Source organism: Cohnella phaseoli (assembly GCF_003386235.1).
Classification (GTDB): domain Bacteria; phylum Bacillota; class Bacilli; order Paenibacillales; family Paenibacillaceae; genus Cohnella; species Cohnella phaseoli.
The window spans coordinates 57,207-114,877 of the sequence record NZ_QRDZ01000030.1; the positions used below are offsets into that span (position 1 = coordinate 57,207).

The window sequence follows — 57,671 nt, forward strand, 5'->3', positions numbered from 1 at the left end:
TCCTGCTTTCGCGCAGCCCGGATAGCGTCGCGTTCGCTTCGGTGCTGCTGTTTTTCCTGATTATGTCGCCGGGCATCTCGGCTCCGATGTTCAAGATCATGTTTCTGACCTCCACGCTGCGCGACATTCGCGAGGGCGTCGAGCGCATCGACCGCATTTTGACGGAGAAACCCGTGCCGGAGCCGGAGCGGCCGAAGCAGCCTGCCTCCTTCGACATCGAGTTTGCCAACGTCAGCTTTTCGTATGGGGCGGAGGGCGGCGGGAGCGAAGCGCTCTCGGACATTTCGTTCACGGCCCGGCAGGGCGAGGTTACCGCTCTGGTCGGGCCGTCGGGCGCAGGCAAATCGACGGTGGCCAATCTGGTTCCGCGTTTCTGGGACGTGTCGTCGGGCGCTATTCGCATCGGAGGCGCGGACATTAGGGAGATGGCTTCGGAGCAACTGATGGACACGGTTGCGTTCGTGTTTCAGGACACGTTTCTGTTTTACGACACCATCTATAACAATATCGCCGTCGGTCGGCCCGAGGCTGCGCCGGAGGAGGTGTATGCGGCGGCGTTTTCCGCGCAGTGCCACGAATTTATCGGCAAGCTGCCGCAGGGCTACGAGACGCGAATCGGAGAGGGCGGCGTTTACTTGTCCGGCGGAGAGGAGCAGCGGATCGCGGTGGCGCGGGCCATTCTGAAGAATGCGCCGATTCTTGTCCTGGACGAGGCTACGGCGTTTGCCGACCCCGAGAACGAATATGAGATGCAGCTGGCGCTAGGAGAGCTGATGAAGGGCAAGACGGTCGTCGTCATCGCGCATCGGCTGGCGACGATCCGCGACGCGAATCTGATTCTCGTGATGAACGAGGGACGGATTGCCGAGCGGGGAGCGCACGATAAACTTATCGCCGCGGACGGGATTTACGCCCGGATGTGGCGCGCTTATACCGATTCTGCCGAATGGCGGCTCGGAGCGGATAGAGAGGAGGCGACTTCGAATGGGCGTGCTGCGCAACATAACGGCGGGTAACCCCCGCGCTTTAGTTAAACCGGTCGCGTACACGACGCTGGCCAATCTGGCGGGCGTCCTTCCGTTCGCGCTGCTGGTGGAGGCGGCCCGGCTCGTCTACGAGCCGTTCGCGAATCCGGCGCTGGCGCTGGATACGGCGAGGCTGTGGTGGATATGCGCCTTAATGGGCGTCTCGCTGCTGCTTCTGTATGTGTTGGAAATTCCGGCGTACCGTTCGCAGTTTCGCAACGCTTATAGCGCGGCGGCGGACGGACGCTCGCGGCTGGCGGAGCATCTGCGCAAGCTGCCGCTGGGTTACCTGAACAAGCGCGATCCGGGCGATCTCGCCAATATGATGATGGGCGACTTTACGATGCTGGAGCACGGCATCTCCCATCTCGTGCCGCAGATGATCGGAGCGCTCGTCATGCCGGTGCTGGCTCTGGCGGGACTGTCGCTGCTCGATTGGCGGATGGCGCTCTCGTTGTTCGCGGCGCTTCCGCTGGCGATTGCGCTTGTGCTGCTGACCTCCGGCTTTCAACGCAGGCTGGGCGCCGGCCATATGGGAGCGAAGATCGAGGCGGGCAACCGGCTGCAGGAATATTTGAACGGCATTCGCGTCATCAAGGCATATAATCTGACCGGAGAGCGGTTCACGAAGCTGGAGCGGTCGTTTAAGGATTTGATGCGGCACAGCATACGCATCGAAGGCATGCTTGGACCGATCGTGCTGAGCGCGGTTGCCTTCGTCCGCTCCGGTCTGACGCTGATGATCATCGTTGGCGTGCACCTGCTGCTGGGGGGACGGCTCGACATCGTCACGTTCGTTTCTTTCCTGATCGTCGGCTCGCGCATTTTCGACCCGCTGACCTCCGCGCTTGCCGGGTATGCGGAGTTCCGCTATTACGAGCAGGCGGGGGAGCGCATCTTGAAGCTGCTGAAGGAGCCCGTGATGACGGGGGAGCGGCAGCCTCCCGACCGGCATGACATCGAATTGCGGGGCGTGACCTTCGGCTATCGTCAGCAGGCGGTGCTGAAAGACGTAAGTCTCGCCGTGCCGGTCGGCTCATTCACCGCGTTGGTCGGACCGTCCGGCAGCGGGAAGAGCACGGTTTTGCGGCTTATTGCGCGGTTCTACGATCCGGACGCCGGAGAGGTGCTGCTTGGCGGCGATAACGTTCGGAGCATGGAGCCGGAAGCGCTGCTGCGCAAAGTATCGATGGTGTTTCAGGACGTCTACCTGTTTCAAGACACGATTGCGAACAATATTCGCTTCGGCCGCGGCGACGCGACGATGGAGGAGATCGTGGAGGCCGCACGCCAGGCCTGCTGCCACGATTTCATCAGGAAGCTGCCCAATGGCTACGACACGTTGGTCGGAGAAGGAGGCAGCACGCTGTCCGGCGGCGAGAAGCAGCGAATTTCCATTGCAAGGGCGATGCTGAAGAACGCGCCGATCGTGCTGCTGGACGAGGCGACCGCATCGCTCGATCCGGAGAACGAGGCATCCATTCAGCAGGCAATCGACCGGCTCGTGCAGGGCAGAACGGTTATCGCCATCGCCCACCGTCTGAAGACGGTTAGAGGAGCCGACAATATCGCCGTGCTGTCCGAAGGCAGGATCGTCGAGCAGGGGCGTCATGACGATCTGCTGGCCGCCGGAGGCTTGTACAAGCGGATGTGGGAGCTGCAGCGACAGGCGAGCGGCTGGAAAATTTCCTCGTAAAAGCAAAGCTTACATTTGCAAATTTCGCCCGATTCCACTACAATCTAATTGATAATGATTATCAATGATAATGAGTGGAAGAAGGAGGCGTTATACGGGAATGAGAAAAGGAATATCGCGTGATACGATCGAAGCCACTATTGTCTATATGAAAGGCCACTTGCAGGAGAAGATTACGAGGGACCAGTTGGCCGCGCTGGCGGGCCTGACTCCGGAGCACTATTCGCGGGTGTTCAATAAGTTCACCGGACATTCTCCATTCGAATATATGAGGGTACTGCGCGTCGAACGCGCGCTGGAGCTGCTGCAGCGCTCGCCGATTAAGGTCAAAGAGGTTGCCCGGCGGGTCGGTATTGACGACCCGTATTACTTCAGCCGCATGTTCAAGCGGCTGACCGGCGCGGCTCCGTCGGCGAGCAAATGCACGCAGACGATCGGCGCGGGCCTCTGACCGAAATCGACTGAACCGGCAGATGACATCATCCGCCTGTCCCGCTTCATATACTTCCTGTATTTGACGTTGTCAGAGACGGAGGGATGGGCAGGCGATGCTAAGCGAGGAATGTTTTGCGGAAGGCATGCGCGCGTGGGCGGACAAATTGAATGAACTTGGAGCCGAAGTATGCCGTCGTCCGGATAGCTGGTTGCGGCTTGGCGCCGAACTGGATCGGTTATGCGAGTTTATTTTGCGCGAAGATAACGAACGGTTCCAATGGCGCCTGGAGAGCGACAGGGATGCGCAGGAAGCGGCGGGGAGTCTAAGGGACGCTTCAGCCCGGGCGCTGGGCGCGCTGGAGAAAATGAGGGCGAGACAAATCTGCGCGCACGGACGCAGCGTCGATCTATATTCCTCCTTGCTGTCCGCGTCCGTGAGGGAGGAGCGGGAGGGCATGCGCCTCCGTCGGGGGGACAGGGTAATGTTTATCGGTTCCGGCGCGTTTCCCGCGTCGGCCTTCGCCATTGCGGAAACGGCGTCGGAGGTACTGTGCGTCGATATTGACGAGGAAGCGATTAGGCACGGAACGGAGCTTGCCCGGTATTTGGGTATGAAAGCTTCGTTTCGTTTTTTGCGCAGCCATCTGGACGACCCCGAATTCGTAAGCGCAGCTACGCACGTGTTCATTGCTTCTCTGGTGCCTGAGAAGCGGGATATTTTGCGCGAGCTGCGCTCCTATGTTCGGCCCGATTGCCGCATCGTCGTCAGGTACGGCAACGGCCTCAAGTCTCTGTTTAATTACCCGCTGGACACCGGAGCGCTGACGGAATGGCGCGCTGCGGCTCCGGGCATGACCGGGCGTATCTACGACACGGCGATTTTGCGGTCGCGGACGACGGCTTACGAATGGCAGAACAGCCATTTCATCGCTTCGGGTACATAGAGAACGCCTTTGGCGAAGGAATGCACATCGCTCTCGTATACGGTCATACTGGCAGTGTGCCCGGTAAAACCGGTTTGCAGCAGATGACGATAGATCGTTTTGTGATTGGGCACCATCCACTGCTGTCCGTTCGTTCGCTCGGAGCCCTCGGCATGGCCGACATTGATATAGAGCCGTTGGCCCGCATTTCGAATAGGCAGCCGTTGTATCCATTCCGCGAAGCCGGGAAACCAGAACGAGCCGGAGAAGCTGCCGACGCGCCCGAACACGTCAGGGTACAGCAAGGCGGTATAGACCGAGATCAAGCCGCCGAGCGAAAAGCCTATAATTCCGGTATTCCGCGCGTCGGGCAGCGTTCGGTAGCGGCTATCTACGTACGGCTTGAGCGTGTGGGAGAGATACGAGGCATATTGCGCCGCATTTCCGCCGAACAATCTGCCCGGCTCGAAAACGTTGGGGGCCGCAAACGGCGTATATTCGTCGTCCCGGTCGAAGGGAACGATTCCGACGAAGATAAGGCCGGGAAGCACTCCCCGGGCGGTCAATTCCCGGATCGCCCGGAGAGCTTCGCTATGCTCGGGATCGATCAGATCACCGCCGTCCTGCACGTAGACGACCGGATAACGATGTTCGCCACCGTCATAATCGTCGGGCAAATAGACCGCCAGCTCGCGATCCGCCAGCTGGTCTTTCTGCAGGTGAAATTTCATTTTGCCAAGAGCCTCCTTGTATTAAGAGACGAGAGCGGCACCAATTTGACCAACCACGTACTTCACCGCAAGCGGACCGCCCGCATTCGCGGAAATGTCCATTTTGAACACTTTTCCGTTCTTCGCGGCGCTCAGCGAATTCCACACCTTGCTCTTATTCAGCTCCTCCAGCCTGCCATCGATGCCGTCCAAATAATCGACGACGAAAATAATGTCCGGATCAAGCATCGTCACGCCTTCCATAGAGACGGCGTCGTCCTCCAATTTGAAGGCGCCCGGAGATTTCATGCCGAGTCCTTCCGGATCGTACACGTATTCGATCGAGCTGTCGTCCAGCACGTAAAACGTATCCCCGTTGCCCGTCGGCCACAGGAACGTTACGGACTGATCCTTGTAAGGAGCCAGCTTGGCCCGGGTATCGTTCATAAGCGCTGTCAATTCGGCGATATAAGCGTCCGCTTCCCGTTCCTTGCCGAGCAGCTTGGCGTATTCCCGCAATCTTTCCTTCCAATTCATCTCCTCGATGCTGAGCATGACGACCGGCGCAATTTTGCCAAGGTCCTCGTACACATCGTTATGCGTGCCGGAAAAAGCCAATATGAGATCGGGTTCCAGCTCCGTCATCATTTCCAAATTCGGCGTCACGACTTGCCCGATATCCGCTACCTGAGAAGTTTGCGCATAAGGCTTCAGCGTTTCGAACGCGTTCAAGATCCGGTCGGCCAGAACGGATGCGATCGGGGGCGTGTCCAGCGCGAACAGGTATTCCATCATACTGAAATGAGAGACGATAATTCGCTTCGGCTGAGCTTCCAGCTTCACGTTATTGCCTGTTGCGTCCGTGTAGGTTCTAGGCCATGCCGGCTGCGAGGTCTGGGAGATCGTCTCCGATACCCGAGGGACTGTCGTCTCGGCTTGCAAGGAGGCTGAAGCCGAGGAGGACCTAGGGTTGCTATTCGTCGCCGCTCCCGATCCCGAGCATGCGCTCAGCACCAGCGCGATTCCCAACACCAGCATAGCAAGCTTGCCTCTTTTCTCGAATTGAATCATGTTCCTGTCCTCTCCCTTGTTCAAACGGTCATAATGAAAATGATTTTCATTATCATTTGCATTGTAACGCCCTGAAACTTCCGGCACAAGGGAGGATATGATCCGATTCGTATGACGATCTGATCCTGCATAATCGGCGCTGCGGGCGGATCGATATTGACCGGGCGTCATGCCGGCGTATTTTTTGAACGTTTTGTTGAAATAGGAAATGTCGTTGTAGCCTACTCCTTCCGAGATGTCCTGTAGAGCGGCATCGGTGCGGAGCAGCAGCTCCTTGGCTTTGTCCATGCGCACCTTGATGAGATAGCCGATCGGGCTTTTACCCGTTCCCAGCTTGAATTGCTTGACGAGATGCGGAACGCTGTAGTTCAGCGCCTCCGCCATGCGCTCCAATGTGACGGACTCGGCGTAATGACGATGAATATAGCGGATAGCTTGTCCGACCAGGTCGGAAGGAAGCGGCGAGCGAGCGGGCTCGTCCATCTGCTCAAGAAGCTCGCACACCCACCTGTAAAACAGCGCTTTGACGCGCAGCGGCCGTATACCGTCTGTTCCGCCGCCGGCCCAGATCTCATACAAGCGGTCCAACTGGTTCAACAGGGAAACGGGACGGGAAGGGGAAAAGGAATAAGGCGCCAGGAGCCACGGATTGCGATCCGTCAGCGGCACCGTCTCTGGACGATACAAGGTGGGAAAGCGGAGCGCGTAGTGCACGGCGTAATATTCGAAATCCTCGTCTCCGACGGCGATATGGAGTACGAAGCCCTTGCTTCCGTGAAGCGCTTGGCATCCGGAGACGCTAAACGGCACATCGTCAAACCGGATCCGTGCGCTTCCGCGAAAGCTGTACAGGAACAGATGGGAAGGCAAAATATAGGGCGGCAGGTTGTCGCCCGCCCGCAGCTTGTGCAGACGGACGTCCAACACCTTAACGAAAGCTTGGTTCCATAGAGCGAGCAGCTCATCCAGTTTCATGGCCGGGCTCATCTTACCAAACTTCAAGTCTGTCGTTCAGGGGAGCGACCGCCGGCTTCTCCGGAAGCGAATCGAAAAAGCCGAGACCGAGGATGCCGGCGATCCGCTCGTCGTCTCGGACGCCGGCCAGCGCCCGCAGCTCCGTGCAGGCGGAATAATCGGCCAGCTCCCAGGCCATGCCGAGCCCGTGAGTCCAGCCGAGCATTTGAATGTTTTGAATGAGGCAGCAGACGGCTCCGAAGTCGTCGTTATCGATGCGCTCGTCCTTGTTGGACGGAGACGTAACGATCAGAGCGACCGGAGCTTGCGCAAGCGTCTCGACAAGACGCGGATGCTTGTCGGCGTCGACTGCGGCGGTCAGCTTTTGCTTCGCCGTTCCATCCGCATAGATGAAGCGCCACGGCTCTCGCAGCTTGTGGTTAGGCGCCCAGACGGCATCTTCGAGAATGGATAGAATCAATTCCCGGAAGACGGGCCGTTCGGCGAATTGGCGCACCTCTCGCGTTTCCCGGAATAGGGAAAGAATACTCATATCGAAAAAACCTCCGTTTCTATTGAAATTACAAATAAGTCAGCTTTGACACCGCGGATGTGCGCGGCTTCGTTTTCGGCGCTTTCTCGCAGTATCCCAAATAGAGGATCGTGACGATGCGTTCGTCCGCTTGCAGACCGATGCCGGACGTAAAAGACGGCTTATGCATGAACGGCTCCGTATTCCATACCGTTCCGATTCCCTGCTCCCAGGCGAGCAGCGACAAGCTTTGCAGCACGGCGCTGACCGTCGCGTAATTGCGCCTGCTCTCTTCCTGCTCCTTCACGATGACGATCAGAAAGGCGGGAATTTGCGCGATGCGATCGGCCATCAACTGATTAAGCTTGTTCGGCATCCATTTGTACAGCCCTTGCTCGGAATAGGTGTCCATAATCATCGAAGCCGCCTTGGCTTTGCCTTCGGAACTGGACGCGAGAATGAAGCGGTGGGAGGGCTCCCGCCCGGCCGGAAGGGCGGAGGCCTCGGCCGCTTGCAGCAGTTCGGTTACCAGCTCCGGCGATAAGGCGCGCTTGGCGAAGCTGCGAATCGATCTTCTCTCTCGGACCAATCGGGAGAGCACCGATTTTTGTTGAGTGGCAGTCATGGCTACGATCCATCCTTTCGATTTTCTGTTTTTATCATATCGCAAATGATAATCATTATCAATTAAAAATGGGATGAGAAGCTGCGTAAACGGAATCCGAAGACAGAAAAAGAAGGCGTCGTTTCCGTCAGGCAACGGATCGGCGCCTTCTCTCGTTTGCTTCATTACAAGAGCTGAGCATAGACGGCAAGGAATCGGAATGGCATGGAAGCGCCGGTGAACATACATTGACGCTAGCCGTTCCCGGCAAAGAAGTGAGATTAAAAGTCGCGTTGGAACTTTGAATGCTTAGGCAAGGGAAGTATCAAGATGCGACTTAATGGTTTTGGAGTATTCCGAGGGAGTCATCCCTACGCTCTTCTTGAAATGGCGCGAGAAGTAATGGACGCTGCTATAGCCTAAGAGGTCCGATATTTCCGTAAGATTGTATATTTCTTCTCGGATATGAGTCTTCGCATAGTCGATTCTTAAACGATTGGCATATTCGATGATTCCGATGCCTATCTCTCGCTTAAAAAGAATATTAATGTGAGTTCGCCCTACGTTAAATGCTGCGCAGAGATCGTTAAGTGTAATCTTCGTGTGAATGTTGTCTTTAATATGAGCAATAATCCGATCGCAGAATTGCGCGATTTGATTCTCCCTCGTCGAGGAGGACAGAGGAGCCGGCGGCTTCCTGTTCTTCTCTTTGCGTATGAGGAGAATGATCAGCATTTCCAGATAGATCTTGAACAATTGATCGGAGGCGAAGGGCGCGTCTTGCACTCGCGTTAAGTTTCTGCGGGATAGATCCAGCGGATTCGGGCCGAACGCATTTAAACCTTCTTTCATCAATTGGGTCAACAGGGGCCGTTCGGAATGGCCGAGTCTAAAATGCTTGAACTTGTTGAAGTATCGCATATCTTCGGAATGACAGAAGAAGGTAACGATGAATAAGTTGGGGGCGGTCGTATGTGTGCTTCGCAAACAATGAACCTCATTCGGACTGTGGAACAGAATATCCCCTTGTTGGAGAGAGTAAAGACCGGTATCCGTATCCGCCTCGACTTCCCCTTTATCCACGTAGACCATTTCCCAGAAATCATGCTTTTCGCCAGGGTAAATATGCCGATTGGATAGCTCGAAATAATAAAAGGATACAAAACTGCTGATGAGAATGTTTTCACTCGGTTTGTACGGTTCGTGATCCATATGTACCGTCCTATTTTTCGGGATTAAGTTCAGCGGAATGGGATAAGATTCAAGTTTCTCTTAAGTATAAAGAAAACGGTCTATAATGCAAATTAGAATGCAAAAATTGAGATAGAATTGCTAAATCTAAAATTCTGAAGTCGCTGTACTATTTAACTTGTTAAGACTGAATTCGAGGAGAGCAGATTCATAATCGGAGGGGATTTCGGTGCAAATCGATTTGTCCTGTCGAACGGCGCTCATAACCGGGGCGACGGGACAGTTAGGGAGAATTATGGCTCGCACATTGGCCGATTGCGGCGCTAACTTGGTTATTCATTATCACGAGAATGAAGCCAAGGCAATAGAACTGAAAGAAGAGACGGAGAAACTCGGTATTAGGAGTGTTACGGTTCAAGCGGATATAACCGATGAACGATCCATATATCGGATGAAGGATCTGGCAGAATCGAATCTAGGGAAAGTCGATATTGTAGTGGCTAACGCGGTCATTCAATATGAATGGACGACGATCCTAAATCAATCGGCATTGGATTACGAACGTCAATTCTACTCTTGCGTCATGCAAAACGTATATTTAGCCAAGGCATTCGTACCCTCGATGATAGATCGGAAATACGGGAGAATGATCGGCATCAATACGGAGTGTTCTATGTTGAATAACGCTAATCAATCAGCATACGTTGCCGGAAAACGAGGGATGGATGGTTTATACCGAGTATTGGCGAAGGAAGTCGGGAAGCATCGGATTACCGTCAATCAAGTGGCTCCAGGGTGGACCATCAGCGATCGGGATAGAGAAGACGGAACGACGAGTCGTCCGGAGTACGAAGCGGGAGTCCCGCTTAGAAGAAGGGGAGAAGACCAAGATATCGCGAATACGGTTGCTTTCTTGGCTTCGGATCTGGCCGATTTTATTACGGGTGCTTTTATTCCCGTCTGCGGCGGAAATGTAATGCCCGCGATCTAAACATAGAGGGGAAGAGAAGCGACAATGAGCTATATGTTAAGAGCGGTCATCTTGGAGCAAACCTGGGAACGTCAGTTGCAGTCTATTATTCGACTGTGCAAGGAAGCCAACATCGAAGAAGTGCTATTAAAGGAAGTTTCATCGCACCTTCTGCCGATACCCGTACAGTTGGATAAACATCAAAGAATGGCGAACATCTATAAGCAAATGGCGGAACAGTTTCACGCGAATCGCATCGTTTTCAGCATAAACATCATTATGCTGGTCGGGCATATGGATGCGGATCTTGGACCGGAGTACATTCTTCCCTACCAGAAATTCGTAGGGGAGGATTTACGGGAAGTCCATGCCAACTATTGCATCCTAGATGAAACTTGGCAGCAGTACGCGGCGGAAATTTGCAGAGCGTATGCGGCTACAAAACCGGATAAAATCGTTATCGACGATGATTTTCGCAGCGTCAATCATACGAGCGAATTCGGTTGCTTCTGTCCGATCCATGTGAGGAGAACGGCTGAACGATGCGGAATCGAGCTGACCGCGGAGCAGCTATTGAGAGCAGTCAGCGGTTACACCGCTGAGGATTTGCGGATAAAAGAAGCGTGGATGCAAGTTAACTTCGAAGGGCAATTGAAGGCAGCCCGCACTCTGCGCCTGGCTGTCGAATCGGTCTGTCCGCATACGCGACTAGGCTTGATGAATTCCGGAGAACCTTCGCATTCCTTTCAAGGCAGGGAAATGGATCGGTTGCTAAGGGAATTTGCGGGGGATAAAAGGCCGTTCACCCGTCCCGCGGGCGGTAGTTATACCGATGCGGTCCATGGAGAAATGTTCCGGATTCATCAGGTCATGGCGCTAAGCAAGAGCGTCTTAGGGGAAGACATTCAAGTCGTCAGCGAGGTAGAGAACTATCCGCATACCCGATTCGGTAAGGGGATTCGGACGACAAGGTCGCAGATGGAGCTGCATGCGCTTGCCGGCGCGGAAAATTTCACGCTCAATTTATACGACTATCTGACGACGCCATATGACCAAGAGCCCGATTACCGGCAGCTTCTTATCGAAGAGAAAGAGCGGCTGAGGATAATTCAGGAAGCAAGAAAAGGGAAAAAGATGAAGGGGTTCGGCATTCCTTGGGAGAAAGATACGGCGTTGAAACAGATCAGTAGGCGGGGGAATATCCGCGACGTGATGCCGGAGAGGGAATTCGACATTTATTTTCCCCAATTCGGCGTTCCCGTACAATTCGTGCCGGCTCAAGGAAATTTATTGTTCGGGGATACGGCGCAGTGCTATGATGATGAGAAATTATTCGGTTTGCTCTCCGGCGGATTATTAATAGACGGACAAGCGTTAGAGCATTTGCAAGTTAGAGGCTTCGGCCGTTATCTTGGCTGCGAATTGCTAGGGAGATTAGATGGACCCACCGTGGAGAAATTCGGTACATCCGAATTTACCGGTCGGTTCGGCGGCAATATGCAAGCAACGCATTGGTTCGAGACGAAAAGGCAAGGCAAGGTTCCCTCTCTTGTGAAAGCGATGCCGGACGCTCAGGTCCTCTCTATGCTCTTGGATGAGAACCTGAATGAATTGGCTCCCGGTACCATACTGTACGAAAACGAGCTTGGCGGCCGGATTGCCGTTCTAACGGTACCCGTAACTTCGTTTCAATTTCTTCATCGCTGCCGGGCCTACATGATCGCAAAAATCGCGCATTGGCTAATGAAAGAGGAGTCATTGCCGGTATGGATCGAAGACTGCCCGAATATCGGCCCGATCTATTACGAAGACGATAATGGCGAAGGACTACTGGGGATTGTAAGCGGTAACATAGATAGCGTTGAGATTAAGCTGCACGCCGAGTTCAAGTTGTTTGATCTGTTCACGGGAGAAAGCTGCGAGCAATTGCGGATGGAGCCGCTGTCGGTTCGGTTCTTCCGCACAACAAAGAATTAGTTATAGAGTAAGCATCTTAAGCATATGGAGGCATAAGCGGTGAGAAAAGCGATATGGATTATCCTACTATGCCTCCTTGCCGGAGGTGGCTCCGCCTTGTATGTCTGGAATACGATGAAACAATCCGAGCATGACGAAGGCGAATATTCTCTATATGAGACGGAAAAACCGCAGATCGAACTTTCACTGTACTTCAGCGTTCCGGATCAAGCCAGGATCAGAGACGAAAGCAGGGACTTTGTTCGAAAAACGATAGAAGAGAAATTTAACGTACGGCTCAATGTCCGGTATATGGCGGCTGGCGATAATTACGACGCTCAGCTTACAGCCTTGCTTCATGCGAACAATGCGCCGGATATGTGGATCGTCAGAAACTCGGATGGCGGATCGAAGCATACGCTCGACGGCGTTCTGGCAGACATGACCGCGTACATATCGCCTCTAACAATGCCTAGATACTTTAAATATTGGGAAACCGAAAGGGAGTTAATCGGGTACCAAATCCATAATCGATTTTCTCGTGCCCCTGTCCCGTACGATAAAAATGACTATCGCAGCTACTACATCCGTAAGGATTGGTTAGATCGACTTGGCCTGGAAGTTCCCGCGACTTACGAGCAGTATCTGGAGGTTCTGCGTGCCTTCACGTTTGGCGATCCCGACGGGAACGGACACAACGACACGTACGGCTTTTCGACTTCTGGAAACGGAACTAGGCTTTCCGCCGATTGGCCGGAATATATCAAGAACGGATTGGCGTATCCCGCTTTTATGGAGAACAATCGGTTTGTCGATATGGAATCCGATCCGAAAATCGAGGAGGTCGTGAACGATATCGTTCGCGTGCTGGATGAAGGCGTTATTGATCCGGATTGGTTCTTAAACAAAGGCAATCAACATATCGAGAAGGCCGTAAGAGGCGAAGTCGGGATTGTTTTAGGAGAGACGGCAGACTTCGCGATGGATGCCAATCCGCAGAGCCTTCAATCTCGCAGCAAGGCCTTTCATTCCGAGGCGAATTGGATCCCCTTCAGTCCTTTCGGCAATAAACCGTTGCGTACGGGAATCGATCCGGGCTATCCTTTCGTCTTTGCGAAGGCAACCGCGGACAATGAACCGGAGAAGCTCGTCAGGTTGGTCGAAGTTCTGGATTGGCTAGTTGGGGAAGAGGGATTTCTGCTCACCCACTACGGTTTGGAGGGCAAACATTACGTTCGCGAAGGAAATTCCATCGCGTTGCTCGATGAGGAGCAAGAACGAGAGATCCGGCAGACAGGAGATTTTAGAAGCGTCTGGAGCTTCTTGACGCCCGAATTACCCAATGTGTTCGGGTTGCAGGTCGTGAATGCCCGCTTAACCGATCATGACAGGCAGGTCAAAGAGTATCTCGCCGGTATGCCGGCGGAAGAAAAGCTAGGGACGGCCCTGACGCCTCCGATCGGCATCGACGAAGGATTATTCCGCGCCAAACAGGATGAATTTCAAGTCAAAATGCTCTTCTCCGAAAAGTCGGGTCGGAATTGGCCGATCTATCGTGCGCAAATTATGCATGAGTATTACGGCGAGCAAATCTTGCGAAATTTCGAGAGTCAAGTGAGGAAGGCCCGGAAAAGCAGCTAGAAAAAAATACACAGCGATTGAGAAGACGGGAGAAGGATCTCCGTGAAACAAACGTGGTTTAACCGTTTATTGCTGTCCTATATCCCCGTCATATTCGTTATTGGCTTGAGTTTGCTTTTAATGACCTACTTGACGATCAACGAAATGTCGAAAAGATCCGTTTTAAAAGCGAACCAAGCCCTTACGCATAACGTCATGAATTTGATCGACAAGACACTCGGCGGTCTGGATTCGATCATGCTTTACGAAATTCTAGGCAACGGGGAGCTTGAGCGGTTTTTCTCCGATTATCGGAATGAAGACCGGGGCTTTCGCGACATGGCGGCGGTTCACGCATTAAATGAGCTGATGATCAATAACCCGTTGATTGATTCCGTGTATTTGTACCGCACCCCCGATCGTACCGTACTTACGCCGTCGACGCTGACTAAGCTCGAGAAATTTTCCGACAAATCGATTCTCGGGAAGTCCGTCAACAGCAAGAAGCCGTTCAAATGGATTCCCCGCTCGATAAGCTCGGCGGCCTCGGGGACGAGCGATAAGGCTCTGAATGTCGTCAGCTTGGCCAAGTACGCTCGATTATCGGATTACAGCCTTATGGTCGTCAATGTTCGTATGGACAATATCGTCAATATCGTTCGCGGCATCACCGATACGAACACGATGTTCGTGGACTTAGTAAATAGCGATGGTCGATTATTCGCTTCCACGGACGAGAACAGAGCGGACGGAAGCGTCGTTCGGCCAGGAGGCAAGCTGCTTGCCGAGGCTTATTCGCCAATGACGGGCTGGACGATTAGAACCGGAAATAAAAGCAATCCGATATCGGATGTCGTCTCTTCTCTTTTCTATCTATGGATGGTCCTCGGATTCCTGTTCGTGGTGGCGGGGATCGTCTGGATCATACTTATCTCTAAGAGGAACTATAAGCCTATTCAACGGTTACTGGATGAAACTAGCCAATTGCAGGAGCAGTCCAAGGAAAATATCGCTTATCTCAAAAAGCAATTCTTTATCCATTTCCTAGAAGGGGAGTTCAACTCGAAGAGCAAGAAGTGGATTTCCGAATTCACCCAAGGGGTGACCGGATCCTTGGTCGCCTTAGCGGAGATTGATCGGTACGACGACTTTACAAAACGTTACGAGAACGGGAACGATCAATTCCTGCTTAAGAGCGTAATCGGCTCCGTTGCAGATGAAATGTCCGCGAATCTCCCCTTCGAGATTTGGGCGGAATGGGTCGACCCGTACAGAATGGCTATCGTGGCGTTGCTCCGTCATTCGGACAAAGAAGAGCAAGCTTTTTACGATTATAACGAGGAACTGAGAAGCTGGGTTGCGGAAAATCTAGCCTTTACGGTCACGATCGGGGTCAGCCGGCAAACGGAAGGCGTAAAACGGGTGACGGAGAGCTACCAGTCTGCGATTCATGCGCTAAATTATAAGTCTTCCTTGGGTCTGAATCGAGTTATTACGAACGATCATGTCGAATCGCAACCAAGAAGCGAGCTCTTCATTAAGCTTCAGAACATGAAGGCGATGAGCCAGGCATTCCGGGCCGGAGACGGCGAATGGGAAGAACACTTTCGAACGCTCTACGCGAGCCTTCGGGAGACTGTCTACTCGCGCAGCGATTTGATCGTGTTCATGAAGATGTTGATTAGTCATTTGCAGGAAGAGATTGAGGAACTGCCGGAGGAACTGCGAGCGGTTTGGAAAGAGGACCCGGAGAATCGATTGTCGGAGATAACGACCCGGAGAGAAACGTTGGAAGAAATGTACGAGGAATTTAGCCTTGTTTTGTCCGAAGCGTTTGAGCGAATGAAAGAGTTAAGGGAAAGCAAGTCCAATCATCAGCTTGTCCAGGACGTGAAACGTTTTATCGGTACCCAATACAACGATCCCGATTTCTCGCTTACCTCCCTCAGCGAGGAATTCGGAATCAACGCGAACTATATCAGCCGCTTGTTTCGGGAGGCGTTCGGCGTCAAATTCATTGAGTACGTCACGACGGTCAGAATCGAGGCGGCGATGAAGCAGTTGATCGAAACGGACGATACGATTCAGGAAATCGGACAGGCCGTCGGGTATGAACAATCCCGCACGTTCATTCGCGTATTTAAAAAGGGAACAGGGTACACGCCGGGCGAATACAGGAAAACGAAACGGTAGAACGATCTTCAAAAAAACGCCGAGAGCCCTAGTGTCTAGGCGTTTTTTTCATTTTGTCTATCGGTATGAAATGGTCTATTCCCATGGAGATGGGCGACTGGTAACATGGCTAGCAGGACAACGGAGAGGAGTCGAAACCGAAATAAGCAAGCGAGTACAAGGCAGGAAATGGTCAGACTAAAGGGGCAAGAAAGCAAGTTGAATGTAGACTAAGGGAGGAATTCGTTTTGAGAAAAACAATGAAAATCAAAGCGTCGCTTATGGTTCTGGCAGCCGCGTCGTTAACGCTGGCGGCATGCAACAACGGGAATAACGGCAATACCGGTTCGAATGCAAGCGCGGAACCTTCCGCAACCGCTTCCACGGCGGTCTCGCCTGCAGCATCCTCATCCGCCGAGTCGAATACTTATGCGGAGAACGGACTCCCCAAGGATGAGAAGGTAACCCTGAAATTCGCTTATTGGGAAAATGCCTTCGGCAGGGAATGGATCGATTATGCGATGCAAACATTCAAAGAGAAATTTCCGAACGTTACCTTCGAGACGACGTATTCGCCTAAAATCGATACGATTATCGGCACGAAGATCGCGGCCAACGACGACGAGGATATGTTCGATATTTTCTCCAACAATATCCCGGGCGCCAACGTGGCCGCCAGCTTGGTTGAAGCCGGGAAGCTGGAGCCACTTGAGGAGTTGTGGGGACGCATTGCATACGACGGGGACGGTAAAACGCTAAAGGATCTGGCGCAACCGGGCAGCTACGAAGCCACCTCGAAGATTAACGGCAATACGTATGCTTTTCCTAACGTACAAAGCGCGACGGGACTCTTCTACAACAAGTCTTTGTTCGAGAAGAACGGATGGAATCAGAATCCGCAAACTTGGTCCGAATTCGTGCAATTGACCAAGGAGATTAAGGAAGACGGAATTATTCCGATTACTTTCCCAGGTATGTATCCGATCTATTTGAATTTCAGCTTCGGAATCGCCAAATATTTCGAAATGGCGGAGAGCAAAGGGACCTTGGCCACTTTCGAGCCGGATTTCAGAGTTTACAAAGCTCCGTTCTATTCCACGCCTGAAGTATCGGAAGCCTATCAGCGCATTTACGAATTGGGTAAATTGAATGCGTTTCCAAAAGGCGTGGGTGCGCTATCTCATACACAATCGCAAATGCAATTGCTGCAGGGACAAGCGGCGCTCGCTTCGACCGGGGATTGGGTGCAGAACGAGATGGCTGACGCCGTGCCGGAAGATTTCCGGTGGGGATTTATGATTCCTCCATTAACGGAAAATCCGGACGCGACGAAATGGTATTACGTCTCTAACGGAGCGGAAAACTTCGTGTGGGCGAACAAGCCCGAGCTGAACAAGAAATGGGCAAAAGAATTCCTCGTGTGGCTGTGGAACCTCGATATTCAACAGCGCTTGGCGGAGAAAGCAGGCGGTTTGCCGATCCGTGCCGATTTCATGAACGACAGCGGACTTGTCGACAAGCTTCAGGAAGCACCGAAAGCGGTACTTGAATACATGAAGAAAAACAAAGTCAAGGGAGACAAAGGGCTCCGTTATGTGACCCTGAGCGATCCGAACGCCGAGCAAGCGGCGAAGTTGATAGACGAAGCCACGATCGGAATAGCTTTGGGCACGCAGGACCCGCTGCCGAAGCTGCAGGAAGCCGATGCGTTGCTGCAAAAAGCGGTGGATGCGAGCAAGTAATTTTATCTGTAATCGAATTCGGAGAAGGAAGCTCGGAGCTTGTCTCCGGGCTTCGGCTTGAAAGGAAGTGGCAGCATGAGTAAACCGGCGACGGTTGGCGACAATCTGAGTGCTCATCGACACGGCTGGCTTAAGAAAACGAACGTACAGAAATGGATTTTCGTCTTACTCAGCATTACCCCCGCCTTCGGGGGATACCTGGTATTCACGTTGTATCCGAATCTTCTTTCTGTTTATTATTCTTTTCTCCATTGGGATGGAATCGGCGAACCGACCTACGTGGGATTCAAAAACTTCGTCTATATGTTCGAGGATCCGTACGTATGGCGGGCATTGGGGCATAATCTCCTGTTCATGGTCACGATCCCACCTGCGGTCATCCTCATTTCGTTAGTTCTCGCGTACGTGCTGACCAATCGCAAATATTGGGGATCGTCCGTATTCAAAGTGTTTTTCTTTTTCCCGAACGTCCTTTCTACCGTCGTTATCGCTTTATTATGGAGTTTCATCTACGACGGCTCGTTCGGCTTGCTGAATGCTTTCTTGGGGCTGATCGGCATTGAGATGGGCAACTTTTACTGGCTTGGGGAGAAAACGGCGCTGTGGGCCATCATCCCTCCGGCCATTTGGGGAGGCGTCGGGTTTTATATCGTAATTTTCGTTAACGCCATGGTGACGATTCCGAAGTCTCTTTACGAATCGGCCCTATTGGAAGGGGCCGGCCATCGCACTCGGCTATTCACGATCACGCTTCCATTGATCTCCCCGATTATTCGGGTGGCCACCTTGTTCTTGGCGTTAGGCGTGATCAAAGGCTTCGAGAACGTGCTTACGCTCACCAACGGCGGACCGGCGGGCGGAACGGACGTCATCGGTCTTTACATGTTCAATATCGCCTTCGGAAAAGGGTCTCACGATTACGGCTATGCTTCCGCAATCGGCATGTTGTTATTTGTTATTCTCATCACTTCCAAATGGCTATCGGATAAATGGTTGCCAAATCAATCGATTGAATATTAGGAGGACGTCATGGAAGAAAAACGGTCAATAGGCGATGGCGTCTGGTATTTGGTTCTTCTGGCTTGGTCTGCGACGATCCTCTTTCCGATTATCTGGATTTTTTACGGATCATTGAAAACAAACCGCGAGTTCTTTCAAGACGTATGGCGATTTCCGGAGACGCTCAATTGGGTCAATTATAGCAAGGCATGGAACGAATACGGTCTGGGCGACTCGCTGCTTAGCACGCTTTATTACGTCGGCGCGAGCCTCGTCATCGGAACGTTGCTTACTGCGTTAAACGCATATGTTCTCACCCGGGTCGAATTCCGCGGACGCAAGCTGATCTGGGGAACCATTATGCTCTCCTTGTTTCTACCCGGGATTAACGCTCTGGTGCCGCAGTATATTCTGATGCGAGACCTGCATCTGACGAACAGTCTGACGGGACTCGTGATCCTGGACAGCATCGGCGAGAACGTGTTTTTCTTGATGCTGCTCGCAGGTTTCATGCAATCGTTGCCCAAGGAAGTGGAGGAAAGCGCGTTTCTGGACGGGGCTTCCCTGACCCGCGTATTCGTGAGCATCATGTTGCCGTTGTCGATGCCGGGAATCGTGACAGTAGCGATTTTCAAATTCCTCGGTTTGTATAACAACTTCCTCGGGCCGTTCATTTACTTAAGCGATCCGGATAAATACACGATCGGAGTCGCGATGTATCAAGCGGGACTGAAGATGCAATTTTCCGCGGATTGGGTCACGCTTATGGCCGGCGTATCGATCGCGATGATTCCTTCCGTTCTCATTTTCGTGTTTTTCCAAAGGTGGATCATGGAAGGCGCGACTCTTGGCGCCGTTAAAGGCTAGCCCGCGATGCGACTAGAACGGGAAAAGAAGGCACTGGGAAAGAGGGGAGCTGCATTGAGTTCCGCTCCATTTGAATACGATCCGATTGTTCCCTATTTGTTCATCGGCGAGAAGAAAGAAGAGATGCTGCAATACCTTTACAAGCTGAAGATGACGGCGGGCATTCGAAGATTCGTTCTCGTATTTCCTTCGTGGAACGGAGAATCGAAAGGCTCGCATGCGAAGCAGGCCTTCGAGCATTTCGGCGAATTTCTGAAGGAAGTCCGGGAAAGAGTGGCCGCGGACGGAATCGAGGTCGGGTGGTGGTGTTCGCCCAGTCTTTCCGTAGCGCCGCAGCAGGGAGATGAAACCGATCCCGCCTATCAGAGTAGAGGATAGGCAATTATTAAAGGGAGATGATAGGTTATGAGTACACCATTCAAGCGTACGCTATCTTTCATAATGGTCTTCTGTATTGTCATCGCAACTATTCTGCCTTCTATCTCGAAAGCTAATGGTGAAGATCTAGAAATTCAGGCATCGGATTTAACCGGGCATTGGGCTGAATCTGTAATGAATAAATGGATCGATCAGGGTCTGCTGAACGGATATGAAGCGGGCCGGTACAAGCCGGATCGAGCGGTTACGCGAGCGGAGTTTGCCGTGCTGATTAACCGGATATTCGAATTTGTCGAGAGGAAAGAGCTTCCGTTCACGGATGTTCAATCGTCGACTTGGTACGCAGAACCGTTAGCTAAAGTATATGCTGCCGGGGCAATAGAAGGGGATGGAAAAGGGTTATTCCAGCCGGAAGCGTATATCACCCGTGAGGATGCCGCAGTTATTGTGGCGAGAGCGTTCCGTATCGAAGCTAGCGACCATGAACGCCGCGGCTCATTTTTTAAAGATGCTAATCTACTATCGGCGTACGCCGTTGAAGCTGTTAATGCGTTACAAGCGAGAGGTTATGTTCAAGGGAAAGGGAATCAGTTGTTCTCGCCCAAGAGGAATATGACGAGGGCGGAAATCGTGCAGCTCGTGGACAATGTAATGGGGACGGTCATTCACGAAGAGGGAAGTTTCTCTCAGGATGTGGAAGGCAATTTAGTTGTCAACTCAGATAAGGTTACGCTCAAAGGCCTCACCATCTCTGGGGACCTCTATATTACTCCAGGTGTTGGGGAAGGTAATGTTACGTTGGATGAAGTGGTGGTGAAGGGCAGGATCTATGTGTTAGGAGGCGGAACGAACAGCATTATTGTGCGCAACTCTAACATAACAGGTACCCTCATCGTAGATAAGTGGAATGGGCAAGTGCGAATCGTGGCTTCGGGAACAACGCATTTTCCGGTTATCCGCCTCTTGTCCGGAGCTATTCTCGAGGAAGAGAATCGAGTACAGGGCAGCTCATCCTTCTCTAAAGTGTTCATTCATATTCCAGAGGATGATGAATTTAGGAATGTTTCGCTAAGAGGATTATTTCAAGAGGTTCGAAACATTTCCAATGGCGTTCATTTAGACTTGGACTCGAATGCCGTTGTTCTCACCTTGATCGTTGATGCACCTCTAAACGTGAAAGGTGCGGGGATCATAAAGCTTGCCAAGTTAAATGTAAGCGGAAGTACGTTCGATAAGCGGCCGGGTGAGGTTCAATTTTCCAAGGGAGTAACGGCTACGTTTGGGATCGAATCGAAATCAGTCACTTCCGGTGCGGCTTCCGGCAGTACCCCAGGTCCAACAACTCCATCCGTTCCTTCGCCCGCAACGACGTTGCCAATTGTGGAGAATGGGCAAGCTTCCGCAAGTATATGGGTACATGTCGATGCCGATGAACAAACGAAGGAGGCTGCCGAAAAGCTTGCCGAGTATGTGGAGAAATCGACAGGCGTTCAATTGCCGATTCATACGGACGACCCTGCAACGGTAAATCCTCATCCGGTTGCGGACCAGGCTCAAATCTATGTCGGGGTTGAAGGCTTACCGAATATAAACGGGCAAGCAAATTTGCTGGATGGAATGGATGGCGATGGTTTCGTCATCCATCAGACGGGCTCTCGGATAACGATTGCTGGCCCTACCTCATGGGGCACGGAATTCGGAGTGGATGAGTTTCTTGAGCGGTATGTTGGCGTTAGATGGCTGGCGCCCGGAGAAGATTGGGAAGACGTGCCTCAACGGACGAATCTGACAATTCTGAAGAATGACGAGGTTCGGCAAGAGCCCGCGTTTTTCTCTCGCGAATTCGACACCCATACGAGCAATACGCCGGAGCGCGCCAAATGGACGAGAAACAATCGGATGCATGGACGCGTAGAATTTAAACACAACTTGTTTAGTTTGTTTCCACCTTCCCGATATAAAGCGTCAAATCCGGAGTTTTACCCAGAGGGAGTTAATACGGACTCTCATGGCGGCTGGCAGCCCTGCTTTACGGCGGAGGGAATCGTAGAGGAAGCTATAGCGAACATCAACGCATATTTCGACGCGAATCCCGAGGCCACTTCGTATTCCCTCGGAGTGAACGATGGCATGGCTAACGGAAGCGGTTATTGCGAGCATTCGGGCCAAGTCAATTCCATCGGTTACGATAATATGTCCAATATTTATTACGACTGGGTGAACAAGGTTTCGATGGGCGTGTTCGCCGAGCATCCCGACAAGTACTTGGGATTGCTGGCCTATAGCGAGGTCTACGATCCGCCGACGAACGGGATCAAGCTGGACCCCCGAGTAATTGTATATATTACGGATGATCGCTTGTCTTGGGGCGACCCGGATTTGAGATCGGTAGGGCAAGACATTACCGAAGGCTGGCTTGAAGCGGCGGACGGAGTCGCTTTCTACGAATATTTATGGGGAACGCCTTATATGGTTCCGAGAACGTACTTCGATCTCATGGAACAAAATTATCGATATGCCAAAGATGCCGGCGTGACCGTGCAGTACGCGGAGATGGTGCCGAATTTCGGAGAGGGCCCCAAACCTTGGTTATCCACCAAGCTGCAATGGGATCCTGACCAGGATGCGGACGTCCTGCTGCAAGAATGGTACGTAAGGGCCGTCGGCGCCGACGCAGCCGCGGATTTGGCGGCTTATTACGAAATCTGGAGACAATTCTGGGAAGAAGAGATGTTTGCTACCGATTGGTTCGCCGATTGGGTTGCATCGGAACCCAGGATGAACTATTTCAATTTCCTTGACGACGCTTACCTGGATGCGGTAACACCCGCGCAAATCGCGCAAAGCCGCGCCCTTCTGGAATCGACGGTCTCCAAAGCGGTTACCGCCAAGCAGCAGAAGCGCGCTCAAGACTTGCTGCGGTCGTTCGAATATTACGAAGCATCGGCGCTAAGTCATTCGTTGGAGAAAGCTATTCCACAGCCGACGAACGAGACGGAAGCTCTCGCGCTCTTGAACTCGGTGTTGACGAAGATGAGGCTGGCCGAGAAGCGCCGGGAGTTGATCGTGGCGTTCAAGGACGACTCCTTCCTGCAACAAGCGTTCAGTCCTTATATCGTCGACGAGAAAACGCTTGGCGGGTACACTCGCGTATGGTCCGGGATGACCAAACACGAGATGGACGCTCTCGTCGCTTGGCTCGAACAGGAAGCTCCGGCCGGTCCCGTTCATTCGCAGCTAGAGGGATTGGCGGCTAACGATCCGTTGCCGTCCATTCGAACCCATGCCTATATTTTGTTGCGGAGCTCTGATCCGTCGTCGCGTACGTTATTGAACGCGAATCCCTCGTTCGAGGATGCGGGGGCGACAACGGCACAAGCCGATGCTTGGAATTTATGGCTTTACGACGGAACCGAGATGAGCAGAACCGATAACGTGAAGAAGAGCGGGGATTACAGCATCAAAGCCAGGGGAGTCCGGTTCGGCGGAGTCATTCAGACTGTACAGGTACAATCGGGCGTTCATGAACTGTCTATCGGCTATTATTCTCCCGCGGGCTCGGATGGGAAGGGAACGATCCGACTGCAGCTCGACTTCTGGGACGCGATGAACAATCACCTCGGATCGGTGAAGCCGTACCTGGAAACCAAACGGGCTTCCGACACCGCCGGCGAATGGGCAACCCTGTACTGGGCGGGAGAATTTCCGGAGGGCATCGTGAAAGTTGAAGCTTACGCGCTAGTCGAAGGATTCGGCGAAGATCAGGAAATCTACATTGACGATTTCTACCTTAACCGCCTGAGTCCGGATCCATACGCGGATAATTCCAAGACTCCGCTGAACTTGAATACCTCGTTCGAGATCGCGGGTTCTACGCCGCAAACTTCGAGCAGTTGGAACACATGGGTCTACCAGGACAACGGGACGCTCCAACGAACCGGTGACGAGACGGGGCAAACCGCTGATTACAGTATGAAGGCCGAAGGAATCGGCTTGATAGGCGGCATCTATCAGTCCGTGAAAGTAGACCCCGGCGTTCACGGGATGTCCGTTGCCTATTATTCGCCGGCAGGATCGTCGGGCATTGGCTCCATCCGCCTTCAGTTGGAACAATACGACGTCCAGAACAATCATTTAGGCAATTTGACGACGACGGGCAAACTCTTGTCCAATACGGCCGGAAACTGGACAACGCTGAAGTGGATCGGAGAATTTCCCGCCGGCGTAGATCACGTAAACATAAATGTGCTGCTTGAGGGAATGGGGGTGACCCAAGCGGTCTACATGGACGACGTGCGGTTTTATCGTCTGAGTCCGCCGTCTATTCCGGCGGAAATTCAAGCCGCGACGGTAAACTTGAATCCGTCCTTTGAAATCGAGGGCGACACTGCAGTCGGTTCCGCTTCCTGGACTTCCTGGGTCTATCAAAATAATGGAACGCTGCAAAGAACAGGCGACGATTGGAGGTTCGTGGGCGACCACAGCATGAAGGCAAGCGGAATCGAAATAGCGGGAGGAGTGTATCAATCCGTACCGGTGGAAGCGGGAGAGTATGGGATGAGAGTTTCTTATTATTCGCCTATCTCTTCTTCCGGTAACGGAACGCTCCGGCTGCAATTCGATCAGTACGATGCCAACAACGTGCACTTGGGCAATCTAACGCCCGCAGGAATGCCAATCGGCGCTACGGCCGGAAGCTTGGCGACCTTAGAATGGAACGGCGAGTTTGCCGAGGGCACTAGCTATGTTAACGTGAACGTTATATTTGAAGGGTTCGGGGCCAATCAAGAGGTTTATATCGACTATGCGCATTTCTTCCGCGTAGAACCGTAAGGCAAGGAGAAGCAAACGGATAGAAAGCGGCCCTATCGGCGTTTATCGATAGGGCCTTTCGGCCCGTTCGAAGGAAGGGGCCGAATTATTATTTATCAACTAAGACAGTTTAATGACTTGACCTCCGTCAATGACCATACAATGCCCGGTCATATACCGCGATTCGTCGCTGGCCATAAACAATGCAGCGGATGCGATCTCTTCCGGCTGCCCCACGCGATTCATCGGGATCGTTCTCAGGTAATCCGCAATGGCAGGGGGATTGTTAATGAGCGGCTTTGTGAGCGGCGTCTCGATAAACCCGGGGCATAAGGAGTTTACGCGAATGCCGTGCGTCGCCAGTTCCACCGCCATCGACATTGCCAGTAAATTAATTCCGCCCTTGGCTGCGTTGTAATGGGCTTGATCCGCTTCAGCGGCAAGACCGTTTACACTCGACATCTGGATGATAGAACCGCCGGTTCCGCGCTTAACCATCTCTCTGGCAACGCGTTGGGAGACAAGGAAAGTTCCCTTCAGAATGACGTCCAAATGCCAGTCCCAGTCTTCTTCCGTAATCTCCAGAAATGACGCCGTACGGTTGACGCCGGCATTGTTCACGAGAACGTCGATTCGGCCCCATTCCCGCAGCGTATCGTCGACCATCCGATCAATGTCCGCTCGGTATCGTACATCCGCTTCGATTGCGATGGCTTGGCCGCCTTGGTTTCGTAGAAAAGCTGCAGTCTCTTCGAGAGCCTCTTTCCCTAGACCGGCGACGGCAACCTTCGCGCCTTCGGCGGCGAACCGGGTAGCGATCGCCCGACCGATTCCTTGAGAGCTTCCCGTCACGATCGCCACTTTATCCTTAAGCCTCATTTGCTAAACCTCCCCGTCTCCCGAAACTCCGCACCAGTCGACGATGATTTCGGCGTACCACCGAATAAGCGCTTCATAAGAAGCGATATCGAGAAATTCGTCCGCGCCGTGCGCGTTGCCGCCGCTTGGGCCGAGAACGAGAGCGGGAGTATCGCTGTACAAGTTAAACATAAAGCCGTCGCAGGCAAAAGGCGAGCCTGTCGGAGGTTCCGGCGATTGGCCAAGCGCCTTGGCGCCGGAATCCGCGATTAACTCCAGAAACTTGGCGGTATTGTCGTCGTTCTTCATTTCGCTGGCTGATAAATAGCGGATTAACGGTTTAATCTGTGGTTTGCATTTTTGCAGCAACGGATACTTCGGAAGCTGCGCTTCGTAGAACGCCCATAGATCCGCAATAATGCCCTCTCCGGTCATGCCCGGATAACCTTCTATCCAGAAATTGATTTCTCCTGTTTGGGGAAGCTTTTCTTGCAGTTCGCGAGATACGTCTCCGGAAAATAAGGTAAGAAGATTTATTTCGGCTTTTCGGCCGTCTTGCCACCATGAAGGGATCTCCAGTGTTTCATGCCGATAATCGTTGTAGGCGCGCAACAGATTGGCGAACTCAATCGTCGCTTCTAGCGCGCTAATCAATTCTTCGCCCGCGAAAGCGATTCCGCTTCTGCCGGTAAAGGTAGCCTTCCAGATTCCGCCGCCAAGATGAGCCGGATACACTCTCATGTTCGACGGCTCCGGAATGATCGCCATGTCCGGATTCGGACCGCGAAGACGTCCGGCCAGAGTGCCGTTGGCGCCTCCGTGTTCTTCGTCCACGACGCTTTCGACGTATACGTTTCCTGCTATCGGAATGTTAAGGTCTTGCAGACATTTGACCGCCATCAATGCGGCAGCCATGCCGCCTTTCATATCGTAAGAGCCCCGGCCGTATAATTTGCCGGAATCTACCGTCCCCGAGAAGGGGGGATGGGTCCAAGCTTCGGTCCCTTCATATACGGTATCCGCATGTCCGGAGAACATCAAAGAACGCCCCGCACCTGCGCCGAAAAATTTTCCGACCACATTCGGACGATTGTCGTAATTGCGAGTACTCATATAAGCGGTATGTTCCCGCAATCCGGGCACATCGGCAAGATCGTACAAATCGACCTCGGCATTCTGCGCTCTCATCCATTCCGCGAAGTACAATTGGTACTCCGCTTCATGGCCAGTAGGAGGATGGTTGACACTTTCGATTTGCACGAGCTTGGATGCTAGCGCAATCGCTTCCGTTCCGTTATCTTTCATCCACTGGTTAATCGCTAGAGATAGTTCTTCGCGGTTCATAGGGCTCACGCATCCTTGTTAGTAGAGTTAACGAATCTTGCCCCGAGCATCGACGGCGATCATACGGTCGACCTTGTTTTCGCGAACGCCTTGAAGCTCGTTGTGAAGGTTGGTCGTCGTGCAGCAATGGTTCGGCAGGAATACCAGTTGGTCGCCGATCTCGAATTCAATGCCTTCCGGCACGTGCACGTTGCCGTGTTCTTCGCTTAGCTTCTCTACATAAACGCCCGCGAAATCGCGAGAGGTACCGTATCCCGGCACATGCGCGCTGACGTCGCTGCTGAAGGTTTTCGAACCGGCATCGACGATAACGGTTCCCTTACGCGGAGTGCTGACGACTGTGGCTACTACGTGCATGGCGCATTCTTCAGGCGTAATAACGCCAATCGCGAGCTGTGCGATGTCCCCGAATACGTAAGCTCCCGGGCGAATTTCGGTCACCCCCTCGACATCTGCAATGTACTTGGAGGTTGGAGTCGAACCGACGCTAATCTCTTCGATATGAATTCCCGATTGCGCAAGCAACTGCTTAGTGCGGACAAGTCCTTCCGCTTCTACACGGGCGGCTTCCCGTACTTGTTCCGGCGTTTTCTTGCCATAAGCGAATCCGCCGTGCGTCATTAACCCAATCACTCGTACATGGGGGAGCTTGGCGATTTCCTGTACGAGCTGTGCCGTTTCCTCGCCCGGTTCTTTCCCGCAGCGGTTCAATCCGGTATTGACGTCGATATAGAGCTTAATAACTTTGCCGAGCGAACCGCCCAAATCGGACAGCCCTTGCGCCACTTGTACATTATCGGTGCTGACAATAACGTTAGCGCGTTCCATCAGCCGGGCTAATCTTCCGAGCTTAGCTTCGCCAACGATCGGAAAAGCGACGAGAAAGTCGGCTATGCCCGCATCCGCCAACACCTCGGCTTCTCCCAGCTTGGCTACCGTAATCCCGCACGCGCCGTAGCGCATTTGTTCCTGTGCAATCCAAACGCTCTTGTGCGTCTTGAAATGCGGCCGCAGCTTAACGCCGGCTTGGCGCGCCAATTCCGCAGTATGCCTTAAGTTTCGATCCAGAACGTCGAGATCGACCACTACGGCAGGGGTTTCCAGCTCGGCCCACGGTTGTCGATGTTGTCGCACGTTTACCCGACCTCTCAAAGTGGTTTCATCTACCAAAACTAATGTTTTATTATTATGAATGGTAACTGACGGCTAGTCGTTTGTAAATACAAAAGTTCAAGTTCTCCCCAGCTTGATTCGGGATGACGCCCAAGGAGTATGCCTTGCAATAAAGATAAGGCGGACTGTCGAGAAATTCCCGACAGTCCGCCCCTATATTAAACGTTCCATATGGTCGCATAACGTTTGTTCATCGATTAAATCGGACCAGTATTGCTTCAGGAGATTCTTTAGCGCGTAGAAAGAGGACATTGGCAAGTTCAGCTCCTGATGCGTGCGATAGGAAAACATGATTTCACGGAACAGGAAAAACCGGGCAGGGCGGTTAAGGCTGTCGCCTGATTCCAAAGGAGCTTCCGCCGCCGACTTTAACGCAGGCAAGCTGAGCGAACGATTACGCAGAATCGACTGCGCCCTGGGCGAGGTTAAATAGTCGGCGAAACACTTCGATGCTTGGAGCTGCTTCGAGTTGCGGTTGATCGCGATCCCGATCACGTTCAAGAGCGAGCGCGGCTCATACATAAAGGGGATGGGGGAGAGGTCGTAGTCGATATTCATTTCTTTGAAGTCGTTGATGGCCATGTAATTCGTCAGAATCATAGATACTTTCCCTTGCGCAAAAAGTTCGTTAACGTCGTCGCTGTTCTCGGATAAATAGCGCGGGAATAAGTCGTGGCTGGTAATCAATCGTTTGCAAAGGCGAATGCTTTCCATCAATCGGGAGCCGTCTAGTTGGAATGTTCCGTTAACGCTCGGTTCAAAGCGCATGCAGCTTTGGAGCAAAAAGGCGGGCCAACGATTGTCCGACAACAGATAGAAGTACAAGCCGTGTCGAACTCCCGGCACGGCAAGAGCGGACGCGTGTTTGACCACATCTTCCCATGTCCAGCTGCCGTCGGGCTCCGGAACATGGTTTTCTTGAAAATGAGAGCGATTATAAGCAAGCACCAGCGGGGAAAACACGACTGGCTTGGCCAATAGTTGCTGCTCGTCGATGAAAGCTTCCTGAGCAAAACGGTATGACTGAGCTTCCGGACCCATAGGATTCAACGATTGCGCATACCCGTCTTCAAGCAATTGCTGGAAGTCAAGGTTGTTAAGCGTAAAGGTGTCGAGCAGGCCGTTATCCATATATTCTTCCACCGCTTTTATATAATCGACGGTAGAACGCAAAGGCATGGCTTTAATTCGGATCGATCGATGTAAGCTGTGAAAATCGTCCAGAAGCGCCGACAGACTGAAATCCCGCTCGATCGAAGAGCTGTACCCGAATGAAACGGATACCGGAGCAACGGGGATATTGTCCGTTACGCGACTGCCAACCCGGTCGACTTTGACGATTAGCCCTTCGCTAACCAGGATGTCGAGCCCTTTCCGAACCGATTTGTTGCTTAGCCCGTACTGCTCCGTGAGTAACAGTTCAGAGGGCAGTAATTGTCCGGGGGGATAAACGCCATATAGAATGTCGGAACGCAAACTGTCGACCATATGCTGCAGGCGGAGTTGAAAGGACTTGCGACCCGTCTGAAAGCGAGGATTATCCATGAGACCCAACCTTTCCTCTATCGTTAATGTACATCGTAAAGCATATTTAAATGGTTGTACAGCAGATTGGGGGAGGGGAAAGTGTTTGTTGACACTCTAGTAATTGTTTTGCTAAATTCTTGATGTAATATAAGATGGTTTATACAGCAGGTAATGAAATTTGTTTCGTATAATTTGATTTATGTACAGCAGATTGGAGCTTTTGTGAATAAAACTTGGAGGGAATACCGTTATCATGATTCGGATCAGCGAAACAGAACATGGCATTATGAAGGAGCCGCTGCTGTCGCCTTTTGGTTTTAAAGGCGACTACTTAACGGAGCTGTGGCAGTCTGTCGTGGGTCTACGAGCGCAAGACGGGACTCTGGGTATTGGAGTTGGCGTTCAAAGCGTGTTATGGTCGGACCCGCGGGTGTTCATGCATTACGGCGAAGCGACAGGGAATCGGCATATGGCGGATTTAACTCAATATGCATTAAAGCTTGCGAGCGATGCGAAATTTCATACGCCGCTTGAGCTTATAGACCGTTTGTTTCCGGATGTGTATGAGTATGGCCGGAAATCGACCGGAATTTCCGATCTTCGCGCCACATTCGCTTTGAATGCGCTAGTTGCCGTTGACCAAGCTGCTTGGGGGTTGTACAGCAGAGGGAAAGGGAAGAGCTTCGAGGAACTGGTACCGGATGAGTATCGACCCGCGTTATCGGAGAGGCAGCAGGAGCTCGCAAACATTCCGGTCGTTGGCTACGGATTATCGGAGGAATCGATTGAGCAGATTCTGAGGGAAGGGTATTTCCTTCTGAAGATCAAAATCGGAGCCGATCCTGACCGCGACGGCGATCAAGACAAAATGCTGGCATGGGACCAACAACGGTTGTCGCATATCCATGACATTGCATCGCGTTATGAAACGACTTACACCCGGAACGGGAAAATCGCTTATTATCTGGATGCGAACGGCAGATACGACGGAAAGGAGCGCATGCTGCGTTTCCTGGAGCATGCGGATCGGATCGGCGCTTTGGAGCGGATCGTGCTGGTAGAGGAGCCTTTCGATGAGGCAGATGAAATCGACGTCTCCGATGTGCCCGTACGGTTAGCGGCTGATGAGAGTGTACACGACGAACGGAATGCACGGATAAGAATCGATATGGGGTACGGCGCAATTGCACTTAAGCCTGTCGCGAAGACGATGAGCGTAAGCCTGAAGGTAGCCAAGCATGCGCGCGATCGGGGCATTCCTTGTTTTTGCGCCGATCTGACCGCTAACCCGGTATTGGCGGATTGGAACAAAACGTTGGCTTCCTATCTCTCTCCCCTGCCGGAATTAAAGATAGGCGCGATTGAAATGAACGGACGTCAAAATTATCGCGACTGGGATCGAATGAAGAGCTGGCATCCTAATGCGGGTGCATCATGGACCGAGTCCCATGAAGGCATCTTTAGGTTGGACGAGAGCTTTTATGCAGCTAAGGGCGGCGCGCTGGAGATCAGTCCTTATTACGAAAAATGGCTATATGGCAAAGGAGATCAATCGGAATGAAATCGCTAAAGATAGGTCTTGTAGACTTGGATACTTCCCATCCGGGAAGCTTCGTTCCTTTGATTCGCGGCTTGGGGCATGAAGTGACCGGTGTATTCGATAGCGGGACGGTCTATCCGTCTGGATACGCCGAAACGTTTGCCCGAGAACATCAGATTGACCATGCTTGTGAATCGCTGGAGGAATTGGCCGACCGGGTAGATGCGGTATTCATCCATAGCTGCAATTGGGATTTGCACGTGCGTCATGCACGACCTTTCGTTGAAGCCGGCAAAGCCGTATTCATCGACAAGCCGATGGCCGGGAATGTCGGGGACTTGCGACGTATGATTGAATGGGCCAAGCAGGGCGCGGTCGTTACCGGAGGTTCGGCGTTGCGGTATTGCAACGAGGTTAAGGAATGGAAAGAGCGGAAAATCCCAGCCGAGGAATGGGTATACGGGTTTGTCGGCTGTGCGGTAGACGAATTCAACTATGGCGTTCACGCTTATTCGATGCTTCAAGGGTTGCTCGGACCGGGGATCGAATCCGTGCGTTATTTGGGGGAGAACGTGCAGCGGCAGATCGAACTGACTTGGAAAGACGGCAGACAGGGGATCGTTAACATCGGGAAAACAGCCGGGTATTTGCCCTTCTACGCGACACTGGTTACGCAAAAACAAGTAGATCATATTGCCGTTGATAACAGTCGGTTGTATCAAGCGCTATTGGAGTCCGTACTTCCGTATTTGGCGGGGGAAGCACCGGCGCCTGTGTCGTTCGAAGAGCTCGCAGAGACGGAAATGGCGGCAATCGCCGCGATCCTGTCCGCACAACAGGGAGGGAAGCTTGTTCGGTTGGATGGGATCCCGGCGGACTTTATCGGATACGACGGGGTGGCTTTTTCCAAATACTATAAGTCTTTGGTATTTTCTGAGAACAAATAACAGGGACCGACAAAGCCTGATTGCGAATTGCAACGCCCCAAAATCGTAGCATGGAGAGGGGCTGTCCCATAAGTAGGGTCGTACAAGATGATCGATTAAGAAGAAGTGCATGTATCTCCTGGAGACTGCCTCATACGTTCCTGAAATTACCTTATCACGGGTTTACCATTCGGATTTCAGGATCGTATAGCATCGTAGGGAGATACATGCACGACAAACTTCTCTATCGATCATCTTTTTCGTACGACTATTTACTTATGAGAAAGCCCCTTTTTGTACGTTTACATTGAAACGATAGTGCAAAAAAAACGGAAGTATTGATAAAGCTAGCAAAAGGATTAAGCGATATGATTTGAGATAGAAATAACCATTACCTTTTGTGTCATTATGGATGTCATAAGAGGGGCGAGAAATGTAGAGGGAGTCATGCAGAAATTGGAAGATGCAATCGGCTATGCGAAGTCCAAATTATACTTGGAGGGTGTGTCGAGTCATGAACAAAGCAAATCTACGAATCAAAAGGTTCGCAACTATTGCAAGTCTTTTTACGGTGTTCGCTCTTGCCGCTTGCGGAAGCAACAACGGAAACAACGGCGTATCCTCGCCGAGTAACGCGTCCGCGTCTCCCGAGTCCACTAACGAGCAAAACGAAAGCGCTTCACCTAAAAGCGACGTGAAGCTGACTTTATCGCATTGGAAGGTTTCATTCGATCCCGGCTTTAAGGCGGTAGCGGAAGCGTTCAAACAAAAAACCGGCATTACGGTCGAAACCCAAACGACAACTCCGGACGCGGCGTATAGCCAGAAGCTTATTGCTTCCGCTGCAGCAGGAAGCTTGCCGGACATCTGGGCGACGGACGCTTCTCCTGCGTATCGCGCATTTGACGGTAAGGCATACGAATGGAGCGGCGAGCTAAGCAAGGACGAGGCGTGGAAAAATGGATTTCTTCCGGCAGCGCTGTCCGGCATTACGGTTGCTCAAGCCAATATCGATGCATGGGCAAAGGACGAAAAGGCCAGCGCGTGGCCAAAAGCGACAAAGCCCGGTCAAGTCTACGGCATTCCAATTGACGTAGGTGCGTTTTATATGATCTATGGCAACAAGAAGATTGTAGAGCAGGCCGGTTTGGAAGCGAAAGAGCCTGCTACGTTCGAAGAATGGGTTTCCATGATGAAAACGGTCAAGGAAAAAACGGGTACTCCGGGATTCGTATTCGCAGGCAACGTCGGCGGTGTCTACAATGCATGGTTCCTTAACCTGGTCGACTATATGAAAAACGGCGAAGAATCTTTCACCAAGTTCATGAATAGAGAAGAAAAATTGTCCGATCCCAAGCACATGTGGGCGCTGAAATTCATCGAAGATTTAACGAAGGACGGTTTATTGCTGCCTGGGGCGGCTTCCTTGGATATCGATCCGGCGGATCAAGCGTTCGCTCAAGGCAAGGCGGCGTTCAGTCTGGGAGGTACGTTCACCTTTGCCAACCTTACCGCAATCGGCATGAATCCGGACGATGTGTTCAGCTTCAGAGTTCCTGCTTTCGAGGGCTCGGTCTTTCCGGATGCGACGGTATCCCCGTTCCCGCTTGTGCAAATGGTTGTCAATAATGAAGGCCCCAACAAGGAAGCGGCAATCGAATTCGTTAAATTCCTGACTTCGGAGGAAGGCCAAGTTCTGTACGCGAACCATGCATACGATTTACCTGCGGTGCAGATTAAAGACGGAAGCAAGCTTAATCCTTCCATTCAAGCTATGGCTTCATCGCTCAGCAGCGAGAGCAACTGGTGGTCGGAAAATCCGCTGATCTGGCAGCAGGTTTTCAAAGAGGACTGGAAAGTGTTTAGCGAGGGCATGGTTAAGATCATGCTCGGATCCAGCACGGCCGAAGCAGCGGCTGCCGAATACGATAAGGCTGCGGCGGCCTACAAAAAAGCAAATCCTTAACAAATATCCATAACGCAATTGGATCAAGGAGAAAAGAGGGGGATGCGCCCCTTCTTTTCTGTCTTGCGGATGGGAGGAAGAGATGAATTATCGGAAAGCCGCAAGGCGGGAAGCGCTGGCAGGGTATTTACTGATTGCTCCGGCTGTTGGGTTATTTATCGTCATCGGTTTGTTTACGGTTCTTTTTTCAATCGTGCTATCCTTCTTTAGTTTGCCGCAAGGGCAGCTAATCTGGAATGCCAAGTTTGTCGGATTGGATAATTTCAAAGACTTCTTGTCGGGCGGCAACTACATTTTATCCGGATTTTTCCGACAAGCGATCGTCAACAATTTGTGGATTGCGTTCGCCATGGTGGTTATCGTCATTCCTCTGGCGCTGATTATTGCGGTGTTATTGGAGAAAGCCACGAGAGGCGTACGTCTGTTTCGGACGATATTCCTTCTGCCTATGGTCACTTCTTCCGTGGCGATCTATTACGTTTGGCAAGGCTTATATGATCCGACCGGCTCCATTAACCAATTGTTGGCTTCCATCGGCCTTGATTCCTGGATCGCGAAGAACGGTTGGATCGGGGAAATGCATACCGCTTTACCGGCAATTATCGTTACGATCGTATGGGGGGCGCTTCCGCATAGCCTGATCCTGTATTTTGCAGGACTGCAAGCCGTGGACACGCACTTGTATGAAGCGGCCGATATTGACGGTGCCAACGCTTGGCAGAAGCTGGTCCGAATTACGTGGCCGGTTCTCAAGCCGATCACGGTTATCGTGATGATCATGAATCTGAACGTGGCTCTGCAAGTTTTCGACCAGATTTGGGTCATGACCAAAGGCGGTCCGGCTGGCGCAACGCAAGTCGTTAACGTACTCGTCTACCAACAGGCCTTTTTCCAGGATGGGAATATGGGCGTCGCGAATGCAATGGGCTGGACGATGTTCATGCTGACGTTTATATTGTCTTTGATTAGCTTGAAGCTATTCGGGGATAAGAAGGGAGAGGAATCGCATTGACCAAAGCCAAGACGGGCGCCCTTTACGGCCTTCTCCTGCTATGGAGCTTCCTCTGTCTTTATCCTTTGCTATGGATGGTAGGCGCTTCGCTGAAAGCTCCGATGGATGTCATGAGTACTTTTTCGCTGTTCCCGCAAGGAAAATGGCATTGGGAAACCTACGCGGAAGTGTGGAACCGACTGAATTTCTTCTCTTACTTCTGGAACAGCGTTATTGTGACGCTATCCACGCTGATCGGCATTAACGTGCTCTACTCTATGGCTGCTTTCGCCTTTGCGAAGCTGCGTTTTCCGGGCAACAATGCGCTGTTCGTCCTCTTTCTCGGAATGATGTTCGTCCCGGGAATTACGGTCATGGTGCCGCTCTATTTGACGGAAAATTATTTAGGCATTTTGAATACGTATATCGGCTTAATTCTGCCCTCCATTAATGGCGCGGCGCCGATGGCGATCTTCCTGTTTCGCAACTATTTTCGCAGCATTCCCCATGAATTGTTCGAATCGGCCAAGATGGAGGGAGCAGGCATTATGCGCACCTTGCTTCAAATTTATTTGCCGCTCTCGGTACCCATTCTTGCGACGCTTACCGCGATTAATTTTCTAGGCTCATGGAACAGCTTGATTCTTCCGATGGTCATTCTCAGCGATCAAAGCTTGTTTACGTTGCCGATCGGAGTCATGCTGCTCGATTCCGGCGTATTCCGGCAATGGAATGTTCTAATGGCGGGGGCGTTAATATCGATCGTTCCGATCTTGCTTTGTTTCGGTTTCCTGCAGAAATATTACATTAAAGGCTTGTCCGCCGGGGCAGTTAAAGCGTAAAAGGGGGTGGCTGCTTTGAAAAAGGTGACGGTCAGCACGTTTAATTTCCACTATGGGGTTGCGGACGCGGGGGCGGATCTAGAGGCGATCGTTCTGCAAATCGAACATTATCTCCTGCAGAAGATTCAACAGGTGCTGCCGGATCAACCGGATTTGATCGTACTGCCGGAGTGCTGCGATATGCCTTCGGGGTTAGCTGGAGAAGTTCTGCAAGGATACTATCGCGTACGCGGTAATCGAATAAGGGATGCTTTGTCTGTAATTGCTAAGCAGAACGAGTGTTACATTGCTTATCCTTCCATTCGGCTGGAATCGGATGACAAGTGGCGGAATTCCGTTCAGTTGTTAGACCGGAACGGCGATGTGGCGGGCGTATACAACAAGAATCATCCCGTGATCATCGAAGTAGAGGAGAACCTTATTCAATGCGGAGAAGAAGCGCCGGTTTTCGAATGCGATTTCGGTCGCGTGGCGTTCGCGATCTGCTTCGATCTGAATTTCGACGAGCTTAGATTGAAATATGTCCGGGACATGCCGGATCTTATCGTGTTTCCATCGATGTTTCACGGCGGTTTCATGCAGCAATATTGGGCTTATTCCTGCCGCGCTTACTTTGTAGGGGCGATAGCGGGCGGACTGCCGAGCTCGATCGTGTCCCCAGTCGGGCAGGTGACAAGCTCGACGTCCAGCTATTATGATTTCGTCAGCGCGACGATTAATTTGGATTGCGCGGTTGCGCATCTGGATTATAACCGCAGCAAGCTTGAAGCGATCAGGCAGAAATACGGCAAGAAAGTCCGGGTTACGGATCCGGGCTACTTGGGCTCGGTTCTGCTATCCAGCGAGACGGAGGAATTCTCGGCGGAGGATCTCGTTCGCGAGTTTGAAATCGAAAAATTGGACGATTATCTGGCACGTTCTAGATCGTATCACCCATAGAAGGCGAGGAAGGGAGATGACCGTAATGAGCTCGTTTAAAGTAGGAATTATCGGTTGCGGCGCTCTGGGCAGAACGCATGCGGAGTGTATTAAAGAATTGGAGCATATGGAGACGGTCGCTTATTGCGACGTCCATAGGCCAAGCGCGCAGAAGCTTCTCGAGCAGTTTGGCGGCAAGCTGGCAACGACAGATGTAGAAGATCTTCTAGGCGATACGGAAATCGAGGTGATCTACGTAACTACACAGCACGATACGCATGCGGATTTATGTATTCGTGCTCTGCAGGCGGGGAAGCATGTCCTTGTAGAAAAGCCGATGGCGATGACGGTTGAGGATTGCGTTCGTATCGGAGAGACGGTTAAAGCGACAGGAAGAAAGCTGTTTACGGCGTATAAAATGCGCTATTACAACATGCTCTGGAAAGCGAAGGAATTGATTCCGCAGCCGATTATGGTCGTTATGCAAATGATGGATAGCCGCTGGGGAGAAGGGATTTGGCCTAACGATCCGGTTAAGGGCGGAGGAAACGTGCTAAGCCAGGGCTGTCATTCAACAGACGTTCTGCGTTTCGTTGCCGGAAGCAACCCTAAGGAAGTGTATGCGGCCGGAGGAAATTATTATCAGCAGAGCGGCGTTATCGACAATCTGACAGCCGTATTCCGTTTTAACAATGGGGCGGCCGGAACGCTCATTCAAGGCGATTGCAGCTGTCCTCCGGTTACGAGCAAGTTTTTCATGCAACTGTTCGCCGAGCATAAATCCATTACGATCTCCGATCGTCTAACCAAGCTGACATATGCGGAAGACGGGAAAGAGACGGTAGTTTATGAGGGATCCGAATCCGGATTTCTGGAAGAAAACCGAGCGTTTGAGAAATGTCTAGTCGACGATACGCCTCCGCCGATCGATCATGTGGACGGATTGTATTCTACGCTGATGGTCTTGCAGGCGATTGAATCTTTGAAGAGCGGGAAGCCGGAGAAAATCGAGGAAATCGTAGAGCAGTATGTCTAAGGAATTGCCGATAGCATTTGGATAAAGGCCGGATTGCCGCGTCATCCGGCTTGTTTAACCATGCCCCAATTTCGCGTCTTTTTACGAGACGAATGTGCAACACGATTGTGCAAATTAAACGGATGCTCTGATAAATATCATTTGCCGGGAACGCCGTATGATGGGTTTATAAACACAAATTAATTCACAGTGGGAGAGAGATCATCAATGACTAAATTACGTATGGGAATTATCGGGTGCGGCGGAATGACGGCGGATGCGCATGTTAACGGACTTCTGGAGCTGACGGAAGTGATGGAAGTGACCGCTGTATGCGATATCGATATTAAACAGGCAAATCTGTTACAAGCTAAGCTGCCTAAGGCGATCGCCGTAACGGATTATCGCGATTTGCTTGATTATGTGGATGCCGTATTAATCGCTCTGCCCCATGATTTGCATTATGAGGTCGGGATCGTTTGTCTCGAAGCGGACAAACATGTTTTGATGGAGAAGCCTCTTGCCAACACGCAGGAGGAGTGCGAGGAACTGATACGCGTATCCAAAGAACGGAACTTAACGCTAATGACGGCTTACCCTGTCCGTTTCTGGCCGATCGTGCAAAAGATGAAGGAGCTGATCGAGGCCAAAACCTACGGTGACGTGTTCCAAATGTCGGTTTGGACAGAGCAGCTGACCCATCCCCCAGAGGGACATTGGGCTACAATCGCCAAAAGGTTGGGGGGTGGGCAGTTTTTCAGCCATGGCTGTCATTACGTAGATTTGATGCTTTGGTTCCTCGGCAAGCCGATTAAAGGCACGCACTTCGGCACCAACTTCGGCACGCCTTGGATGGAGAAGGAAGGGACAAGCAACGTCGTTATTGAATTCGAGAACGGGGTTCTCGGCTATCACATGGGAACCTGGGGCGCTCGTGGCAGTCGCTTAGGATATAGCATTCACATCCACTGCACGGAAGGGATGTTGGAATATAACCGCGGCGAAGGCAAGCTTTATCTTCATTCGCAAATGAAAGAAGAGCGGGCTTCGACGGATACGACCTCCGAGGTGCAAATTCTGATGGAGGAGAAGGAAGCGGGCAAGCAAACGCAGTTCGAGATTATGCATTTTCTCGAATGCGTCCGCGACCGGAAGCTGCCGCTAACGAATGGCGATATCAGCCTGCAGGGCTTAAAAGTCATCTGGAAATTGTACGATGCCGAGAGTGTCGGCACGATAGCGGATTTAAGAGGACTTGGTTTAAGCGAGATAGGGATAGAGTGAGGGGGCAACATACAGCCCTTGATTTGGTCGCTTTGTACGATTTTTCGGACAAACGTCCGTCGATTGCGCCTGATCTGAGTTGCTTTATACGATTTTTCGGACAAACATCTACCATTTAAGCCTGATTCGAGCTACGTTGTACGATTTTCCGACTAGCTTCCCTCGCGGGGGCTCTTGGTAGGGCGTAAACGAATGTGCACAAATAGGTCCGCGTGAATCATGATTAGCCTGCAGGCCGCTCATACGCTCCTGAAATCACCTTTTACGGGTTTAACAAATTTCAGGAGCGTATAGCAGCGGAAGGAGATCCATCCCTCTGGCACCTTTACCATCGCTTATCTTTCCAAGCAACTTGCTTGCCTTATGGGACATCCCCTTCCTTTCACTTAATAAACTTCCGCCATGAACTGATTCCGAACGATATTTACGACAGCTTCAATATCGTCATGGTGGGCGACATCCGTAATCCATAGATCGATGCTCGGGAGCAGTTGGCTATCGATTTGCGCGACGGCGCCGCTGAAATTATGGCTTGTCGCTTTGCTTAGGACCTGCCCGATCGCAGTCGACAGATTGGATCGGCGCGTCGCAGGCGTTGTGTCGAAAGCGCTGTCCGGAATGTCCATTAACACTTCGTTTAACGCCTGAGGATCCTTGTAACCGGCCTCGGTTAGAGCGTTCATGATGAAATACATAAAGGCGGTTCCCGCACGAGTGTCGCCCGGGAACGAACCGTCGACATTTTGCAAAGCGAGCTTAGAAGAAATATACGTGAGCAGATTATCCGTAAAATCAAGATCGGCTATATCGGCAAGTTCCTTCTTCAGCACGGGGAAATCCGTGTACCGGTTACCGAGATCCCCAAGCACTTTCAGCAGCATATCATCGACATCGCTATTTCCAAACTTCTTGTTATAGGCAGCCAAGTCCAGAGATTGAACATAATTGTACGCGGCCGGCGTTTCTCCGATGAGCCTCCAACCGTACGGCCAACTGCCGGAATCGGATTGGACCGCTTTCAGATTATTGATTAAACCGTCCATATAAGGCAGCAAGTCGGCATCCGAGGTCAGATCGTAAATGAGACCGAGGATGTGCAGAGCCGTGGCGTCTACATTATAGATTTCGATGGCCGGTCCGACGACTCCGTTAATCGTAACATCGAGCATGTCATAGTAAGGAACCGTACCGCGGGTATGAGCCGCATCGAGCCAAACGTATTTGGTGCCGGGATTCGTCAGCATGTAATCCTTGCCCGCCAAAATGGCGTCAAGATACTCGGGCTTGCCGAACCGCAAATAAGCTTCATATAAACCGAGTATAGCCTGTTGGGTATTAACGGCATTCGTCATCGTTTTGGGACGCAGCGCGCCAAAGCTTGTGTAATCCCATGGGAGCACCCAGCCTCCGTTGGCTTGTTGGGTGTTCAATAATTGCTCGGCTGCGAGGTAGGCTTTGTCCAAATAATCCTTATTGCGAGTGACGTCATACAGCGCGGCATATATCCGGTAGATGCCCGTAATGCTGTTCGTGTCCGCATTCTGCGGATCGGTCGGCCAGTACGAATGGGAAGTTTCCCACATCGAGCCGGACAATAGCGTATCCAGATGGCTGTCGAATAGCTCAGCGCTGCTAACAATGGACTGGCCAATTTCCCATACCGTCGAATCCTGGAGTGTGCCGTATCCGCGATTAAGCAGCTTGTAAGCAATCGTTGAACCGCTCTTCTTCTCATGAAGGACAATCGGAGTTACCAATGCTCCGGGATCGGCGGTGAACGTTCCGGATATATGGATTGTGCCGGTACCGTAATTATCGAGAGCGATAGCTCCGGAGGCGGTATCGAAAGCGAGATCTCCGGCGAGCGCGTAGTTATAGGATGAGCTGCCGTCGGTTAGCTGAGAATGGCTTGATACGGTTAGCGTTTTTCCAAGCAATGCGAAGGTGTCTAACAGCGCTCGCGTGTTGCCGGAGTTTTTGATCTCCAGCGTCAACGTATCCTGGGGCGTTCCTTGAAATAGACCGGAAAGCGGGAGAATGACTGGACTCGGCTGTTCCGTCAGCTTGACGATGCGAGCGTTGTCGAACCACACACTGCCCGAACCGAAATCCAGGAATGGTCTGAAGGCAACGTACGCCGCATTGTCCGGAAGCTTCAAATTCACCGCGATTTCCTGCCAATCGTGGGTGCCCGGCGCACCGGAGAAGCGCCGGTTGTCTATGACCTGACGGCTGGAGTTGTAGACGCCAAGCTCGAAGCCGATGAATTGAGCGGATACGGAGGAGGTTTTATGCTCGATCGAAAAGCGATAGAAGGCACCGCCCTCGACGGGAATCGACCATTGGTTAACGGCTGCGCGGCTGCTGGGGGTAACTCCGGACAAGCGGACCGAGCCTGCGCCTTCGCGGTATACAGTGGTTGAGGTAGCGGCTGTTCCGCCATCCAGAAGCGTATAATCCCAATTGTCCGCAATAGAATCGAAATTGGTGTCGCGCTCGAGAGATCCATTCAGCAATAGGTTGCCGCTAACCAAGCATACCGCTTCGGCTGCATCGAACCATGCGCTTCCGCTCGCATGATCAAGCACCATGCGGAATGAAAAATAAGCCGTATCTGCCGGGGCTTTCTTGGACACGCTTATTTGCTCCCAATCATGCGTTCCGGCATTGGCGGGCTGGCGTATGAATTGGAGCAGTTGATGGGCTTCATCGTAGAAAGCGAGTTCTAATCCGACAAATCCCGTACTGCTCGCCAGTACGACTCCGCTCGTTTTCAGCATCGCCTTAAACTGATATTCTTGGTACTCCTGAGCGGGCAAGTACCACTGGGAGGCAAACGAACGACTGGAGGTAGATGAGCCTTGAAGCCGCACGGACCTTTGTCCCTGATATTTTTCCGCCGTTACGAGCGCCCCCGAGCCGCCGGAGTCCGTGGAGTAATCATATCCGTCCGGGACGGAATTATTATCTGTATCCGCTTCCAAATTGCCGTTCAACAATAGATTTTGTGCATCCGATACGAAGGAGGACACGGAATCGACCCACAGGTCCCCAGAACCGAAATCGAGTGCGGTACGGAAGGCGTACGATGCCGTGCCCGGCGGAGAAATCCATGAGGTCTCGACTTTTTGCCAATCGTGCGTACCTTGGGCGGCGGGAACCCTCACCGAAGCAAGCGCTTGATGCGAGCTATTGTAGAAGACGAGCTCAAGACCGGCAAAGCCGGCAGTCACGTTGTTGGTTTTAATCCATGAGGACATCGTATATCGGGTGTTTTCCGTTGCGGATACGTACCACAGATTGACAAAGGAGCGGCTGAGCGAGGAGGAGCCGGATAGTTTAACGGAGCGGCTTCCCGAATAGGCTACGGATGTGACTAAAGAGGCCGTACCTCCGTTGAGTAAAGTATAATCCCAACCATCCGGCACCCCGTTCGCATCGACATCGGTTTCGAATCCGGGATTAAGAGCCGTATTCGGCTCCGAAGCGAGAGCTTGCCGGGTGCCGATAGGCAACAATCCGACAAAGAGAGTAAAGGCCGTTCCGTAACAAGCGATCCTCTTAAGCCATGTTTTCATTTCTATTTTCCTCCATTCATGTTATTCGTTCCTTCTGTGTAAATTCGTGAGGTTATTTATTATAATAAGGGCAGCATCGTGAACGATCTTTGTCATTCCATCCGATTTTTTTATACTATCGCGTTAAGGGAGACGATCTGTATGGCCTACAAGCGAGTGAAACTTAACGAAGAGATCGTCATTAACCAGATTATTACTTTTCACTACTATGAATTGCCCGGATCCTATGTCACCAAAGGGGAGAAACATAACTTTTGGGAGTTCGTTTACGTGGATAAGGGGGAAATCGACGTCCGGTCGGACAGCGGCGAATTTTCCGTCAAGCAAGGAGAAATTGTCTTTTATAAACCGAATGAATTTCATTCCGGCAACTCGAATGCCAAATTTCCGCCTAATTTGATCATTATTACTTTCGACTGCGATTCGGAAGCGATGAAAATATTCGAAAACAAGAGATTCAGCGTCAACGAGCAGGAGCGAAGATTGCTTACTCAACTAGTTAACGAGGGGTATAATGCGCTCACTCCGCGTCTGGATAAACCTTATAAAAAAGAAATGAAAGCAAAGAAGGACTCGCTATTCGGGAGCCAACAGTTAGTTAAGCTATATTTAGAGACGCTGTTGATTCACTTCGCGCGCAGATTGCGGAAAACCGATTCCCTTTCCAAGCTGGCGTCAACGATGAATGAAAAAAAGGATTCCGATCTGACCAATCAAATTATCCAATTCATGAACCTAACGCTGCACAAAAGCTTATCTCTTAAAGAGGTTTATAATAATTTTACGGTCGGTCGATCGCAGCTTCTACGAACGTTTAAGGTGACAACCGGTTGCGGAGTGATGGAATACTTTAATCGGCTGAAAATAGAGAGGGCCAAAATTCTGATCCGCGAGGAGCAATACAATTATACGGAGATTGCCGAAAAGCTGGGCTATAGCAGCATCCATTATTTCTCGCGCCATTTCAAGCGCTCGACGGGCATGACGCCGACAGCCTACGCCAGATCCGTCAAAGCGAGAATCGAAAATCATCGCTAACCGACAGCGCGAAGATTTAAAGATGGGTCTATTCGATTAGAGTTTTTTTGCGGGTGCAGGAGTCGTCTCGACTTCCTGCACCTTGTCATTTAAACACCATAACGCAAGCCCAGCATATCTTGAGAGATTTGCTCGATGTTCTCATGAGGGCCGATGAAATAATAAACTCGCGACACGTCCGACGACGAACCGGGAGCGTCGATGCTTAATGCGGGCGAGTGATATTCAAGCTCGGCGAAATGACCCAACTGGCCGCCGTCGTAATAAAATTGCATGCAAGATCCCTTGTATTGGGGATCGTCGGGAGGATAATCCGGATAGATGCCGGAGGGATGAACGGTAAATTGACGAACGACGAGACTGCTTCTGTTATCGTCCAAGCGACGCAAATAACCGAATCTGCCCGTTGAAGACAGCGCGTCGACCGACAGCTTAAAGCTGTGAGCGCCTTCGCACGGGATGCGGAAGCCATGGGGCGTAAGCTCCGTATCAACCGTATCCGCTTGGGAGAACATCGTCCGAGGGCCGACGGGTCCGTAGCTCGGGACAAGGATGCGGCCCCTGGGCGGAACCTGCATCACGCTCCATAGGTTGCAGAACCCGGGAGCGGAATCGTCTTTCGCACCGGAGCGCGAAGCGCCGGGAGTTAGAGACATATGGGTATGAACTTCATATCCGATATAGGAGACGGATTCGTCCATCCGAGACGACGAACCCGAGTTCACAGCATAAGGATTAGGCGCTAAAGTGAACTGCTTTTCCAAATGCAGAAGGACGGTTCGGCCGGAAGGGCCATGAAGCAGCTCGCAGTCCATGCTTACGGCGACCAGGGAGTCGGAGGATTGAGCAACCTTCCATTTGCCCGGGTCAAGCTGTGCGGGAACGGCATATTGTCCGGAATCGTCCATGTAGTAATCCCGTTCCGGGCTGATCCAGGTGCGGTCACCGCCCACATTCCAAGAGAGCTCCGGAAGCGGGACTCCGTCGGCGCGCCAGAAGGCGGATTCCTCCTGTTTGTTGGCCCATAAGGCCAAGGCCCGGGCGCCTTGCTCCCGAATCAGCAGTAGACCGCCTTGCCCGTTGGAGAGCAAGACGGTCGGATCGTCCCCATGCGGTTCGTATTTCTTCATTCTATTTGCCCTCGCCCTCGGATTCATCGATAAAACAAAGCAAACAATCCTCGTCCTGAATATGCTGCGTCCAGAGCGCCTCGATCTTCTCCTCGGAGCCGCCGCGGAGCGCGGACAGCAGTGCGGCATGATCGTCGGCGACCTTGCGCAGATCGTCGAAACGACTCGTATTCTTAATGAAATGCAGGCGCAACCGGTTGACGATGCCCGACCAAATCTGCAGCGTATAGGAAGAATCGTCCAGAGAGAGGAGCTGCTCGTGAAATTGAATGTCCTCTTCCACCAGCGCGGGCAAGTCTCCGTCTGCCGCGAATTCCTTCATCCGCTCAACGATCTGCTCAAGCTTGCCGTAGAAAGCTTCGTCTCGTTTGGCACCGCTGTATTTCAAGGCGAACAGCTCCAGCTTCAGACGAATCGGAATCAACAGCTCCGTGACCTCCTCCTTCCGAACGTCGGCGACCGTCGTTTCCCGATAGGGAGAGCTGACGACAAGCCCCAGCGCCTCCAAATCCCGCAAAGCTTCGCGGATAGGTCCGCGGCTGATCGACATTTGCTTGGAAATGTCCAGCTCCTTCAGCTTGTCTCCCGGCTTCAAATGCCCGCCGATAATCGCGCTGCGAATATCGTTCAGCACGCGTTGGCGCAGGGAGAGGTTTTCTTGGCTTTTGAATTGAAAAGTGTCCATGGCTGGCTAAACTCCTTAAGGAAGGTTGGCTTCGTCCGTATCAAGCCTTCTGTTATCGCCATTATAGAGGAATGCGTGTGCATCTTCAACAAATGATTGGTGAAAGTCGATTGTTGACAACTGAAGAGAGCGATTCCCGCTATTTCTCCATAAACCTCTCACGATACTCCGTCGGGGTGAATCCGACCGCTTTTTTGAACACTTTGCTGAAGTAGTTGGTGTTCTCGTAGCCGACGATTTCGGCGATTTCGTAGGTTTTGAGGTGCGGATTCAGCATCAGCTTGCTGGCCTTCTCGATGCGCAGTCTCGTTACGTAATCGATGAAATTTTCCCCGGACTCGCTTTTGAAAATACGGCTGAGATAGGACGCATTAACGGCAAAGCGCTGCGCGACGCTCTCCAGCGTGATTTGTTCTTTGAAGTTTTCTTTAATATAAGCGGCGACGTTTTCGACCAGATCGTCTTTCGGATCTTTTTCTTTTTTCTTGATCTCGTCGAAAAATATCGTCTCCGGTCCGTTCCCGGATTTGGCGTATTTCAGGGCATGAGCGGCTTCCAAAAAGGAATTAGGAATATCCTCCGGTTGGAAATAGCCCTTGCCGATTCCGGCGCAAGTATCCGCGTTCAGAGCGCTCTTCAAGCTCGATCGTACTTGGCCAACGGCTTCTTCGGCATAGTCGGCGCAGGCGTTAGGCGAAGTTCCCGGCAGATAACCGATAAACAATATTTGCTCGTTTTTGGCGGCGGAACTGCGGAAGGACAAGAGCGAGATCGAGTCGAAGCGCAGCATGCCAATGATGTTGTCGATGGCATAGTAGAGCAGCTGGTCGTCGCCTTCGAATTTCTCCTCGGCCAAACGGTCGTAATGGCGAATATGGACGACGGCCATGTGGAAGGCATGGCACTCGACGCGAAGATTAAGCTGGGCCATCAGCCTTTGGAAGCGGGCCGAGGTAACCTGTTGCTCGGTGAGCATAGCGTTGAGATACTGCTCTTTAAGCGCGGGCAAGCTTTGATTCAAGGCTCCTTTTAATTGAAGCTGCTCCTCGCGCTCCATCCGCAGCTTCTCGATGTCGCGAATGGCTGCGGACAGCGATTGGTTAAGATCCTGCTCTCCGATCGGCTTTAAGATATAGTTGACGGCTCGATGGACCATCGCCTGTCGAATCCATTCGAATTCGGCATGTCCGCTGATGACGATAATTTTGAGGTGCGGCAGGTCGGCGTTAATGCGTTCCATGAATTCAATGCCGTTCATCAGAGGCATTTTAATATCGGTCAGAATCACGTCCGGCTTAAGCTCCAACGCCATGCGATAGGCGCTTTCTCCATCGGAAGCTTCTCCGACGAGCTCGGCCTTCAGAAAGTTCCAGCGAATCTGTTCCTTCAGCGATCTGCGCACCCAGACTTCGTCGTCGACGAGCATGATTTTATACATCGTTCCAGCCTCCTTGATGTCTGACCGCCGGGATGAGAAGCACGACCTCCGTGCCTTCGCCGGGAGCGCTCCGAATGCTTAAGCGATAGTTTGCTCCATAAAACAGCTTTAGTCTGGCATCGACGTTGAGAATCCCGATGCTTTCCTTACCGTTTGAAAGTGCAGGAACATCGGCATGTCCCAATGAGCGGCGCAACCGGTCGAGCGTATCCTGATCCATGCCCGCGCCGTTGTCCCGGATTGCGATCTCGATCTTGTCGTCGTGGGTAAGCCGGCCGAGCAGCTCCACCGTTCCGGCGCCCCGTCTCTTATCCAGACCGTGCCGGAACGAATTCTCGATGATCGGCTGAAGCACAAGCTTAACGATTCCGTAGGCCTTAAGCTCCTCCGACATCTGCACCTTAATCCGAACCTCGTCTTCCAGACGGATGCTCTGGATGTCCAAATAGCTTTTGACATGCTCCAGCTCTTGCTCGAAGGGGACGAAGTCTCCCTTTGTTTTTATGCTATACCTTAGCATATATCCGAGCGACCGGGAAGCGTGGTCGATCTCGGGAACCTTCTTGACGACGGCGATGCTGCTGATCAATTGCAAAGTATTATACAGAAAATGGGGATTGATCTGAGCCTGCAGAGCCTTGAATTCCGCATCCTTGCGCAGAATCGTCGCTTTGTATTCGCTTTCGATCAATTCGTTGACTTTGCTGACCATCTGATTAAAGCTGGTGTTTAACTGCCCGATCTCGTCTTTGGAGCGGCCGAGCACCTGTACGTTGAAATCTCCGGCCTCTACCTTTTTCATGGAAAGGTTTAATCTGTAGATCGGCCTGTAAATCGTCAAATAAAGCAGAAGCAGCATGAACGAGAAGATGAAGATCGAAACGACGGTGATCACTCCGTAAAATACGGACAAATTCAACGTATGCTTGTTGATCGATTCATCCGGCGTCACGCTGACGATTTTCCAGCCGGAGATGGCGGAGGTTTGGGTGGTCAAGTGAACCGGGCGACTGTTCACGACCACCTTGGCAGGCTGGTCGTCGGAGCTTGCGATCCGGTCCAGCAGGGATTGGTCGTCTTCTTGAAATTCGATATCCCGATCGCGATAGATCAAGCTGCCGTTATTATCGATGACAAGAAATTTGCTGTCGTACGAATCCGCCGCTCTGCCAATTAACCGACCGATGGAATCGAGCTTGATATCGACGAGCAGCACGCCCAGATGCTCCCCCTCGATATTGCGGATCTCCCTGGCGAACGAGAAGACGTCGCTCGATCCGTTGGAGAGAAGCCAAGACCGGTGCAGGCCGAAAAACGTCGTTTTTCCCTTATTGTTCAGCGTCCGGGAGTACCAGTCTTCTTCCTCCGGGTCGTAGTTCGATTTGATGGCTCCTGCATAAGACTTGTAAAACAAGTTTTTGTTTTTCGTAAAGACGAAGATGCTTGCGATGTCGTTGGACTGCGTCAGGACGTACATGAAAAACTTATCGAACTCCCGGTGGTCCTGAACGAATTCCAGGGAATCGGGCCCGTATTTATCCTTGCTAAGCGTATTGAACAGCACGGACGAATACATAGTCGACGTCATGCCGTCTATTTTCATCAGCCAGTCCTCCAGATTGTTGTTCACTTGAACGGTCATGCCGGACAACGAGGTTTGGATCTCTCGCTTGATCAGGTTAACGGTGTTCGTATAGGAAACGTAATAGATGATAATGACGGGGATAAAAATAGTGAACAGATAAAACAAAATAAATTTTCGTATTAGACCTATGTTTCGCGATCGATTCAACAGCCAGTTGAGCCCATTCTTCACGGAATTCGCCACCCCGAGTCGTCATTTTCTACGGCTTTATGCAAGCAATATACCACAGCCTTCGAGATTTGCAGTAAAAATATTACCCATCGATCGGTAAAGTTTGATTCTTAATTAATGCTCTGTTTGATTCTATACTAAGAGCAGTTGGACTCGTTCTTCAATGGCGCCGTTGAAAAATAGCCAAACTAATCGCGATAGAGTAGGAAGGGGTCCGTTCATGAAAAAGACAATAAAATCGGCCGCAGTCAGCTTGCTCGCCTTATCCGTTCTTGCCGCTTGCGGCAACGGGAAAAATGAAAACGCAGCCAGTCCTTCGTCTAGTCAGCCCGCGTCCTCCGCGGCCGCGACCGACAAGGAGCCGGCCAAATCGGTCACGCTCACTCACTTAACCTGGCGCGTGCCGGATGTGGGCAAAGGGTATGACCTCTTCAAGCAAAAATACGAATCGGAGCATCCGAACGTTAAGATCGAGGTGAACAACATCGCCTCCGATCAATATTTCAATATGCTGCAAACCAAGCTGCTGAGCGGAGATCCGCCGGATATTATTACGACGGCGATGGGAGCGACCGAGCTGATCGCGCAGGTAGAGAACGGCTTCGTCGCGGATTTGACGAACGAGGCTTTCGTGCAGAACATTTTGCCGGGGGCGCTCGACGGAGCCAAAATCGACGGCAAAGTATACGGCATTCCCTACGATCTTGTGTCCCTCGTCGTGTTGTACAACAAGAAGATTTTTGCCGACAACGGCTTGTCGGTGCCGACGAATTACGAGGAGTTCCTGCAAGTGTGCGAAGCGCTGAAAGCCAAAAACATCACTCCGATTTCTTACGGCATCAAGGATTCCTATCTGACTCTGTTCCTGCCGTTCCAGATCGCGCCGACCTCGGTGTACGCCAAAAACCAAAAGTTCGACGCCGGACTGCTGACGGGAGAGACGCAGTTCAACTCCGACGGCTGGAAGAGGGCGCTCGGCATTCCGTTCGAGCTGAAAGAGAAAGGCTATTTCACCGAAAACGCATTAGGCGTGGGCGACCAGCAGAGCGTCGAAATGTTCGCTCGCGGCGAAGCGGCCATGACCATTAACGGAACGTTCGGAGTCAGCGTGGCGAGAGCGGCTAATCCGGACTTGGAGCTGGGTATGTTCCCGTTCCCGGGCAACGAGCCGGGCGAGGAGAATTGGATGGCCTTAAACGTCGGACAGATTATGGCGCTGTCCAGCTCCAGCAAAAACCTGGAAGAGGGCAAGAAGTATTTGGCGGCATGGGCCGACAAAGCTTATGCGCAAGCTTGGACGGACGAAGCCAAGTCGATCTCCACGATCGAGGGAGTCACCAACGATTTCGATCCCGTTCAGAACGATATGACCGAGTACTTGGCCAAGACGAAAACTTGGCAGTTCGCCAACGCGGGATGGCCGCCGGGCGTGTCGGATGCGTTCATGAAGACGTTCCAAGAGGTCTACGCCGGCAAAGGTACGGTAGACGATATCCTTGTCGCGATGGACAAAGCGGTCGAGCAAGCCAAATCGCTGCAAAAATAACGGGAGTTTCAGGTGCAGCTTCGTTCCGGTCTTGACTTGAGCGAAGCTGCATTTTCAGTAAGGAGGCAGAACTTGAAATTGAACAGACGCATAACCACCTCGATGACTTGGTTCACATTTTTGATCCCCGCGCTCATTTTGTACGGCGCTTTTTTTATCTATCCTTCGGCGGGGAGTTTGTATTACAGCTTTACGGATTGGGCGGGCCTTTCCAAAAACATCGACTTCGTAGGTTTTCGCAATTATATCCGCATTTTCGAGGATGAGGCGCTGCTGAGCGCAATCAAAAACACCGTTATTCTCGTTGTGATCGTAACCGTGCTTCAGAACGTCTTGGCTCTAGCTCTGGCGGAAGCGCTGAATGGAAACATCAAATCGCGCAACCTGCTGCGGACGGTTTTCTTCCTTCCGGCCGTCATGAGCACGCTCGCGGTCGGGTTTATTTGGAGCTACCTATACAATCCCGTCGACGGCGTAATCAACGCATTGCTGAGAAGCATCGGTCTGTCCTCGCTGGCGCAAGACTGGCTGGGCAACCCGGATACCGCGTTGTACGCGATAATCGTGATCCTGATTTGGCAGAACGCCGGGTACTCAATGGTCATCTATTTGTCCGGATTGCAGAGCATTTCGGAGACGTATTACGAAGCGGCTTCGATCGACGGAGCCAATTATGCGCAGAAGTTCAAGCACATCACCTTCCCGCTAATCGGTCCTGCCATTACGATCAACGTGGTCCTGTGCGTCATCGGGGGCATGAAAACCTTCGACGTCATTTACGCGACGACCGGCGGCGGGCCCGGATACGCGACGGAGACGTTCGCCAGCATTTTATTTCGCAAAGCGTTCAGCGGAATGGCCGAATTCGGATACGGCTCCGCCGTTGCCGTCGTCTTGTTCGTCGTCATCCTGCTTGTCTCCAATCTCTTGACGAAATTTCTGAGAGGGAGAGAGGTGGAATCATGAGCAGAAGCGCAACCGGACTGAAAAAATATTATTTATCGCTGGAGCTGCTGCTGATCGCAGTGGGAGCATGTTCGTTTTATCCCGTTTTCCTTATGATCGCGGATGCGTTCAAGACGAGAGAGGGAATGGCCGCTCGCCCTTTCGGCTTGCCCGGCGCCTCCGACTTTACGCTGGACAATTTGAAGAACGCCATCTACAACCTGAAGTTTTATCAGCCGCTGTTCAACAGCGCGTGGATTACACTCGCGTCCATCGTGTTGGTTATTCTCGTTTCATCGCTTGCGGCTTATCCGATCGCCAGGCAGAAGACAAGACTGTATAAGTTCATGTACTTCTTCTTTCTCGCGGGACTGATGATTCCGTATCAATTGGCGATGATTACGCTGTATAAGGAAGTCATGTGGCTGGGGCTGATGAATCAAGGTATGGGATTGGTTCTCGTGTACGGGGGTATCTTCCTTTCGTTCCCGATCTTCTTTTACAGCGGATTCATCAAAACCGTCCCCTATGAGCTGGAAGAGGCTGCACTTATGGACGGATACGGCCGATATCGGATTTTTTTCAGCATTGTTTTCCCTTTGCTAAAGCCGGCGACGGCGACGATTACTGTATTAATGATCCTTAGTCTGTGGAACGAGTTTACGATGGCGCTGCTCTTTCTGCAAAAGCCGGACAAGGTGACTTTAACGGTCGTTACGTACGCCTTCAAAGGTCAGTATCACGTCCATTGGCCGAACATGTTCGCAGGTCTGCTCATTTCGATTGTCCCGATGGTTGTCCTGTTTCTGTCTGTGCAAAGGTTTTTCATCCGCGGAATTACCGCAGGAGCATTAAAAGGTTGAACGAGCAAGGCGGTACGGGTTAGCGAATGTTAGCGAGTACATTCTCCATCCATGAGGAGGTTCTTAATGATGATTAAGAAATCAAGCCTGCTTCTGATTGCGATCTGCTGCTTGTTGGCTTCAATTCCGGCGTTGTTCGTTGATGCGGATCATGCGCATGCCAATGCCAGCGTAAGCATTTCTTTGAAAAATAACACGAAATCGTATAACGGCGCGACGAGCGGCATGGGAGGGACCGTGATGCCTTTCGGTTATCTCCCCCATATGCAGGTCAAAGATTTTAATGACGACGATCTGGCCGAGCTCGTTACGCAGTTCAAGAAAACGGGCTCGACCGTCGCGAGGCTGTGGGTGAACGGGGATTGGTTCGAACCGGTGAACGACAATTCCGATCCGGACGTCATGAACGACGCGGGGTTTACGTGGAATAGCTTAGGCATGCAAAGCCTGTACAAGTACATCGAAGCTTTCCAGCAAGCGGGGGTCGATTGTTTCGTCGACATCATCTATCAAGAGCCTAAGCTGATGTATCCTTGGTTGATTGCATCCCCCGTGGAACCGCTAAGCGGACCGGCGGCCGGGAAAATTGAAGAATACGCCGAGCATGCCGCCGCTCTGGTCAAACAGCTGACGGTCGTCAAAGGGTATACGAACGTGAAGTTTTTCTCCGTCGCGGGCGAGCCTAACAATTATTTCATCTCTCCTACGGGCGTCAGTTACATCGACCATTACAAGGCGTCGATGACGGCCATTCACGATCGGCTGGAGCGCGAGAACCTACTGCAATACGTGAAGCTGATCGCCCCGGAGATCGGCTCTTCCGATCACGACGCGGGAGATTGGCTGAGCGAATTGTCGCTCGATATTCCGTCAAGCATCGACGCGTATTCGATCCATTCGGGGTCCACGAAGAAGGATTCGACGGACGGAACCTTCGTCGCGCAGATGACGGACTTTATAGACACGATCAAAGCCAACGATCCGAACGGCGCGGACAAGCCGTTCATGATCACCGACTATTTTTCGACCGGCAGCATTCGAACGCCGGAGGACGGGATTAACGCCGTTGCGATGATCGCCAACGGGCTTCGTATCGGTATTTCCGAATTCGGCAGATGGTCGTTCGCCGAAGACATATGGCCGGGAGGCACCAACCAGACTTCGACAAGCTTCGGAGATTACGGCTACGGCATCATTGGCAGCAAGCAGGAGAACTTTACGGTAAAGCCTACCTATAAGGCGACGGCTTTGATGCATAAGTTCGTCCCTCGCGGATCGACGACCTATCGGGCCGAGACTTCGAATGAAGCCGTCATTCCCGCAATGATTAAGACCGCAAACGGCAAGCATACAATCATCGTCGTGAATTGGTCCGACGAGGCGGCGGACGTCTCTTTTAATCTCGAAAATCCGATCGGTACGACGTTCAAAAAATATCGTTTTTGGAGCTTGCAGACGGATATGGTAGACAAGTTCGGAGAGCTTCCGGTCAGCTTCGCGACGCAAACCGTGAGCGGCACCTCTTTCACGGATACCGTTCCCGCGAACACCGTTTATTTCTATACCGACATTCCGGACGACGTCGCCCCCGGACAAGTCGCGGGAGTCGGCGCGGTCTCGTCCGACTTCAAGAAATCCACGGTAACCTGGACGGCCAACGTCGAACCCGATCTGGCTTACTATCGCATCTATCGAAGCGAGACGAGCGGCTTTATTCCTTCCCGCACGAACAAAATCGGCGAGAGGTGGATTAAGCCGGGAGGATCGCCGCAATTCGACGATAAGAACGTAGAGCAAGGAAAGACTTATTATTACAAGGTTTCCGCGGTGGACACCTCCGAGAACGAAGGCCTTTACTCGGCGGAAGCTTCCGTTACGATCGGCAATGAATCCTATTCCAATACGTTAACGGTCGACTCGTCGGGAGCCTATTTCGAGATCAACGCCGATTACGAGGGCGGATACAAGGTCAGGCTGGACAAGAGCTCGGGTACGATCGGGTTTCTGCAAGACCAATTAGGATTCAACCGGCTTAACCTTGGAATCGATCAATATTCCGTTCCCTTGGTCTTAAAGAACGGGCCGTCGGCCTTTACCAACGTCGTGGTTAACGGAGGGGCCGAGAGCGGCGCATCGGCTCCGGACGACTGGTCGACCTGGAATAGCGGAGGCGGAACGCTAACCTGGGATTCGGCGGTTACGCACAGCGGTGTCCGCTCGCTCAAAATTCAAAATTCGTCCACATCGGTCAACTCGGTGTGGCTACAGAACATTCCCGGCATCAGTGCGGGGAAGGATTACGAGGTATCTTATTGGGTGAAGACCGACAGCGTGGACGGACCCTCTAATGGCGGACAGGGAGTCTATTTCAACGTGCAATTCCTCGATTCGAATGGCGCGGTTCTCGGAGCGACCGGCGGATTCGACGGCGCGTCGAACGTAGGCACGCACGGCTGGCTGAATTTCACGTCCAGAGTTCGTCCGCCTGCGGGCACGTCTTCAATTTTGCTGGGCGCGTTAATGTACGGCAACAGCGGAACCGTATGGTTCGACGATATCAGCATCGAGCTTCTGCCCGACATTGCCGTATCCGGCTCGCTTGCCCAGACTTATGTCGCGGATTCGGTTACGTATACGGACGTTTCTTCCGCGCAGAAGCGAATTAAGACGGTTGTCGGAGATACGTCGCTTACGTACGACTTCTTTAACGACCGAATCGAAATGAAGGTCGAGGGTCCGAACGCGGGAGGTTATCTGATCGAAGCGGGAGATTTGGTTACCCGCAATTTGACGACGGCCGCCTGGTCGGACGGGTCCAAGGATACGATCAGCGACACAGCGCCCGGATTCGCCTATACGAAGAACGCGACGAGCTTGACGCTGTATCAGCCGCCATCCGCTCAAGCGATTAAGTACGAGTTCTCGGGAAGCAAATCGGTCACGCTCAAGAACGGTTATCGCTTCCGCGGCTATTATTCGAGGTTTCAGGTGAACAGCGGAGAAACGTTTACGATGAAATTGCCCAAGATGGCTCTCAATTCGAACGGAGGAGCGGAAGCGGGAACGACATCGCCTGCAGATTGGAGCAATTGGAATGCGAACGGACACGGCTCTCTGGAGTGGGATTCCAGCGTCGCGCACTGGGGCGCTAAATCCTTGAAAATCGTCAATGACGAAACGGATCATTCGGCCTGGATTACCGCGGTGGACAATCTTGACGTCGCCAGCACCTATAGATGGTCCGGATGGATGAAGACGTCGGCAGTCGCGGGGACGCAAGGGGCATACATTTCCGTCGAAGCGAAGGATGCCGCTTATCAAGTTCTTGGCGTATACCGCATTCCGTTTGTGACGGGCACGAACGATTGGAGAAAAGTCGAGCTCGTCTTTAATCCGCCCGAGGGCACCGAACATTTTCTGTTGGAGGGCAATTTGTACTCCGCTACGGGTACGGTGTGGTTCGACGACTTCGAATTGAACGTCGCGGATACGGGACTGAGCAATGCCGGAGCGGAATTGGGGACGGGAGCTCCGACCGGTTGGACGGGATGGTCATCGTCCGGTACACCGTTCGCGTGGGATACCGTCACGGCGTATCAAGGGCAAAAATCGCTGAAGATTACGAACGATGCGAATCAAAATTCCAGCTGGTATACAAACCGCACGAATCTGCAAGCGGGCAAGGAGTACGAATTCGGCGGATGGATTAAAACTTCCGGCGTAACGTCGGGTGCGATGGGGGCGCAGTTCGCGGCGATCGCCATGGATTCGAACGGCAATTGGATGAACGTCGGCCTTACGTCGGCTTTGTCGGGAACCCAGGACTGGACGTATGTCACGGGAAAGATCACCCTGCCTCCGAATGCGGTCTCTCTTAACCTAGAGGCTCAATTGCACGGCGTTAACGGAACGGCTTGGTTTGACGAGATGTTCGTTCGTCTGGTGGATAAATCATGATGCGCATCGGAAACGGAGAAGCTCATTGGATTTGGGATGGAGACGATCCGCGGAAGAGGAATCGCTGGGTGATCTTCCGCAAAAAATTTACCTTGGATGAGCTCGTCGAGGAATCCTCTTGGCTGCATATAACGGCCGACAGCAAGTACGCCGCTTACGTAAACGGCCGCTTTATCGGAACAGGACCCGCAAGGGGCTGGCCTTCGACCCCGTTCTACGACACCTATGACATCGGAGAGCATCTACGGACGCAGGACAATGTCGTTGCTATTCTCGTTCAGCATTACGGAATTTCTACCTTTCAATATATAGAAGGAAGAGGAAGTTTGCTTGCCCGGTTGGAGCTTGCCGGGAGCGAAGGCCGGACATCGGCGATCGGCAGCGATCGCTCTTGGCGGGTCCATCCTCACGAAGGATATGCAAGGAGCGCCGAACGAATCTGCTGTCAATTGGCCTGGACGGAAATTTACGATGCGAACGGGATGGACGAATGGTGGAAGGATATTTCTTGTGAAGACGACGAATGGGACTTAGCTGTCGAGCTTAAGGAGGAGGTCGGCTTGCCCTGGCAGGCCGTCCGGAAACGGGATATCCCCCATCTGACGGAAACGGTAATTTATCCTCGCGCTGTCGAGGGAGTAAGACGGGTTGTTCCGAGAGGACAGTCCGTCTCTCTCGATCTGCAGCCGAACCTGTTCCCGGAGAGCAGGGACGCGAATCCCCGCAAGGTGCTGGCATTGGTAGCTTGCCAGATCGTCGCTCCGCGGGAAATGCCGTGCGTCATATCTTTTCCATGGGACAACTGGCTATCAACTTACGGCAGCCTTTCCGTCAAGGGGACGATTTACGAGGTGTCGGCAAGCAGGGAAGTCGAGATTCGGCTCCTTGCGGGCGCGAATTTATTTCTTATGCGAATTAGCGAGCCTTTCCATCTCGGTTCCGTGTTTTTTAACGCGCAGGCGGATGAGCCCGTTACTTTCGTCGTCCCGGGCGAACCCTCGGCGAGCTTCGTTACCCTCGGTCCCTTCCGAAGCCGAACTCTCGCGCAAACGGGGGAAAATCTTCCGCAGACGGAGGAGGATTGGGAGACGGACGAGAGGTTCGAGAAGGCCTGGCAGGCGAAAGAATGGGGGGACCTGCTAAGCTTCCGCCAGTGGATTCGCCCGATCGCTCCGGAGCAGACGTGCCGGGACAACGTGTATATGCCGAACAGATACAAGGACATTGTGCAAGAGATTCCGCTAACGCCCGACTTGCAGAATATGATCCTGCCTAACTCGGCATACGGTATGCTGTACCCGGATTCGCAAGGGGATATCGAACTGCTGCTTGATTTCGGCCAGGAAGCGACGGGATATATTCAGTTCGAACTGGATGCGGAGCAAGGAACGGTCGTCGATTGCTATGGCGTGGAGCGGGTGGGAGCGGATCTCGCTCCCGAGCATTCGGAGGGGATGAACAATACGCTGCGATACGTATCGCGTGAAGGGAAGCAGCTGTACCGGTCTCTTGTACGACGCGGATTCCGCTATCTATTCGTCACCTTCAGAAAGGCCAAGCGACCGATCAAAGTGTTTGATGTTCACGTTCGATTCAGTACGTACCCCGTGACAGAAAACGGTCGACTGGAGTGC

At 52.2% G+C, this 57,671-nt stretch carries 41 protein-coding genes (2 of these 41 cut by a window edge); 27 read left to right on the plus strand and 14 right to left on the minus strand.

Translation table 11 applies throughout. The features are described from left to right. The 4 genes from DFP98_RS29345 to DFP98_RS29360 form a co-directional block, all read left to right on the plus strand. Positions 1–1,016 carry the 3' portion of an ABC transporter ATP-binding protein gene (locus DFP98_RS29345; protein WP_116064189.1) on the plus strand. The gene continues 820 nt to the left of window position 1, outside the view, so only the last 1,016 of its 1,836 coding nucleotides appear in the window; the start codon falls outside the window, past its left edge; its stop codon occupies positions 1,014–1,016. Beyond that, positions 985–2,721, plus strand: coding sequence for an ABC transporter ATP-binding protein (locus DFP98_RS29350; RefSeq protein ID WP_116064190.1), 1,737 nt, complete (start codon positions 985–987; stop codon positions 2,719–2,721). Before DFP98_RS29345 ends, DFP98_RS29350 begins: the two co-directional genes overlap by 32 nt. Before the next feature lie 100 nt (positions 2,722–2,821). Then, positions 2,822–3,172: a helix-turn-helix domain-containing protein gene (locus DFP98_RS29355; RefSeq protein ID WP_181918007.1), complete on the plus strand. Its 351-nt coding sequence runs from the start codon at positions 2,822–2,824 to the stop codon at positions 3,170–3,172. A gap of 97 nt (positions 3,173–3,269) precedes the next feature. After that, a complete protein-coding gene (locus DFP98_RS29360) occupies positions 3,270–4,100 on the plus strand; it encodes a class I SAM-dependent methyltransferase (protein WP_116064192.1) in 831 nt (276 codons plus the stop codon). On the opposite strand, the gene DFP98_RS29365 is transcribed toward DFP98_RS29360, so the two are convergent. The 5 genes from DFP98_RS29365 to DFP98_RS29385 form a co-directional block, all read right to left on the minus strand. Beyond that, positions 4,058–4,810, minus strand: a complete 753-nt coding sequence (locus tag DFP98_RS29365) for an alpha/beta hydrolase (protein ID WP_116064193.1) — start codon at positions 4,808–4,810, stop codon at positions 4,058–4,060. The genes DFP98_RS29360 and DFP98_RS29365 overlap by 43 nt on opposite strands. Positions 4,811–4,831: 21 nt before the next feature. Continuing rightward, entirely contained in the window at positions 4,832–6,835 is a 2,004-nt protein-coding gene (locus DFP98_RS29370; RefSeq protein WP_220377189.1) for an AraC family transcriptional regulator, read from the minus strand. A 13-nt stretch (positions 6,836–6,848) separates the two neighbouring features. After that, complete coding sequence (locus tag DFP98_RS29375; protein WP_116064195.1) at positions 6,849–7,367, minus strand: nitroreductase family protein; 519 nt, start codon at positions 7,365–7,367, stop codon at positions 6,849–6,851. A 28-nt stretch (positions 7,368–7,395) separates the two neighbouring features. After that, positions 7,396–7,971 (minus strand): nitroreductase family protein, encoded by a 576-nt coding sequence (locus tag DFP98_RS29380; RefSeq protein WP_181918008.1) that lies wholly within the window; start codon positions 7,969–7,971, stop codon positions 7,396–7,398. 288 nt (positions 7,972–8,259) lie between these two features. After that, a complete protein-coding gene (locus DFP98_RS29385; RefSeq protein ID WP_116064197.1) occupies positions 8,260–9,162 on the minus strand; it encodes an AraC family transcriptional regulator in 903 nt (300 codons plus the stop codon). A gap of 208 nt (positions 9,163–9,370) precedes the next feature. Between DFP98_RS29385 and DFP98_RS29390 the strand changes: the two genes are divergently transcribed. The 9 genes from DFP98_RS29390 to DFP98_RS29430 all read left to right on the plus strand — a co-directional run bounded on the left by DFP98_RS29390 (position 9,371) and on the right by DFP98_RS29430 (position 24,678). After that, a complete protein-coding gene (locus tag DFP98_RS29390; RefSeq protein WP_116064198.1) occupies positions 9,371–10,132 on the plus strand; it encodes an SDR family NAD(P)-dependent oxidoreductase in 762 nt (253 codons plus the stop codon). A gap of 24 nt (positions 10,133–10,156) precedes the next feature. Beyond that, on the plus strand, positions 10,157–12,088 hold the full coding sequence (locus DFP98_RS29395) for a hypothetical protein (RefSeq protein ID WP_116064199.1): 1,932 nt from the start codon (positions 10,157–10,159) through the stop codon (positions 12,086–12,088). 39 nt (positions 12,089–12,127) lie between these two features. Next, a complete protein-coding gene (locus tag DFP98_RS29400) occupies positions 12,128–13,708 on the plus strand; it encodes a type 2 periplasmic-binding domain-containing protein (protein WP_147310292.1) in 1,581 nt (526 codons plus the stop codon). Positions 13,709–13,750: 42 nt separating this feature from the next. After that, positions 13,751–15,880, plus strand: a complete 2,130-nt coding sequence (locus tag DFP98_RS29405) for a helix-turn-helix domain-containing protein (protein ID WP_116064201.1) — start codon at positions 13,751–13,753, stop codon at positions 15,878–15,880. A gap of 227 nt (positions 15,881–16,107) precedes the next feature. After that, positions 16,108–17,601, plus strand: a complete 1,494-nt coding sequence (locus DFP98_RS29410; protein WP_246016863.1) for a type 2 periplasmic-binding domain-containing protein — start codon at positions 16,108–16,110, stop codon at positions 17,599–17,601. Between the two features lie 75 nt (positions 17,602–17,676). Further along, complete coding sequence (locus DFP98_RS29415) at positions 17,677–18,621, plus strand: carbohydrate ABC transporter permease (RefSeq protein ID WP_116064241.1); 945 nt, start codon at positions 17,677–17,679, stop codon at positions 18,619–18,621. Between the two features lie 9 nt (positions 18,622–18,630). Next, on the plus strand, positions 18,631–19,467 hold the full coding sequence (locus tag DFP98_RS29420) for a carbohydrate ABC transporter permease (protein WP_116064202.1): 837 nt from the start codon (positions 18,631–18,633) through the stop codon (positions 19,465–19,467). A 54-nt stretch (positions 19,468–19,521) separates the two neighbouring features. Beyond that, positions 19,522–19,845 (plus strand): hypothetical protein, encoded by a 324-nt coding sequence (locus DFP98_RS29425; RefSeq protein ID WP_116064203.1) that lies wholly within the window; start codon positions 19,522–19,524, stop codon positions 19,843–19,845. Between the two features lie 63 nt (positions 19,846–19,908). After that, on the plus strand, positions 19,909–24,678 hold the full coding sequence (locus tag DFP98_RS29430) for a DUF4838 domain-containing protein (RefSeq protein WP_281275169.1): 4,770 nt from the start codon (positions 19,909–19,911) through the stop codon (positions 24,676–24,678). 99 nt (positions 24,679–24,777) lie between these two features. Here the strand turns inward: DFP98_RS29430 and DFP98_RS29435 are convergent, their stop codons facing one another. The 4 genes from DFP98_RS29435 to DFP98_RS29450 all read right to left on the minus strand — a co-directional run bounded on the left by DFP98_RS29435 (position 24,778) and on the right by DFP98_RS29450 (position 29,577). Then, positions 24,778–25,536 (minus strand): SDR family NAD(P)-dependent oxidoreductase, encoded by a 759-nt coding sequence (locus DFP98_RS29435; RefSeq protein WP_116064205.1) that lies wholly within the window; start codon positions 25,534–25,536, stop codon positions 24,778–24,780. A gap of 3 nt (positions 25,537–25,539) precedes the next feature. Next, entirely contained in the window at positions 25,540–26,859 is a 1,320-nt protein-coding gene (locus DFP98_RS29440) for a M20 family metallopeptidase (protein WP_116064206.1), read from the minus strand. A 27-nt stretch (positions 26,860–26,886) separates the two neighbouring features. Then, entirely contained in the window at positions 26,887–27,993 is a 1,107-nt protein-coding gene (locus DFP98_RS29445) for an alanine racemase (RefSeq protein ID WP_147310293.1), read from the minus strand. Positions 27,994–28,185: 192 nt separating this feature from the next. Continuing rightward, positions 28,186–29,577: an extracellular solute-binding protein gene (locus DFP98_RS29450; protein WP_116064208.1), complete on the minus strand. Its 1,392-nt coding sequence runs from the start codon at positions 29,575–29,577 to the stop codon at positions 28,186–28,188. Between the two features lie 235 nt (positions 29,578–29,812). Here DFP98_RS29450 and DFP98_RS29455 point away from each other — a divergent pair, with 235 nt between their 5' ends. From DFP98_RS29455 to DFP98_RS29490, 8 genes are all read left to right on the plus strand, one after another. Continuing rightward, positions 29,813–31,120: an enolase-like domain-containing protein gene (locus DFP98_RS29455; RefSeq protein WP_116064209.1), complete on the plus strand. Its 1,308-nt coding sequence runs from the start codon at positions 29,813–29,815 to the stop codon at positions 31,118–31,120. After that, entirely contained in the window at positions 31,117–32,046 is a 930-nt protein-coding gene (locus DFP98_RS29460) for a Gfo/Idh/MocA family protein (RefSeq protein WP_181918011.1), read from the plus strand. Before DFP98_RS29455 ends, DFP98_RS29460 begins: the two co-directional genes overlap by 4 nt. A 493-nt stretch (positions 32,047–32,539) precedes the next feature. Further along, positions 32,540–33,991: an ABC transporter substrate-binding protein gene (locus tag DFP98_RS29465; protein WP_181918012.1), complete on the plus strand. Its 1,452-nt coding sequence runs from the start codon at positions 32,540–32,542 to the stop codon at positions 33,989–33,991. Positions 33,992–34,073: 82 nt separating this feature from the next. Then, entirely contained in the window at positions 34,074–35,003 is a 930-nt protein-coding gene (locus DFP98_RS29470) for a carbohydrate ABC transporter permease (protein WP_116064212.1), read from the plus strand. Next, positions 35,000–35,824 carry a carbohydrate ABC transporter permease gene (locus tag DFP98_RS29475; RefSeq protein WP_116064213.1) on the plus strand — a complete coding sequence of 275 codons (825 nt, stop codon included), beginning with the start codon at positions 35,000–35,002 and terminating at the stop codon, positions 35,822–35,824. Before DFP98_RS29470 ends, DFP98_RS29475 begins: the two co-directional genes overlap by 4 nt. A gap of 24 nt (positions 35,825–35,848) precedes the next feature. Beyond that, on the plus strand, positions 35,849–36,763 hold the full coding sequence (locus tag DFP98_RS29480; protein ID WP_246016865.1) for a nitrilase-related carbon-nitrogen hydrolase: 915 nt from the start codon (positions 35,849–35,851) through the stop codon (positions 36,761–36,763). Positions 36,764–36,788: 25 nt separating this feature from the next. Then, on the plus strand, positions 36,789–37,778 hold the full coding sequence (locus DFP98_RS29485) for a Gfo/Idh/MocA family protein (protein WP_181918014.1): 990 nt from the start codon (positions 36,789–36,791) through the stop codon (positions 37,776–37,778). Between the two features lie 207 nt (positions 37,779–37,985). Continuing rightward, positions 37,986–39,041: a Gfo/Idh/MocA family protein gene (locus DFP98_RS29490; protein ID WP_116064216.1), complete on the plus strand. Its 1,056-nt coding sequence runs from the start codon at positions 37,986–37,988 to the stop codon at positions 39,039–39,041. 386 nt (positions 39,042–39,427) lie between these two features. On the opposite strand, the gene DFP98_RS29495 is transcribed toward DFP98_RS29490, so the two are convergent. After that, positions 39,428–42,619, minus strand: coding sequence for a hypothetical protein (locus tag DFP98_RS29495; protein WP_116064217.1), 3,192 nt, complete (start codon positions 42,617–42,619; stop codon positions 39,428–39,430). A 141-nt stretch (positions 42,620–42,760) separates the two neighbouring features. On the opposite strand from DFP98_RS29495, the gene DFP98_RS29500 reads away from it, so the two are divergent. After that, the gene (locus tag DFP98_RS29500; RefSeq protein ID WP_116064218.1) at positions 42,761–43,657 is read left to right on the plus strand and encodes a helix-turn-helix domain-containing protein; all 897 of its coding nucleotides are present in this window, start codon (positions 42,761–42,763) and stop codon (positions 43,655–43,657) included. 89 nt (positions 43,658–43,746) lie between these two features. On the opposite strand, the gene DFP98_RS29505 is transcribed toward DFP98_RS29500, so the two are convergent. The 4 genes from DFP98_RS29505 to DFP98_RS29520 form a co-directional block, all read right to left on the minus strand. Further along, positions 43,747–44,787 (minus strand): DUF6786 family protein, encoded by a 1,041-nt coding sequence (locus DFP98_RS29505; RefSeq protein WP_116064219.1) that lies wholly within the window; start codon positions 44,785–44,787, stop codon positions 43,747–43,749. A gap of 1 nt (position 44,788) precedes the next feature. After that, complete coding sequence (locus DFP98_RS29510; protein WP_116064220.1) at positions 44,789–45,472, minus strand: GntR family transcriptional regulator; 684 nt, start codon at positions 45,470–45,472, stop codon at positions 44,789–44,791. A 139-nt stretch (positions 45,473–45,611) separates the two neighbouring features. Then, positions 45,612–46,910: a response regulator gene (locus tag DFP98_RS29515; RefSeq protein WP_116064221.1), complete on the minus strand. Its 1,299-nt coding sequence runs from the start codon at positions 46,908–46,910 to the stop codon at positions 45,612–45,614. After that, a complete protein-coding gene (locus tag DFP98_RS29520; protein ID WP_147310294.1) occupies positions 46,903–48,726 on the minus strand; it encodes a sensor histidine kinase in 1,824 nt (607 codons plus the stop codon). Before DFP98_RS29520 ends, DFP98_RS29515 begins: the two co-directional genes overlap by 8 nt. A 220-nt stretch (positions 48,727–48,946) precedes the next feature. On the opposite strand from DFP98_RS29520, the gene DFP98_RS29525 reads away from it, so the two are divergent. The 5 genes from DFP98_RS29525 to DFP98_RS29545 all read left to right on the plus strand — a co-directional run. Continuing rightward, on the plus strand, positions 48,947–50,272 hold the full coding sequence (locus tag DFP98_RS29525) for an ABC transporter substrate-binding protein (RefSeq protein WP_181918015.1): 1,326 nt from the start codon (positions 48,947–48,949) through the stop codon (positions 50,270–50,272). 72 nt (positions 50,273–50,344) lie between these two features. Continuing rightward, entirely contained in the window at positions 50,345–51,238 is an 894-nt protein-coding gene (locus tag DFP98_RS29530; RefSeq protein ID WP_116064224.1) for a carbohydrate ABC transporter permease, read from the plus strand. Continuing rightward, the gene (locus DFP98_RS29535) at positions 51,235–52,080 is read left to right on the plus strand and encodes a carbohydrate ABC transporter permease (RefSeq protein WP_116064225.1); all 846 of its coding nucleotides are present in this window, start codon (positions 51,235–51,237) and stop codon (positions 52,078–52,080) included. Before DFP98_RS29530 ends, DFP98_RS29535 begins: the two co-directional genes overlap by 4 nt. Positions 52,081–52,146: 66 nt before the next feature. Next, a complete protein-coding gene (locus DFP98_RS29540) occupies positions 52,147–56,037 on the plus strand; it encodes a carbohydrate binding domain-containing protein (protein ID WP_220377190.1) in 3,891 nt (1,296 codons plus the stop codon). Next, positions 56,034–57,671, plus strand: the 5' portion of a protein-coding gene (locus DFP98_RS29545; protein ID WP_116064227.1) for a family 78 glycoside hydrolase catalytic domain. The gene runs 1,218 nt beyond the window's last position; only the first 1,638 of its 2,856 coding nucleotides appear in the window; it begins with the start codon at positions 56,034–56,036; its stop codon lies off the right edge, out of view. The genes DFP98_RS29540 and DFP98_RS29545 overlap by 4 nt, the downstream gene beginning before the upstream one ends.

Excerpts from the sequence above, each read along its gene's own strand:
- DFP98_RS29505 (WP_116064219.1), bottom strand. The coding sequence starts at position 44,787 with ATGAAGAAATACGAACCGCATGGGGACGATCCGACCGTCTTGCTCTCC.
- DFP98_RS29385 (WP_116064197.1), bottom strand. The coding sequence starts at position 9,162 with ATGGATCACGAACCGTACAAACCGAGTGAAAACATTCTCATCAGCAGT.
- DFP98_RS29370 (WP_220377189.1), bottom strand. The coding sequence starts at position 6,835 with ATGAAACTGGATGAGCTGCTCGCTCTATGGAACCAAGCTTTCGTTAAG.
- DFP98_RS29470 (WP_116064212.1), top strand. The coding sequence starts at position 34,074 with ATGAATTATCGGAAAGCCGCAAGGCGGGAAGCGCTGGCAGGGTATTTA.
- DFP98_RS29485 (WP_181918014.1), top strand. The coding sequence starts at position 36,789 with ATGAGCTCGTTTAAAGTAGGAATTATCGGTTGCGGCGCTCTGGGCAGA.
- DFP98_RS29455 (WP_116064209.1), top strand. The coding sequence starts at position 29,813 with ATGATTCGGATCAGCGAAACAGAACATGGCATTATGAAGGAGCCGCTG.
- DFP98_RS29490 (WP_116064216.1), top strand. The coding sequence starts at position 37,986 with ATGACTAAATTACGTATGGGAATTATCGGGTGCGGCGGAATGACGGCG.
- DFP98_RS29450 (WP_116064208.1), bottom strand. The coding sequence starts at position 29,577 with ATGGATAATCCTCGCTTTCAGACGGGTCGCAAGTCCTTTCAACTCCGC.
- DFP98_RS29440 (WP_116064206.1), bottom strand. The coding sequence starts at position 26,859 with ATGAACCGCGAAGAACTATCTCTAGCGATTAACCAGTGGATGAAAGAT.
- DFP98_RS29430 (WP_281275169.1), top strand. The coding sequence starts at position 19,909 with ATGGTCTTCTGTATTGTCATCGCAACTATTCTGCCTTCTATCTCGAAA.
- DFP98_RS29355 (WP_181918007.1), top strand. The coding sequence starts at position 2,822 with ATGAGAAAAGGAATATCGCGTGATACGATCGAAGCCACTATTGTCTAT.
- DFP98_RS29380 (WP_181918008.1), bottom strand. The coding sequence starts at position 7,971 with ATGACTGCCACTCAACAAAAATCGGTGCTCTCCCGATTGGTCCGAGAG.
- DFP98_RS29495 (WP_116064217.1), bottom strand. The coding sequence starts at position 42,619 with ATGAAAACATGGCTTAAGAGGATCGCTTGTTACGGAACGGCCTTTACT.
- DFP98_RS29435 (WP_116064205.1), bottom strand. The coding sequence starts at position 25,536 with ATGAGGCTTAAGGATAAAGTGGCGATCGTGACGGGAAGCTCTCAAGGA.
- DFP98_RS29465 (WP_181918012.1), top strand. The coding sequence starts at position 32,540 with ATGAACAAAGCAAATCTACGAATCAAAAGGTTCGCAACTATTGCAAGT.
- DFP98_RS29420 (WP_116064202.1), top strand. The coding sequence starts at position 18,631 with ATGGAAGAAAAACGGTCAATAGGCGATGGCGTCTGGTATTTGGTTCTT.
- DFP98_RS29365 (WP_116064193.1), bottom strand. The coding sequence starts at position 4,810 with ATGAAATTTCACCTGCAGAAAGACCAGCTGGCGGATCGCGAGCTGGCG.
- DFP98_RS29540 (WP_220377190.1), top strand. The coding sequence starts at position 52,147 with ATGATGATTAAGAAATCAAGCCTGCTTCTGATTGCGATCTGCTGCTTG.
- DFP98_RS29375 (WP_116064195.1), bottom strand. The coding sequence starts at position 7,367 with ATGAGTATTCTTTCCCTATTCCGGGAAACGCGAGAGGTGCGCCAATTC.
- DFP98_RS29415 (WP_116064241.1), top strand. The coding sequence starts at position 17,677 with ATGAGTAAACCGGCGACGGTTGGCGACAATCTGAGTGCTCATCGACAC.
- DFP98_RS29360 (WP_116064192.1), top strand. The coding sequence starts at position 3,270 with ATGCTAAGCGAGGAATGTTTTGCGGAAGGCATGCGCGCGTGGGCGGAC.
- DFP98_RS29395 (WP_116064199.1), top strand. The coding sequence starts at position 10,157 with ATGAGCTATATGTTAAGAGCGGTCATCTTGGAGCAAACCTGGGAACGT.
- DFP98_RS29515 (WP_116064221.1), bottom strand. The coding sequence starts at position 46,910 with ATGTATAAAATCATGCTCGTCGACGACGAAGTCTGGGTGCGCAGATCG.
- DFP98_RS29535 (WP_116064225.1), top strand. The coding sequence starts at position 51,235 with ATGAGCAGAAGCGCAACCGGACTGAAAAAATATTATTTATCGCTGGAG.
- DFP98_RS29500 (WP_116064218.1), top strand. The coding sequence starts at position 42,761 with ATGGCCTACAAGCGAGTGAAACTTAACGAAGAGATCGTCATTAACCAG.
- DFP98_RS29510 (WP_116064220.1), bottom strand. The coding sequence starts at position 45,472 with ATGGACACTTTTCAATTCAAAAGCCAAGAAAACCTCTCCCTGCGCCAA.
- DFP98_RS29460 (WP_181918011.1), top strand. The coding sequence starts at position 31,117 with ATGAAATCGCTAAAGATAGGTCTTGTAGACTTGGATACTTCCCATCCG.
- DFP98_RS29350 (WP_116064190.1), top strand. The coding sequence starts at position 985 with ATGGGCGTGCTGCGCAACATAACGGCGGGTAACCCCCGCGCTTTAGTT.
- DFP98_RS29525 (WP_181918015.1), top strand. The coding sequence starts at position 48,947 with ATGAAAAAGACAATAAAATCGGCCGCAGTCAGCTTGCTCGCCTTATCC.